General features: G+C 68.3%; 46 protein-coding genes (2 of these 46 cut by a window edge). 9 read left to right on the forward strand and 37 right to left on the reverse strand.

Annotation, left to right across the window (positions count from 1 at the left end):
* A protein-coding gene (hrcA, locus tag ACIQJ5_RS09115; protein WP_402843031.1) for a heat-inducible transcriptional repressor HrcA crosses the window boundary here: on the reverse strand, positions 1–110 show its beginning. The gene continues 919 nt to the left of window position 1, outside the view; only the first 110 of its 1,029 coding nucleotides appear in the window; it begins with the start codon at positions 108–110; its stop codon lies off the left edge, out of view.
* Between the two features lie 127 nt (positions 111–237).
* On the opposite strand from hrcA, the gene ACIQJ5_RS09120 reads away from it, so the two are divergent.
* The gene (locus ACIQJ5_RS09120; RefSeq protein WP_402843033.1) at positions 238–1,656 is read left to right on the forward strand and encodes a carboxylesterase/lipase family protein; all 1,419 of its coding nucleotides are present in this window, start codon (positions 238–240) and stop codon (positions 1,654–1,656) included.
* A gap of 13 nt (positions 1,657–1,669) precedes the next feature.
* Here ACIQJ5_RS09120 and ACIQJ5_RS09125 read toward each other — a convergent pair whose 3' ends face one another.
* The 6 genes from ACIQJ5_RS09125 to ACIQJ5_RS09150 all read right to left on the reverse strand — a co-directional run bounded on the left by ACIQJ5_RS09125 (position 1,670) and on the right by ACIQJ5_RS09150 (position 14,571).
* Positions 1,670–2,077 carry an ankyrin repeat domain-containing protein gene (locus ACIQJ5_RS09125; protein ID WP_231092095.1) on the reverse strand — a complete coding sequence of 136 codons (408 nt, stop codon included), beginning with the start codon at positions 2,075–2,077 and terminating at the stop codon, positions 1,670–1,672.
* A gap of 156 nt (positions 2,078–2,233) precedes the next feature.
* Positions 2,234–3,454 (reverse strand): radical SAM family heme chaperone HemW, encoded by a 1,221-nt coding sequence (hemW, locus tag ACIQJ5_RS09130; RefSeq protein WP_231092094.1) that lies wholly within the window; start codon positions 3,452–3,454, stop codon positions 2,234–2,236.
* Positions 3,454–4,107, reverse strand: coding sequence for a DUF1990 family protein (locus tag ACIQJ5_RS09135; protein WP_231092093.1), 654 nt, complete (start codon positions 4,105–4,107; stop codon positions 3,454–3,456). Before ACIQJ5_RS09135 ends, hemW begins: the two co-directional genes overlap by 1 nt.
* Before the next feature lie 135 nt (positions 4,108–4,242).
* Complete coding sequence (gene lepA, locus ACIQJ5_RS09140) at positions 4,243–6,090, reverse strand: translation elongation factor 4 (protein WP_231092092.1); 1,848 nt, start codon at positions 6,088–6,090, stop codon at positions 4,243–4,245.
* A gap of 32 nt (positions 6,091–6,122) precedes the next feature.
* Positions 6,123–6,866 carry a hypothetical protein gene (locus ACIQJ5_RS09145; protein ID WP_231092091.1) on the reverse strand — a complete coding sequence of 248 codons (744 nt, stop codon included), beginning with the start codon at positions 6,864–6,866 and terminating at the stop codon, positions 6,123–6,125.
* A gap of 55 nt (positions 6,867–6,921) precedes the next feature.
* Positions 6,922–14,571, reverse strand: a complete 7,650-nt coding sequence (locus tag ACIQJ5_RS09150) for an SdrD B-like domain-containing protein (protein WP_402843036.1) — start codon at positions 14,569–14,571, stop codon at positions 6,922–6,924.
* A 229-nt stretch (positions 14,572–14,800) separates the two neighbouring features.
* Between ACIQJ5_RS09150 and ACIQJ5_RS09155 the strand changes: the two genes are divergently transcribed.
* Positions 14,801–15,532, forward strand: coding sequence for an alpha/beta fold hydrolase (locus ACIQJ5_RS09155; RefSeq protein WP_231092089.1), 732 nt, complete (start codon positions 14,801–14,803; stop codon positions 15,530–15,532).
* Here the strand turns inward: ACIQJ5_RS09155 and ACIQJ5_RS09160 are convergent.
* Complete coding sequence (locus ACIQJ5_RS09160) at positions 15,511–16,755, reverse strand: MFS transporter (RefSeq protein WP_402843037.1); 1,245 nt, start codon at positions 16,753–16,755, stop codon at positions 15,511–15,513. The two genes, ACIQJ5_RS09155 and ACIQJ5_RS09160, sit on opposite strands and share 22 nt — an antisense overlap.
* Complete coding sequence (locus tag ACIQJ5_RS09165) at positions 16,752–18,104, reverse strand: GH1 family beta-glucosidase (protein ID WP_402843040.1); 1,353 nt, start codon at positions 18,102–18,104, stop codon at positions 16,752–16,754. Before ACIQJ5_RS09165 ends, ACIQJ5_RS09160 begins: the two co-directional genes overlap by 4 nt.
* A 231-nt stretch (positions 18,105–18,335) precedes the next feature.
* Between ACIQJ5_RS09165 and rpsT the strand changes: the two genes are divergently transcribed.
* Positions 18,336–18,596: a 30S ribosomal protein S20 gene (rpsT, locus tag ACIQJ5_RS09170; protein ID WP_402843042.1), complete on the forward strand. Its 261-nt coding sequence runs from the start codon at positions 18,336–18,338 to the stop codon at positions 18,594–18,596.
* Positions 18,597–18,718: 122 nt separating this feature from the next.
* Here rpsT and araA read toward each other — a convergent pair whose 3' ends face one another.
* The 7 genes from araA to ACIQJ5_RS09205 form a co-directional block, all read right to left on the reverse strand.
* Positions 18,719–20,242 (reverse strand): L-arabinose isomerase, encoded by a 1,524-nt coding sequence (gene araA, locus ACIQJ5_RS09175; protein ID WP_402843044.1) that lies wholly within the window; start codon positions 20,240–20,242, stop codon positions 18,719–18,721.
* Positions 20,243–20,258: 16 nt separating this feature from the next.
* Entirely contained in the window at positions 20,259–21,845 is a 1,587-nt protein-coding gene (locus tag ACIQJ5_RS09180; protein ID WP_402843047.1) for a xylulokinase, read from the reverse strand.
* A gap of 10 nt (positions 21,846–21,855) precedes the next feature.
* Positions 21,856–22,575 carry an L-ribulose-5-phosphate 4-epimerase gene (locus ACIQJ5_RS09185; protein WP_402843049.1) on the reverse strand — a complete coding sequence of 240 codons (720 nt, stop codon included), beginning with the start codon at positions 22,573–22,575 and terminating at the stop codon, positions 21,856–21,858.
* A gap of 94 nt (positions 22,576–22,669) precedes the next feature.
* Positions 22,670–23,677: a LacI family DNA-binding transcriptional regulator gene (locus ACIQJ5_RS09190; protein WP_402843051.1), complete on the reverse strand. Its 1,008-nt coding sequence runs from the start codon at positions 23,675–23,677 to the stop codon at positions 22,670–22,672.
* Positions 23,678–23,790: 113 nt separating this feature from the next.
* On the reverse strand, positions 23,791–24,837 hold the full coding sequence (gene holA / locus ACIQJ5_RS09195; RefSeq protein WP_402843054.1) for a DNA polymerase III subunit delta: 1,047 nt from the start codon (positions 24,835–24,837) through the stop codon (positions 23,791–23,793).
* 62 nt (positions 24,838–24,899) lie between these two features.
* A complete protein-coding gene (locus ACIQJ5_RS09200; RefSeq protein ID WP_402843057.1) occupies positions 24,900–27,215 on the reverse strand; it encodes a ComEC/Rec2 family competence protein in 2,316 nt (771 codons plus the stop codon).
* Positions 27,212–27,829: a ComEA family DNA-binding protein gene (locus tag ACIQJ5_RS09205; protein WP_231092079.1), complete on the reverse strand. Its 618-nt coding sequence runs from the start codon at positions 27,827–27,829 to the stop codon at positions 27,212–27,214. The genes ACIQJ5_RS09200 and ACIQJ5_RS09205 overlap by 4 nt, the downstream gene beginning before the upstream one ends.
* A gap of 721 nt (positions 27,830–28,550) precedes the next feature.
* Here ACIQJ5_RS09205 and ACIQJ5_RS09210 point away from each other — a divergent pair.
* Complete coding sequence (locus tag ACIQJ5_RS09210) at positions 28,551–30,881, forward strand: sensor histidine kinase (protein ID WP_402843060.1); 2,331 nt, start codon at positions 28,551–28,553, stop codon at positions 30,879–30,881.
* Entirely contained in the window at positions 30,881–31,579 is a 699-nt protein-coding gene (locus tag ACIQJ5_RS09215; protein ID WP_231092077.1) for a response regulator transcription factor, read from the forward strand. Before ACIQJ5_RS09210 ends, ACIQJ5_RS09215 begins: the two co-directional genes overlap by 1 nt.
* A gap of 60 nt (positions 31,580–31,639) precedes the next feature.
* Here the strand turns inward: ACIQJ5_RS09215 and leuS are convergent, their stop codons facing one another.
* Entirely contained in the window at positions 31,640–34,195 is a 2,556-nt protein-coding gene (leuS, locus tag ACIQJ5_RS09220; protein WP_402843064.1) for a leucine--tRNA ligase, read from the reverse strand.
* Positions 34,196–34,277: 82 nt separating this feature from the next.
* Entirely contained in the window at positions 34,278–35,516 is a 1,239-nt protein-coding gene (locus ACIQJ5_RS09225) for an anthranilate synthase component I family protein (protein WP_402843067.1), read from the reverse strand.
* A 68-nt stretch (positions 35,517–35,584) separates the two neighbouring features.
* Here ACIQJ5_RS09225 and ACIQJ5_RS09230 point away from each other — a divergent pair, with 68 nt between their 5' ends.
* Genes ACIQJ5_RS09230 through ACIQJ5_RS09240 form a run of 3 tightly spaced genes read left to right on the forward strand, consistent with a single transcriptional unit; the run spans position 35,585 to position 38,088 of the window.
* Entirely contained in the window at positions 35,585–36,250 is a 666-nt protein-coding gene (locus ACIQJ5_RS09230) for a DedA family protein (protein WP_231092074.1), read from the forward strand.
* A gap of 50 nt (positions 36,251–36,300) precedes the next feature.
* Complete coding sequence (locus ACIQJ5_RS09235) at positions 36,301–37,326, forward strand: App1 family protein (protein WP_402843071.1); 1,026 nt, start codon at positions 36,301–36,303, stop codon at positions 37,324–37,326.
* A gap of 48 nt (positions 37,327–37,374) precedes the next feature.
* A complete protein-coding gene (locus ACIQJ5_RS09240) occupies positions 37,375–38,088 on the forward strand; it encodes an SOS response-associated peptidase (RefSeq protein ID WP_231092072.1) in 714 nt (237 codons plus the stop codon).
* A gap of 62 nt (positions 38,089–38,150) precedes the next feature.
* Here the strand turns inward: ACIQJ5_RS09240 and ACIQJ5_RS09245 are convergent, their stop codons facing one another.
* The 5 genes from ACIQJ5_RS09245 to ACIQJ5_RS09265 all read right to left on the reverse strand — a co-directional run bounded on the left by ACIQJ5_RS09245 (position 38,151) and on the right by ACIQJ5_RS09265 (position 43,347).
* The gene (locus ACIQJ5_RS09245) at positions 38,151–38,567 is read right to left on the reverse strand and encodes a cytochrome c oxidase subunit 4 (protein ID WP_231092071.1); all 417 of its coding nucleotides are present in this window, start codon (positions 38,565–38,567) and stop codon (positions 38,151–38,153) included.
* A 1-nt stretch (position 38,568) separates the two neighbouring features.
* Complete coding sequence (gene ctaD / locus ACIQJ5_RS09250) at positions 38,569–40,257, reverse strand: cytochrome c oxidase subunit I (RefSeq protein ID WP_231092145.1); 1,689 nt, start codon at positions 40,255–40,257, stop codon at positions 38,569–38,571.
* A gap of 52 nt (positions 40,258–40,309) precedes the next feature.
* Complete coding sequence (gene coxB, locus ACIQJ5_RS09255) at positions 40,310–41,221, reverse strand: cytochrome c oxidase subunit II (RefSeq protein ID WP_231092070.1); 912 nt, start codon at positions 41,219–41,221, stop codon at positions 40,310–40,312.
* A gap of 275 nt (positions 41,222–41,496) precedes the next feature.
* Positions 41,497–41,856: an iron-sulfur cluster insertion protein ErpA gene (erpA, locus tag ACIQJ5_RS09260; protein WP_231092069.1), complete on the reverse strand. Its 360-nt coding sequence runs from the start codon at positions 41,854–41,856 to the stop codon at positions 41,497–41,499.
* A 72-nt stretch (positions 41,857–41,928) separates the two neighbouring features.
* Entirely contained in the window at positions 41,929–43,347 is a 1,419-nt protein-coding gene (locus ACIQJ5_RS09265) for a dipeptidase (RefSeq protein WP_231092068.1), read from the reverse strand.
* Positions 43,348–43,392: 45 nt separating this feature from the next.
* On the opposite strand from ACIQJ5_RS09265, the gene ACIQJ5_RS09270 reads away from it, so the two are divergent.
* Entirely contained in the window at positions 43,393–43,956 is a 564-nt protein-coding gene (locus ACIQJ5_RS09270) for a DUF3043 domain-containing protein (RefSeq protein ID WP_402843076.1), read from the forward strand.
* 53 nt (positions 43,957–44,009) lie between these two features.
* Here ACIQJ5_RS09270 and ACIQJ5_RS09275 read toward each other — a convergent pair whose 3' ends face one another.
* The 14 genes from ACIQJ5_RS09275 to ftsZ all read right to left on the reverse strand — a co-directional run.
* On the reverse strand, positions 44,010–45,032 hold the full coding sequence (locus tag ACIQJ5_RS09275; RefSeq protein WP_402843078.1) for a quinone-dependent dihydroorotate dehydrogenase: 1,023 nt from the start codon (positions 45,030–45,032) through the stop codon (positions 44,010–44,012).
* Positions 45,033–45,082: 50 nt separating this feature from the next.
* On the reverse strand, positions 45,083–45,553 hold the full coding sequence (gene nrdR / locus ACIQJ5_RS09280; RefSeq protein WP_231092065.1) for a transcriptional regulator NrdR: 471 nt from the start codon (positions 45,551–45,553) through the stop codon (positions 45,083–45,085).
* A gap of 80 nt (positions 45,554–45,633) precedes the next feature.
* A complete protein-coding gene (gene hisD, locus ACIQJ5_RS09285) occupies positions 45,634–46,938 on the reverse strand; it encodes a histidinol dehydrogenase (protein WP_402843438.1) in 1,305 nt (434 codons plus the stop codon).
* Positions 46,935–48,305 (reverse strand): hypothetical protein, encoded by a 1,371-nt coding sequence (locus tag ACIQJ5_RS09290; RefSeq protein ID WP_402843081.1) that lies wholly within the window; start codon positions 48,303–48,305, stop codon positions 46,935–46,937. The genes hisD and ACIQJ5_RS09290 overlap by 4 nt, the downstream gene beginning before the upstream one ends.
* A 7-nt stretch (positions 48,306–48,312) precedes the next feature.
* Positions 48,313–51,783 carry a DNA polymerase III subunit alpha gene (gene dnaE / locus ACIQJ5_RS09295; RefSeq protein ID WP_231092143.1) on the reverse strand — a complete coding sequence of 1,157 codons (3,471 nt, stop codon included), beginning with the start codon at positions 51,781–51,783 and terminating at the stop codon, positions 48,313–48,315.
* A 107-nt stretch (positions 51,784–51,890) separates the two neighbouring features.
* A complete protein-coding gene (locus ACIQJ5_RS09300; protein ID WP_231092063.1) occupies positions 51,891–52,994 on the reverse strand; it encodes a hypothetical protein in 1,104 nt (367 codons plus the stop codon).
* A complete protein-coding gene (locus ACIQJ5_RS09305; protein ID WP_402843084.1) occupies positions 52,991–53,569 on the reverse strand; it encodes an RNA polymerase sigma factor in 579 nt (192 codons plus the stop codon). The genes ACIQJ5_RS09300 and ACIQJ5_RS09305 overlap by 4 nt, the downstream gene beginning before the upstream one ends.
* 65 nt (positions 53,570–53,634) lie before the next feature.
* Positions 53,635–54,555 (reverse strand): RluA family pseudouridine synthase, encoded by a 921-nt coding sequence (locus tag ACIQJ5_RS09310; RefSeq protein ID WP_231092142.1) that lies wholly within the window; start codon positions 54,553–54,555, stop codon positions 53,635–53,637.
* Positions 54,556–54,557: 2 nt separating this feature from the next.
* Positions 54,558–55,385, reverse strand: coding sequence for a signal peptidase II (gene lspA / locus ACIQJ5_RS09315; RefSeq protein ID WP_402843086.1), 828 nt, complete (start codon positions 55,383–55,385; stop codon positions 54,558–54,560).
* 10 nt (positions 55,386–55,395) lie between these two features.
* The gene (locus ACIQJ5_RS09320) at positions 55,396–56,028 is read right to left on the reverse strand and encodes a DivIVA domain-containing protein (protein ID WP_402843089.1); all 633 of its coding nucleotides are present in this window, start codon (positions 56,026–56,028) and stop codon (positions 55,396–55,398) included.
* A gap of 91 nt (positions 56,029–56,119) precedes the next feature.
* Positions 56,120–56,434 (reverse strand): YggT family protein, encoded by a 315-nt coding sequence (locus ACIQJ5_RS09325; protein WP_402843092.1) that lies wholly within the window; start codon positions 56,432–56,434, stop codon positions 56,120–56,122.
* Positions 56,435–56,441: 7 nt separating this feature from the next.
* Complete coding sequence (locus tag ACIQJ5_RS09330) at positions 56,442–56,924, reverse strand: cell division protein SepF (RefSeq protein ID WP_231092059.1); 483 nt, start codon at positions 56,922–56,924, stop codon at positions 56,442–56,444.
* Between the two features lie 35 nt (positions 56,925–56,959).
* The gene (locus ACIQJ5_RS09335; RefSeq protein ID WP_402843094.1) at positions 56,960–57,646 is read right to left on the reverse strand and encodes a YggS family pyridoxal phosphate-dependent enzyme; all 687 of its coding nucleotides are present in this window, start codon (positions 57,644–57,646) and stop codon (positions 56,960–56,962) included.
* Positions 57,643–57,671: the 3' portion of a cell division protein FtsZ gene (gene ftsZ / locus ACIQJ5_RS09340; protein WP_231092057.1), read on the reverse strand. It continues 1,132 nt past the right edge of the window; 29 of the gene's 1,161 nt are visible here — the last part of the coding sequence; its start codon lies beyond the right edge, outside the window; the stop codon is at positions 57,643–57,645. Before ftsZ ends, ACIQJ5_RS09335 begins: the two co-directional genes overlap by 4 nt.

Consider the following 57,671-nt stretch of genomic DNA (forward strand, 5'->3'; position numbering starts at 1 on the left):
ACGCCGAAATGATGCCGGTCGACGATCGACTTGCTGCCGACGGGCTCATTGGTGTCGACGTAGTCCTCGACGATGGCCCGAAGGACGCGCAGGCCGCGCTCAGTGACCATGTCGCCTCCTCTGCTGCTGGCACTCGAATGCTCTGAGTGCCAATTCTACCGACTTCGCCTGGATGCGCGCTCCGACTCGGCGGATCGCGGCGGACGAGCGCAGCGCGTGTGCAACTAGCATGGCGGAATGAGCGACGACGATGTCACCCGAGTCATCAGCGCCGGAGCAGTTCGCGGTGCCCGTACCGGCGATGTGGAGAGGTATCTGGGCATCAGCTATGCGGAGGCGCCCTTCGGCGCGAACCGGTTCCGCGCTCCCCGGCCCGTATCCGCCTGGGAGGGCGTGCGTGACGCCACGGCGTTCGGCGCCACTGCCCCCCAGGCGCCGTACCAGGGAGCGACCGCGGAACTGCTGGGCTCGATCGCGATCGCCGGGGAGGACGTCCTCACCGCCAATGTGTGGCGCCCGGCGGATGCCGACGGGGCACCCGTGATCCTCTGGATCCACGGCGGCGCCCTGGAGCGCGGGACGGCGGCCCTGTCCGTCTACGACGGCACGGCCTTCGCCCGCGACGGGATCGTGTTCGTCTCGATCAACTATCGCCTGGGCTCCGAAGGATTCTCGGTGTTCGACGATGACAGTGCGCTGAACCTCGGCGTCGCCGACGCCGCCGCGGCGCTGCGGTGGGTGCACGAGGAGATCGCCGCCTTCGGAGGAGATCCCGCACGCATCACCCTGATGGGCGAGTCGGCTGGGGGTGCAATCGTCGCCGCGCTCCTGTCGATGCCGGACACCCGGCGCCTCGCAGCCGGCGCGATCATTCAGTCCGGACCGCTGTCCGCGCAGAAGCCGAAGAAGGCGGGTCGTGTCACGCGCGCGCTGGCGAAGCGCCTCGGCGTCGCGGCCACCAGCGCCGCCTTCGCGGAGCTCGCACCCGACAAGATCGTTGCGGCGCGAGTGGAGCAGGCGGCGGGGTCATCACCGATCGGGGGTGCACCGGCCTTCGCGCTCGCCCTGTCCGAGGATCTGCCTGACGAGCCGGAGACGGCCATCGTCGATGCCGACATCCCGGTGCTCATCGGCACGAACACCGACGAGTATCGTCTCTGGTTCCCACCCGCGGCGCTGGAGAGCATCACGGCGGGCAAGCTCCTACTGGCACGACTCGCCCTGCGGATTCCCGGTGCCGCTGTGGCCGCCTGCCGGCGCGTGTGGCCACGCGCCTCGGTTGGCGAGGTGTTCGGTCAGATCGCGACGGAGTACCTGCTGCGCGCGCCCATGCTGCGTGTCGCGGCGGCTCGCACCGCTCCCACATACGTGTACGAGTTCGCCTGGCAGAGTCCGGTGCGAGATCTCCGGGCCGCGCATGCGCTGGAGCTGGGGTTCGTCTTCGACACCCTGGACGACGACGAGGCGAAGCGCATGTCGGGCACGGACGCACCGCAGTCGCTGGCCGACGAGATGCACGCCGCGTGGGTGGCGTTCGCGCGCACCGGCGCCCCCGGGTGGCCTGCGTACGGCGCCGATCGGCTCACGCGGGTGTTCGACACCGCATCACGGACGGAACCGGTGCGCCGCGCGGCCGTCGTGGACGCGATGCGCTGACGCAGTACCCGCGTCAGGAGCGTGCGGCGTGCTCCGCGAGGATCGCGGACATCTCGGCCTGGCCGAACTGCTCGGCGATCTGAGCCGCCGTGCGGAATCCGACGTCCGGGTTCGCTCCGGCATCCAGCAGCACCCGGAGGATCTCGGCATCGCCACGAAAAACCGCGCAGGACACCGCCGTCTGTCCCATGGTGTTCTCGATGTCCAGTGCCGCACCGCGCTTCACGAGTTCGCGCACCACGTCGACCTGTCGCGCGTACGCGGACACGATGAGAAGCGTGTCCGAGCGGGCGTTGCGGGTGTCGATCGGCACACCGGCGTCGATCATCTCGCCGAGGGGACCCACACGGCCCTCCCGGGCGAGGTCGAACGTGCCGTCGATCACTTCAGCGCTGAGGCTCGCTCCGGGGTTCTCATCCATCCGCCCATTCTCTCAGGCGCCGTCGGCTGTGCGCGTCCCGAGTCCATGACTGGGCCGCCAAACCATGACCAATACCGCCGAACCGTCATGAATCCGGCGCCCAGTCATGGACTCGGCGCATCACGGGCGGCGCGCGAGAAGGGCTGGATCTATCGGCTACTCGGTCAGCGCCCGAACCACCGCGTCGGCGAGGAGCCGGCCGGTTCGCGTCAGCACCACCCGCTGCTCGCGCAGCGCGGCCACCGGCTCGATCAGTCCGTCGGCGATGAGACCGGCGACGTTCGCGCGGAACTCGGGCGCGACTTCCGTGATCGGAAGACCGGAGCGGATGCGCGACTGCAACAGCACACGCTCGAGACGTGCGGCTTCGGCGTCGGGCTGCTCGCGGGCGTGGGCGGGAGAGAGTCCGCCGTCGAGCCGCTGCGCATAGGCGGCGGGGTGCTTCACGTTCCAGAACCGCGTGCCGGCGATGTGGCTGTGCGCCCCGGGCCCGTAGCCCCACCAGTCCGTGCCCTGCCAGTAGGCCAGGTTGTGCCGGGAGCGGTGCCCGTCCCCGCGGGCGAAGTTGCTGATCTCGTACCACTCGTAGCCGGCCGCAGCCAGGCGGGCATCCACCAGCTCGTACATGTCGGCCTGGAGATCGTCGTCGGGAGCGGGCACCTCGCCGCGGCGGATCTGGCGGGCGAGCTTCGTGCCGTCCTCGATGATCAGCGCGTAGGCGGAGATGTGATCGGGTTCCAGCGCGAGCGCAGCCTCGACCGACGCGCGCCAGTCATCCAGGGACTCCCCCGGAGCGCCGTAGATCAGATCCACGCTCACATCGAGGCCGCCGCGCCGCGCCGCAGCCACGGCGGTGCTCACGTTGGCGGGGTCATGCGTGCGTTCGAGAGCTGCGAGCACGTGCGGGACGGCGGACTGCATGCCGATCGACATGCGGTTCACGCCCGCGGCGCGCAGTTCGGCGACCATCTCGTCCGTGACCGTGTCGGGATTGGCCTCCACGGTGATCTCCGCGCCCTCGCGGATGCCGAAAGCCTCACGCACGCCGTCGAGCATCCGGGCCAGATCACCGGCGGGAAGGAGGGTCGGCGTCCCGCCGCCGAAGAACACGGTGCTGATCGGGCGCAGTTCCCCGACGCGTGCCAGGACGTCGCGCGAGAGCGCCACCTCCTGCAGAAGCGTGTCGGCATACGCATCCTGGCGGGCACCACGCAACTCCGTGGCGGTGTAGGTGTTGAAGTCGCAGTAGCCGCACCGGACACGGCAGAAGGGGACGTGCAGGTACACACCGAAATCGACATCCGTCGAGGTGCGTGTACCGCGCGGCAAAGAGCCGTCCGACGGTACGGGATCACCGTCGAGAAGGGGTCCGCCCATCAGGACGTTGTGGTCGCATACAGCGGCGAGATGGCGCGGAGGTACTGCGTGAACAGGGCCTTGCGACGGCGCTTGGTGAGACCGGGGATGGTGCGGTAGAGGAACGCGCGGGGGCTGTCGAAGGCACGGACCGTGAACCACACCTCGTCGTTGGAGGCCCACTCGATCATGAAGGACTCCTCGCCGCTGACCACGGAGTCCCCCACGGTGCCCAGGCCGAAGCCCACTCGGCGCTTGTCCTCCACGACGAAGATCACGCGATACTCGCCATCGGCACTGTGCCCCCCGACGCGCCCATGGGCCCTAACGGTCATGCCCGCACCGACGTACGGCGTACCGTCAGCGTCGTAGCGCTGTTCGGTCTCCGTGCGGCTGGGCGTGATGGGGTGGCCCTCGTCATCGAAGCTGACCCCCTGGTACACGGGTCCGGAAGCCGGGCGGATGTCCTCCAGCTGCATTCCGGCCGCCTTCTGCGCCACCCAGCTCAGCAGGTCCTCCGATGCGGACCGGAATCGCGCCTCCCCGCTGCCGAGGCGCCACGACTCCTCGGCGGGGATGCTCTTCTCCGGCGGATACTGCATCAGATCCGGTGCCTGCGTCGCTCCGACGGCGGCATAGTCCACCGTCTCGTCCCTGAACGTTCCGCGCCGCATGAAGTACAGCCTAACGTGCCCTCGACGGTGGGAGCCATCCACCCGGGCCGCGCGCCGCCACACGTGACGCACCGTTTCGGAGACGACGAACGCGCGTCCACCGCAGTGGACGCGCGTTCGCAACACGGTGCGGGCTTACTTGTCCTTGCCCTCGACGTCACCGGAGAGCGCGGCGATGAACGCCTCCTGGGGAACCTCCACGCGGCCGACCATCTTCATGCGCTTCTTGCCCTCCTTCTGCTTCTCGAGCAGCTTGCGCTTACGGCTGATGTCACCGCCGTAGCACTTGGCGAGCACGTCCTTGCGGATCGCGCGGATGTTCTCACGCGCGATGATGCGCGCACCGATGGCGGCCTGAATCGGCACCTCGAACTGCTGGCGCGGAATCAGCTTGCGGAGCCGCTCGGTCATCATCGTGCCGTAGGCGTAAGCCTTGTCACGGTGCACGATCGAGCTGAAGGCGTCCACCTTCTCACCCTGGAGAAGGATGTCGACCTTCACGAGGTCCGCTTCCTGCTGCCCGGCGGGCTCGTAGTCCAGCGACGCGTAGCCCTGCGTGCGGCTCTTCAGCTGGTCGAAGAAATCGAAGACGATCTCACCCAGCGGCACGTTGTAGCGCAGCTCGACGCGGTCTTCCGAGAGGTAGTCCATTCCGAGAAGGGTGCCCCGGCGGGACTGGCACAGCTCCATCACGGTACCGACGTAGTCCTTGGGCGTGAGGATCGCGGCCTTCACCATCGGCTCCGCGACGGAGGCCACCCGGCCGTCCGGGTACTCGCTCGGGTTGGTCACCGTGACGTGCTGGTTGTTGTCGGTGGTCACCTCGTAGATCACGCTGGGCGCGGTGGTGATGAGGTCCAGTCCGAACTCGCGCGCGAGGCGCTCGGTGATGATCTCGAGGTGGAGCAGGCCGAGGAAGCCGCAGCGGAAGCCGAAACCGAGTGCCACGGACGTCTCCGGCTCATAGGCCAGTGACGCATCCGACAGCTTCAGCTTGTCCAGCGCCTCGCGCAGCTCCGGGTAGTCGGATCCGTCGATCGGGTAGAGACCGGAGAAGACCATCGGCTTGGGGTCCGTGTATCCGGCCAGGGCCGTCTCGGCGGGCTTGCGTGCGCTCGTCACGGTGTCACCGACCTTGGACAGCCGCACGTCCTTCACACCGGTGATGAGATAGCCCACCTCGCCGACACCCAGGCCCTTGGTGGGCACCGGCTCGGGGCTGGAGACGCCGATCTCGAGGGCCTCGTGGTTGGCGCGCGTGGACATCATCTGGATGCGCTCACGCGGCTCCAGCTTGCCGTCCACCATGCGCACGTAGGTCACCACGCCGCGGTATGCGTCGTAGACGGAATCGAAGATCATCGCGCGTGCCGGGGCATCGGGATCCCCCACCGGCGCCGGGATCTGCGCGACGATCGCGTCGAGGAGTTCCTCCACGCCCATGCCGGTCTTCCCTGATACACGCAGGACGTCCTCGGGCTTGCCCCCGATGAGGTTGGCGAGCTCAGCGGCGAACTTCTCCGGATCGGCTGCGGGCAGGTCGATCTTGTTGAGCACCGGGATGATGGTGAGATCGTTCTCCAGCGCCAGGTAGAGATTCGCCAGCGTCTGGGCTTCGATGCCCTGGGCCGCATCGACCAGGAGAATCGCGCCCTCGCACGCGGCGAGTGAGCGCGACACCTCGTAGGTGAAGTCGACGTGGCCCGGGGTGTCGATCATGTTGAGGGCGTACGTCTCACCGTCCAGCGACCAGGGCATGCGCACGGCCTGGCTCTTGATGGTGATCCCGCGTTCGCGCTCGATGTCCATCCGGTCCAGGTACTGCGCCCGCATGTCGCGGTCGGAGACGGAACCGGTGATCTGGAGCATGCGATCGGCGAGCGTCGACTTGCCATGGTCGATGTGCGCGATGATGCAGAAGTTTCGGATCTGCTCCGGCGGCGTCGCGGCGGGCTGGAGCGGCTTCAGGGCGCGTGGTGACATATCCGGACGAGTCTATCCGGTCCGCGTCCGGCTCAGAGACCCGCGAAGATGTCGCGGGTCTCGTCGGTGAAGTCCACGACGCTCCAGTTGACGCCGTCCAAGCGCATCTCCAGCCGGAGCAGTGTGCCGTCCGCCGTGATCCAGTAGTGAAGGTTCGACTGCGTGGCCCCTTCGCTGAGCGGCCCCGCGAAGACGGTGACAGGGGTGCCGGCCACGCTGTCCTCACGCAGGTACATCGCCCGCCCCTGCATCACCAGCTGGGCGTTGTCGGGGCGGTCCGAGGCCAGGCTGACCAGAAGCTGCTGCCCCGCCGCGAGCGTGGACATCGAGGAGTCCAGCGCTGTGCTCTCCCAGCCGTCAGCCGGAATCGGCAACGGTGGCGAAGCCGCCGGATCGGACAGGTCCTGGGCCGCGATCTCAGTCGGGGTCCACACGGTGAGGAAGGCGCCGCCATCGGGCGCGCTGATGGCGGCGTATGCGCGATGATCCTCCGGCGCGAGCCACCCGTTGATCGCGAGCGCTCCCCCGCTGTCGACGATGGTCCCCGCGACACCCACCACCGGGCGACGACCCAGCTGGAAGCCCACCGCGGCGAGCAGTTCCGCCTCCGCGGAGGTCACCGTGCGCGGCTGATCGGCGGTGACGCTCGCCGTCGGCTCCGGTGCCGTCGTTCCGGGCGCACAGGCGGCCAGCACGGCGGCAGCGGCAAGCGCGAATGCAACCGCGACGACGCGTCCACGGCGTGGGCGCGGCACGGCCGAGGCCGGCAGGGGCATGGTGCCCCTCCCGGCCTCGGCGATCCGATGACTCGGTCTTGCGCTCACTCGGCACTCACGATCGCGGATCCACGGCACTGGACCGGCGACGACGCGCCACGAGCACGGCGCCACCGAGGAGCAGCAGCAGTGCCATCGCACCGCCGACGAGCGACGCCGTGACATCGGCACCCGTGGTGGGCAGCGGCGGAACCACTCCTCCGGGGGTGACCGCGTTGAACGGGTCGTCGTCAGCGACCGTCCACGGCTTGCCCGTCGCAGGGTTCATCGCGGGAACCGGCTTACCGTCGGGTCCGAGCTGCGGCTTGCCCGTGGGGTTGCCGTTCTCGTCCACCGCCGGCACGACGATCGTGCCCGACACCTCGACGTGATCGGTGTGCGCGTCCTTCTCCCCCATCACCAGGGTGCCCTGGCAGAAGAAGGAGGCACCCGGCGCGAACAGCGCGCCATCCGCTGCGGACCACGTGATCGATCCGTTGACGACCTTTCCGATCGTTCCTCCCGGGAACACGCAGGTGATCGACTCGGGATCGATGGCGGGGCCGAAGTCGGTCACGTCCGTGATGACGAGATCGGTCAGCCAGGTCTTGCCCGTGTTGGTGATCACCCAGCGCACGGTCTGCGCACCCGTGGACTTCTTGCCGTCCTGCAGCGTGAAGTTCGCGGCGTCGTCCGGGGTGTTGGCGTCCTGGCCGGCATCGCCGAGCGGCTTGCTCGGGATCACCCAGGCTCCGTCCTCACCAACCTCCGGGTCCGCTCCGCTGCCGTCGTACTTGATCACCTGGATGTCACCCGAGAACGCGTTGTACGGGTTGTCGTCCGTCACCTTCTCACCGGCGGGTGTGACGGCGGCCACCTGGACCACGTCACGGTGCGGGTCCGATGCACCGTCGAGCGTGAGCTCGGAGGTGCAGGCGATGACATCGCCCGGTTCCCACGTCGTGGTACCCGGAGCGAAGGTTGCCTCCCAGCGGACCGTCCACGTCTTCGACCCCTTGTCGTACGTGCCCGCGGCGGACGAACCGTCGGGGAACTCGCACGCCATGCCGATCGGCGCAGTGCCGGCGGTGGTGACGTCCGTCAGAACGACATCGTGCAGGGCGTTCTGCGACGGGTTCTGGGCGATCGACACGATCTGACGCGTCTCGCCCTCGGGCGCGTACACCGCGCCGTCGAGCATCGTGTCGGCGTCGTTGACGATCTCGCCATCGGCACCATCGCCCTTGACCACGGTGATCTCGGTCGTGGTGGCGTGGAACTGGTCCTCGTCCGTCACGACCTGCTCGCTGCGAACGGGCTGACCGTCCTCTCCGGTCTCGTAGACCGGAAGGCCGTCCTCGCCGATGACGGGCTTGCCGTCCTCACCGAGCACCGGCGGCACGACGGTACCGGTCACCGAGACCTCGTCACCGTGGCGCTCGTTCGCAGCCAGGGTCAGCGGACCCTCGCAGAAGAACGAGGCACCCGGAGCCAGCGGACCCACCCACGGCCCAGAGGCCGAGAAGGAGTAGTCCGCAGGACCACCCACCGGCGACAGATCACACGTCCACGTGCCGACCGCCGGACCGTTCAGCGTCGCATCCGCCACGTTGACATCGGTCAGCCAGGTCGCACCCGTGTTCGTCACGACCCACCGAACCGGCTGAGCAGCATCCTTCGGGTAGTCGACGGCGTCACCGGCCGTGTTGGCGTCCTGGGCCGCGTCGGCCAGCGGCTTGACCGGAACAGTCCAGTCACCCGCGCCGCCGACCTCGGGATCGGCCTGGGTGCCGTCGTACTTGATCACCTGGATGTCACCGGAGAACGCGTTGTAGGGGTTCTCCTGCGTGACGATCTCTCCTGCGGGCGTGACGGCGGCCACCTGAACCACGTCACGGTGCGGAGCGGACTGACCGTCGAGCGTGAGCTCGGAGGTGCAGGTGATGACATCGCCCGGTTCCCACGTCGTGGTACCCGGAGCGAATGTCGCCTCCCAGCGGACCGTCCACGTCTTCGACCCCTTGTCGTACGTACCCGCAGCGGACGAACCGTCGGGGAGTTCGCACGCCATGCCGATCGGCGCGTCACCCGTGGTCGTCACATCGGTGAGGACGACGTCGTGAAGCGCGTTCTGCGAGGGGTTGACGGCGACGGAGACGATCTGACGAGTCTCACCATCCGGGGAGTATGCCTGACCGTCGCGCATGGTGTCGGCGTCGTTGACGATCTCGCCGTCCGCGCCGTCACCCTTGACCACCGTGATCTCGGTCGTGGTGGCGTGGAACTGGTCCTCGTCCGTCACGACCTGCTCGCTGCGAACGGGCTGACCGTCCTCTCCGGTCTCGTAGACCGGAAGGCCGTCCTCGCCGATGACGGGCTTGCCGTCCTCACCGAGCACCGGCGGCACGACGGTACCGGTCACCGAGACCTCGTCACCGTGGCGCTCGTTCGCAGCCAGGGTCAGCGGACCCTCGCAGAAGAACGAGGCACCCGGAGCCAGCGGACCCACCCACGCCCCGGAGGACGTGAACGAGTAGTCCGCAGGACCACCCACCGGCGACAGATCACACGTCCACGCACCCACGGCCGGACCGTTCAGCGTCGCATCCGCCACGTTGACATCGGTCAGCCAGGTCGCACCCGTGTTGGTGACCACCCAGCGCACCGGCTGGGCAGCATCCTTCGGGTAGTCCACAGCGGTGAGAGCGGTGTTCGCATCCTGGGCCGCATCAGCCAGCGGCTTGCCCGGAACCGTCCACGATCCGGTGGACCCGACCGACGGGTCTGCCTGGGTGCCGTCGTACTTGATCACCTGGATGTCACCAGAGAACGCGTTGTACGGGTTGTCGTCCGTCAGCGTCGTTCCCGCGGGGGTGACCGCCGAGACGGTGACCTCGTTGCGGTGCGGCGCGGACTGGCCGTTCAGGGTGAGGGTGGACGTGCAGGTGATGACGTCATCGGAGGCCCAGGTGGTGGTACCGGGCGCGAAAGTCGCCTCCCAGCGGACCGTCCAGGTCTTCGACGCCGCGTCGTAGCTGCCATCAGCGGACGATCCGTCGGGGAACTCGCACGCCATGCCGATCGGTGCGTCACCCGTGGTCGTCACATCCGTGAGAACCACGTCGTGCAGTGCACGCGGCGACGGGTTCGTCGCGATCGACACGATCTCGCGCGTCTCGCCGGCCGGAGCGTACCCCTGACCATCGGTCATGCTGTTCGCGTCGTTGACGATCTCACCGTCGGCGCCGTCACCCTTGACCACGGAAACGGTCGGTGCCGTCGCGTAGAAGGGGTCGTCGTCGTTCACCGTGACGTCGGATGCGACGGGCGCACCCTGATCATCGGTGACGTACTCGGGCACGCCGTCGTCGCCGATGACGGGCTGGCCGTCCTCGCCGAACAACGGGGTCACCACGGTGCCGGCCACCTCGACAGAGTCGGAGTGGCGCTCGTTCGCAGCCAGGGTCAGCGGACCCTCACAGAAGAACGAGGCACCCGGAGCCAGCGGGCCCATCCACGGACCGGCGGTCGCGAAGGAGTAGTCCGCAGGACCACCCACCGGCGACAGATCACACGTCCACGCACCCACCGCGGGTGCGGTGGTGGTCGTGTCCGTCAGCGTGACGTCGGTGAGCCAGGTCGTTCCGGTGTTCGTGACGACCCAGCGGACGGGCTGAGCCGTACCGGCGGGGTAGTCCACCGCGGTTGCCCAGTCGTTCGCATCCTGTGCCTCATCGGCGAGCGGCTTGCCCGGGATCTGCCAGGTGCCGGCGGAGCCCACAACAGGGTCAGCCTTGGTGCCGTCGTACTTGATCACCTGGATGTCACCGGTGAACGCGTTGTACGGGTCCTCAGCGCTCGGCCCGTTGGGCGTGGCCGGCGGCGGGTTGTCGGGGTCGCCGGGAACACCGACGGGCGACAGGTTGGTGGACACATGAGCGACGTCCGTGTGCGGCTGCGCCGAGCCCGACAGGGTCAGCGTCGCCGTGCAGTCGAACGTGACGCCCGGAGCCCACGGCTTCGGGGACGCACCCGCGAAGCTGGCTACCCACGGCACTTCCCAGGTGGTACCGGTCAGCACTCCGGCGGTCGGCGAGGCGTCTCCCGGGAACACACACTCAAGAGCCTCGATGGTGGTGTCGCCGGCGGTGCGCTCGTCACTGACGAGGACGTTGTACAGCGGCGCCTGTCCGGTGTTGGACATCGTGATGACGATGTCCCGGGTCTCACCCGGCGCGTAGGCCTCACCGTCATTCATCGTGTCCGCATCGTTCACGATCACGCCGTCCGTCGCATCGCCCTTCTCCAGGGTGATGGTGGGAACCGTGGTGGTCGCATAGAACGGGTCCTCGTCACCGGGGTGCACGTCGGAGAGCACGGGGTTGCCATTGCCGTCGACCGAAGGCTCGTCCGTGAAGGGGTTCGAGGCCGGGTCGTTCGGGTTGTAGTCCGGGTTCGGCTGCGGCACGATCACCGTGCTGGTCACGCTGGCGTTATCGGCGTGGGAGTAGTTCGCCCCCGTGGCGTCGAGCGTCAGCGTACCGGTGCAGAAGAAGGTCGTCCCCGGCTCCCAGGGCCCTGCCCAGGTGGTGCCGCTGGCCGGACCGCCGACAGGCGAGAAGTCACAGGACACGTCGGAGAGATCGGGGCCGTTCAACGTCTCGTCGGCGATGGTGATGTCACCGAGCCACGTGCTCCCGGCGTTCGTCACCGCCCAGGAGACCGGCTGAGCGCCGGTGTTTCCGGTGACCGGCGAGGCCACGTAGACGACAGCCGTTGCATCGCTGTTCGCATCGCGCTCAGCGCCGTCGACGAGTGGCTTCTCCGGAATGCCGTCCGACTCGGCCGGGGCGAAGCCGTCCCGGGAGTCGTACTTGACGAGCTGAACATCGCCGGTGAAGGCGTGGTAGTCGTCCCGATCGGTCACGGTCTCGCCCGTGGCGATGGACGTGCCCGTCACGGTTGCGGCATTGGCGTGCGGTTCGGCGTCACCGTTCAGCGTGAGCGTCGCGGTGCACGTGAACGCCGCGCCCGGCGCCCAGGAGGCGCTCGGCGTTGCACCGGTGGTCTCCGCCCAGGTGACGGTCCAGGTGCCGTTCGCGAGCACGCCCGCGGTCGGCGTGGTCGCTCCCGGGAACGTGCAGGCGAGCGCGGCGATGTCACCGCCGGTGATCGTCCGGTCGGTCACCGCGACATCCCGCAGTGCGTCGGTTCCGGTGTTGGTGACGTCGAACTGGATGGTCCGTGTCTCCCCAGCGGCGTACCCGCGCGCGTCGGCGGCGATGTCGGCATCGCCGGTCGCCGGACCACCCAGGGTGTCGTACTTCTCGATGTCCGCCTTCGGCGAGTGCTGGATGAACCCGAAGTCGAAGCTCGGGTCGTTCTCGCCCGGACCGCCCGTCGTGAGGGTCACTTCGGGGAAAGTGCCGCCCGGCGGGACGACTCCGTCCGAGTCGTGCTCGCCATCGCCCTGGTTGGGCGTCGTGGGCACGTAGCCATCCAGCGGACCACCCGCCGCGAAGTCGGCGGGGTTGTCAACCTTCACCGTGTAGTTCGTCCCGGGCTGCAGGCCGCCGGTGACGTTCGAGTTGTCGAAGAGGTAGGTGCCGTTCGCTCCGGTGACGGCGGTGCCCACGAGGGTTCCCGCCTCATCGTAGAGGTGAACGGTCACGCCGGCCGCCGGCGCTTCACCGGCGTCCTGGACGCCGTCGCCGTCGGCGTCGATCCAGATGCGGTTTCCGATCTGGATAGGTGCCTGGTCGCACAGCACTTCAAGGTCGGCGAGACCGGAACCCTTGAGGAACGATGAGGTGGCCGGCTGCAGCGCCAGGCCGCCACCGTTGTTGGTGCCGTCCCGGTTGATGCGACCGACACCGGCGGTCCACACGGACCCTGCCGGATCGACCGCGTCGGATGCGAGCGTGGTCTCGACGCGAGACAGCGCCTGCCCCGAGTAGAAGGCCTCTTCGTGGTACCCGGTGCGGTAGTCCCCGGTGTAGTACTCGCGGAACGTCCGCGACTGGCCGCCGTTCGCCCCCGAGACGTTGTTGTCGGTGCAGATGCTGCCTGCCGCGAGCGTCTGGGATGCGGGGTCGAAGTTCGGGTCGAGAACGAAGGTTCCATCCTCGAGCCGGCATCCGCGCAGGATGTCGGATCCCGACGCGGGCTCCGCGTTCGTCTGCCAGCCACCCGTGCGGGTGGGGTTCTCCGAGTTGTACGGCGTCTGGTCGCTGAAGCGGTCACGGAAGCTCACGACGAGATCGCCGTTGGTCTCCTCGATGATGTCGGCGAGGATCGGCTGCGGGTAAGACATCCAGCTGCCGCCATAGCAGCCGTTCACATTGTTCGTGGCCAGGTTCGCGCTGTTGGGGAAGTCCGCGATCCACGGGAACCACGCCCCCTCACCGGTGGCGACGGCGGCACCGGTGCAGACCGTGCCCTTGTATCCTTCGCCGCGTCCGAAGTCCAGCGGCTGGTCCATGACGATGTCGCCGAACGCTCCCGTCGCGGCGTCGAACTCGTAGATGACCGCCCGCATGTCGGCGGGGTCCTGCGTGGACTGAGCCGAGCAGACGCCTCCGACGTACTCGGTGAACAGGCCGACGCCCTCTCCGAACGGCTGCCAGTCACCCGGCACCGCGCAGGGGTTCGGAATGGTGTACGAACCGATCGGGCTGTTGTTCAGGCCCGTGGACATGCCGTCGTAGACGTAGACCTTCTTGTCCTCGAGGTTCGTGACGAAGAGGTACTTGTTGTCGTTCGTGATCTCGAGCTCACCGAGCGACTTCTTGCCGACCTGGTCATAGAAGCCGTAGTCCTGCCGGGTCGCGAAATCGTGGGAGTCCGGCCCCACGTTGGGAACCTGCGCCCACAGTGTCGCGCCACCGGTGGCGGGGTCGGTGATGTAGATGGCACCGGGACCGCCGGGGCCGTACGCCGAGCTGCGGTGCGCGACGGCGCTGGAGAAGACCCGCTTGGTGGCGTTGTTGTAGGCGATGCCGTAGAGCGAGCCGGTCTCCTGAAGCTGAGCGACCTGCGAAGCACCGCCCGTGGCGTTGTACTTCATGGTGAACAGGCTCTGCGCCGTGGGCGATGTCGTGCGCCCGATCGTGCTGTTCGGCAGACACGCGCCGATGAGGTCCGCGTTCTGCTGGCAGTAGTACGGCGGATACCAGAACGCGGCATTGACGAAGGCCCCGGCCCCGCCTCGCACGTCGACGAACTCCGTCGGAGTGGAGAGCTTCTTGTTCGCCGAGTTCGCCAGGTCCGCCGGGGTGACCGGCGCCGATGCGCCGGTGCCGTTGGCCGCGAAGCTCGGGAAGAAGGTCCCCGGGTGCGGGTTGGCGACGTCCACCCGGTACTGACCCCCGACGAGCGCGGAGGTCGCGGGAGTGAACACCGCGTTTCCGTTCGCGTCCGTCTGGACGGTGATCGAGGCGCCACTCGCGTCGGTGAGCGTGACGTCCACGCCGATGAGCGGCGGCTCGATGGTGGTCGAGTCGACGAGCCCGTTGGCGTTCACCTCCTGCACGACGTGGACGGTGACGGTGCCGTCGCCGGTGTCTGCGAGGGCCGCGTCGACGGCTGGGGCGAGAACCAGACCGGATGCGACCAGACCAGCCGTGGCGAGCACCGCACCGACGCGGGCGAATGGTGAGCGCAGATCCCACCACGGGCTGCGATCGGGGATATCGGGTGAGTTTCCAGCAACTCGGAGTCGAGACACCGAATCGTCCTTCCAGACGCTGCCGCGACGGGATTCACAGCGTGGGGGCTATCGGTCGAGAGCTGGTTGGGTAACCGCGCTGCGGGGGGTCAGCTGGCGCTCGTCCGACGAGGAACGATTCGACCCTAGCGGAGTGTCTGGGAGTTTGCCACATGTTCGCTCAGTAATTCGTGATCGCGCGGAGGTGCCGCGGGTGGCCGCGTGCGCGGGTACTGGATACGCTGACGGCATGGGGACTCAGGTGGTTCTGGTGCACGGCATCCGGACATCGGCCACGATGTGGCGGGCGCAATTGGAGCACCTGGCGGATCGCGGGGTCTCCGCGGTGGCGCTCGACCTCCCCGGCCACGGTACTCGCATGGCCGAGACCTTCACGCTGGGCGAGGCATGGCGGACGATCGACGAGGCGGTGCAGCGCGCGGCGGAGGACGGTCCCGTGCTCCTGGTGGGACATTCGATGGGCGGCCTGCTCACCACCGCATACGTCGGCGCCGAGACCGCTCCCCCGGTGACGGCCTTCATCGGCGCATCGTGCACGGCTCTGCCGCGCGGAGCGGGCCTTGCCACCTACCGTCTGCTCGCCGGCGGGTTCAATTCGCTGCCGGATCAGGGAGCCTGGCTGACGCGTCAGGTGCTCGCGGCGACGCTGCCCGACGAGACGCGCGCGGACTTCGGTGCCGGTGGCTACGCGCTCGCCGCGCAAGATGCAGCGCTGCGCTCACTGGCCCAGCTGGATCTCATGGCCGCCCTGCCCCGCATCACCATTCCCACCTGGTTCATCAACGGGCAGTTCGATCAGCTCCGCCTGAGCGAGCAGCTCTTCGTACGCCTCGTCCCTCACGCGGAGCTGATCGTCGTGCCCAGGACATCGCATCTGGTCACCGCCATGCGTCCGCGGGTGTTCAACGCGCTGCTCGATCTGGCGCTCGCCACGATCGATCAGGACATGCGCGCCGTCTGAGGCGTCCGCTCTCGCGCCCCCGCTGTCATCAGCCCGCCCAGCACCGACAGCACCGCCCCCGCGAGGAAGAGCAGCCAGAAGCCACCGGCCAGCGCGACCAGTGCCGCCCCGATCAGCGGTCCGAGCAGCTGGCCCAGCGCCGCCGATACCGTGACCATGCCGAGGTCGCGGGCGTGAGCGCGCTCGTCGGGAAGGAGGTCGGTCGCGAAGGCGAGGCCGGTGGTCATGAACGCGCCGTAGCCGACTCCGAGCATCGCCGCGGCCACCAGGGTCATCTCCCAGCTGGGCACGAACGCGAGCAACAGGGACGCCAGCGCCTGGATCATCGCACTCGCCACGGTCGGCATCCGGCGTCGGCCGGTGCGATCAGACCACCAGCCCGAGCCGAACGAGGCGAGCACGACGAACACGGTGTAGACGACGATCGCCATGAGCAGGTTGTCCTCGGCGGCGGCGCCCTGCCCCAGCCCGTACATCAGGAAGAACAGCAGCAGCGTGGTCCCCAGCGCGTTTCCGATGTTGACCACGAGGCGGCCGGAGATCATCCAGCCGAAGTCGCGGTCGCGCAGTGAGCGCAGGGCGCCGCTGTCGCGGCCGCTCGTCGCTGCCGGATGCCCCGGCGGGTCGGGGAGCACGAGGGCGGCGAGCGTGCCGACCATCGCGATGAAGCCGCCCAGCACCAGATACGACACGTCCACGGTGAGAGCGAGCACCACTACCGTGCCCACGCCGACGATGATCCCCACCGCCTGGGCGGAGCTGGCGAGCGAGGCCGCGGTTCCCCGCTGAGCCTCCGGCAGCTGGTCCGCGATCATCGCCGTGAGGGCCGCGGAGACGATCGCAATCCCGACGGAGACTCCCGTCCACGCCGCCCCTACGGCGACCGGACCCACGGCGAAGCCGGTGACGGCCAGGCACACGGCCGCGACCCATGTTCCGCCGAGCGCCCACGGGCGACGCCGGCCCCAGCGCGAGCGGGTGCGGTCTGACATCGCTCCGGCCAACGGCCCGGCCACGACCCCGGCCAGGCCACCCACACCCAGCACGACGCCGGTGGACACCACTCCGCTGATCCATCCGTCGGCGTCGTCGGGAGTGTCCAGCTGCGTCGGCAGCAGCAGTTGCACCGGAGTGAGCTGCACGGTCCAGATCGCGAGCCATGCGACCGCGAACAAGACCATCCAGCCACGGGTCACCGGCGTCCGGATCGCCGTGGCCGTCATGCCCGGCTCCGCGCGATGAGGTCTCGGTACCAGCGGTACGACGCCTTCGGCGTGCGGGTGCCGCTGGCGACATCGGTGTGGACCAGCCCGAAGCGCTGCGTGAATCCGTCGGCCCATTCGAAGTTGTCCAGCAGGGACCAGACCGTGTACTCATCCACCACGACACCGGCACGAAGAGCGTCGCCGACGGCGGCGATGTGGCGCTGCAGGTACGCGATCCGGTCGTGATCATCAACCGGGGCCGGCTCGTCCGGCTCCGGGAAGGACGCCCCGTTCTCGGAGACGACGACCGGTGGCAGCGCCGCGCCGTAGCGATCTCGCAACTGCACGAGAAGGGCGGTGAGGGCATCGGGGACGATCGGCCATTCCGGTCCGAAACCGGTTACGGGCGCATCGGGAGTCGGCACGATCGCGAAGGGCACCGGACCAGGGTCCGCGGTGACGGTCGTGGGGTTGTAGAAGTTCACCCCGTAGACATCCAGCGGCGCCGAGATCAGCTCGAGGTCCCCGTCCTGCACCGGCATCTCCGCGAGGCCCCATGCGGTGAGGTCCGGATATCGCCCGGTGAGCACAGGATCGGCGAAGAGCCGGTTGTGCAGCACGTCGTACGCGGCAGCGGCCGCCGCGTCCTCGTCGCTGTCGCGCAGCGGGCGCACGTGCGTGTGGTTGTTCGCGATGGCGACCTCGTGAGCTCCCGCGGCCCGCAGCACGCGCAGCGCCAGTCCGTGGGCGAGAAGCTGGTGATGCGCGGTCGGGAGCGCTCCGAACAGCATCGACCGTCCCGGCGCGAGAGTACCGACGGCGTAGCCCTGCAGGGTTGTCATGGCGGGTTCGTTGATCGTGTACCAGTGGCGCACGCGGTCCGACAGGCGGTCAGCGACGAGTCGGGCATAGTCCCCGAACCGCAGCGCGGTGTCGCGGTTCAGCCAGCCGCCTCGCGCTTCCAGCGCGCTCGGGAGATCCCAGTGGTACAGGGTCGGGAACGGCGTGATCCCGGCCTCGAGCAGATCGTCCACCACGCGGGAGTAGTAGTCCAGGCCCGGGGCGTTGGCGCCTCGCACGCCGTCCGGCTGCACGCGTACCCAGGAGATCGAGAACCGGTACCGATCCACCCCGAGCTCCCGGAGCAGAGCGACGTCCTCGGCCCAGCGGCGATAGCTCTGCGGTCCTTCCTGCGCCGTGGTGCCGTCGATGATCCTCCCGGAATCCACGAAGTCGTCCCAGATGCTGCGACCTCGGCCATCCGCGTCGCGGGCGCCTTCGATCTGGAAGGCGCTGGTGGCGGTGGACCACCGGAAGCCGGGCGGAAATCCGGGAAGCGGATCGATGGCGGTGCGCGGGTCGGACATGCATCTCCTCGGACAGCGTTGTGCGAGTGAACTCGGGTGTCTGTTCGGACGATACTCCGCACCATCGGTGTCACGTCAAGGGCTCCCTCCGCCGCGGTCGGAAGCATACGCAATGTGCTGATAGACTCGGCCTTTGACTTGTGTGTGGGTTCGCCCTCACATCGTCGAGGACAGCCCTCTCTCTGCCGCTCGACAAACCTCATCCCATTCGGAACGAAAGTCAGACCACACGTGGCAAACATCAAGTCGCAGATCAAGCGCAACAAGACCAACGAGAAGGCCCGCGAGCGCAACAAGGCCGTCAAGACCGAGCTGAAGTCCGCCGTGCGCCGCACGCGCGAGGCGATCGCTGCCGGTGACAAGGCTGCTGCCGAGGCCGCGCTGAAGAACGCGTCCAAGAAGCTGGACAAGGCCGTCGGCAAGGGCGTCATCCACGAGAACCAGGCTGCGAACCGCAAGTCCTCGATCGCCAAGCAGGTCGCCGCTCTCTGAGCCTCACACGCAGAATGCCCGCCCCTCCGGGGCGGGCATTCTGCGTTGGGCTGCGTCGCCATGAAGAATGGAGAACGCCCCTCCGGCACAGCTCGGAGGGGCGTTCTCCGTCTTCTCGCGGGTCAGAGCCCTTGCGCGAGACGGTAATACGCCTGGTTCCAGCGCACCTGCTGCTGGAAAGCGGGCAGCGTGGTGTCCTCGTCGATCACGAGCAGCTCCACCCCGGCCATGTCGGCGAAGTCGCGGAACGCCTCCAGACCGACAGCCGTGGACATCACGGTGTGGTGCGCCGCGCCGGCCGTCAGCCAGGCGGCCGCGCTGGTGGTGAAATCCGGTGCCGGTTTCCATACCGCACGTCCCACCGGGAGGTTCGGAAGCGGCTGACGCGGCTCGACGTTCTCCACCACGTTGGCGGTCAAGCGGAAGCGATCGCGCATGTCGCTCATCGCCACGACGATCGCCGGGCCGGGGTCGGCGGTGAACACCAGGCGCACCGGGTCGTCCTTGCCGCCGATGCCCAGCGGGTGGATCTCGAGGGTGGGACGGGCGGTGGTCAGCGACGGCGACACCTCCAGCATGTGCGCACCGAGAATGAGCTCGTCCCCCGGCGTCATGTCGTAGGTGTAATCCTCCATGAGGCTCGCGCCTCCGGGCAGGCCCGCTCCCATGACGTTCGCGATCCGCACCAGCACCGCGGTCTTCCAGTCGCCCTCAGCACCGAAGCCGTACCCTTCGGCCATCAGACGCTGCACAGCGAGCCCCGGGAGCTGCCGCAGCTCCCCCAGGTCTTCGAACGAGGTCGTGAAGGCACCGAAGCCGCCCTCCTCCAGGAACGAACGCAGCCCGATCTCGATGGCGGCCCCGTCCCGCAGGGACTGGTGGCGCTCGGCACCACGTCGCAGTTCCGGAGCCACGTCATAGAGGTCCTCGTACTCGGCGACGAGCGCGTCGATGTCGGCCTCCGCCACGGCCGCCACGGTCGCCGCGAGGTCGTTGACGCCCCAGGTGTTCACCTGGACGCCGAATCGCAGTTCGGCCTCGGTCTTGTCGCCCTCGGTGACGGCGACGAAACGCATGTTGTCGCCGAAGCGCGCCAGCTTGAGCGAGCGCGCAGCCGCGAGCCCCGCGGCGGCGCGCTGCCAGGTGGCGATCTCCGACCGCACGCGGGCGTCGCTGGCGTGTCCGACGACCGTCTTGCGCGCCACACCGAGGCGGGTCTGGATGTAGCCGAACTCGCGGTCTCCGTGTGCTGCCTGGTTCAGATTCATGAAGTCGAAGTCGATGTCGGCCCAGGGCAGCTCGACGTTCGCCTGCGTGTGCAGGTGCGCGAGAGGCTTCTGCAGTGCGTCGAGTCCGGCGATCCACATCTTGGCCGGGCTGAAGGTGTGCATCCACGCGATGAGGCCGATGACGTTGTCAGCCGCGTTCGCCTCGAGCACCAGGGCACGGATGGACGCGGAGTCGGTGAGCACGGGCTTCCAGACGATCCGCACCGGGACATCGTCGGCCGAATCCAGGAGGCTGGCGATCTGCTGAGACTGCTCCGCCACCTGGGCGAGCGTCTCGGGGCCGTACAGGTGCTGGCTCCCGGTGAGGAACCACACCTCGTAGGCGTCGAGCGTGGTGGACAGGGGCGTGCGTGTCATGATGTCCTTCCGGAGTTCAGAGAGCGTCCACCGCAGCGGCCTCGATCGCGAGGCCACGACGATAGCCGTCGAGGTAGGCGGCGAAACCGGCGACGTCGTCGGCATCGGGTTCGGTGAGGCGGGTGTCGGCATCGGCGAACACCACGTCGTTGACGTAGTCGCGAAGCGAGCACGCCTCGGCGTGGCCCAGGTAGGAGGCCAGAACGGCGATCCCCCACGCGCCGCCCTCCGCCGCCAGCTCACCGACGGCCACCGGAGCTTGGAGGGCCGCGGCGAGGAATCGCTGCGCCACCCCCGCGGTCCGGAACATCCCGCCGTGGGCGAACATACGATCCAGCCGGACGCCCTCGGCGTCCAGGACCTGCATTCCGACAGCGAGGGTGGCGAACACGCCATACAGCTGCGAGCGCATGAAGTTGGCGAGGGTGAAGGCGCTGTCGGGGGTGCGCACGAACAGCGGGCGCCCCGAGGTCAGCCCGACGATCGGCTCCCCGGCCAGGTGGTTGTATGCCAGCAGGCCGCCGGCGTCCGAAGCGCCGTCCAGCGCTTCGCGGAACAGTGTTTCGAAGACGGCATCCTCGTCGACGGGGTCCCCCGACGCCGCCGCGAACCGTGCGAACAGGCTCGCCCAGGCGGCGAGCTCGCTGGCGCCGTTGTTGCAGTGCACCATCGCCACGGCGTCCCCCGCGGGAGTGGTGACGAGATCCAGTTCCTGGTGCGCGGACGCCAGCGGTCGCTCCAGCACCACCATCGCGAAGATGCTGGTGCCGGCCGAGACGTTGCCCGTGCGCGGCGCGACGGAGTTTGTGGCGACCATCCCGGTGCCGGCGTCGCCTTCCGGCGGGCAGAGCGGAGTACCGGCCTCGAGCCCCCCGCGCGGATCCAGCAGCAGGGCGCCCTCCGCGGTCAGCGTCCCGGCCCGTGCACCCGCGGGAAGGACGTGCGGAAGCAGATCACGCGTCGGGCGTGGCAGTCGTCCGTCGGCCAGCCGATCGTAGGCGTCGAGCATCTCGGAGTCGTAGTCGACACGGCTCGAATCGATCGGGAACATCCCTGACGCATCGCCGACACCGAGCACGTGTTCTCCGGTGAGCCGCTCGTGCACGTACCCGGCGAGAGTGGTGATCCGATCCAGCGCAGGCAGGTGCTCCTCCCCCGCAAGCACCGCCTGGTGGAGGTGGGCGATGGACCAGCGGAGAGGAATGTTCACGCCGAAGAGTCCGGTGAGCTCGGCTGCGGCGGCAGACGTGCTGGTGTTACGCCAGGTGCGGAAGGGGACGAGGAGATCGCCGGCCGCGTCGAGGGCGACGTAACCGTGCATCATCGCGGAGATCCCGATCCCGCCGAACTGCCGGGGGCGCACGCCGTGGCGCTCCTCGGCATCCGTGAGCAGCCCTGCGACCGCGCTCTGGATTCCCCGCCAGACCGCCTCGACACTGTAGGTCCACAGCCCATCGACCAGCTCGTTCGCCCAGGCGAAGGAACCCACGGCGATCACCTGGGACGGATCCGAGCCGATCAGGCATGCCTTGATACGGGTCGAGCCCAACTCGATCCCGAGGCTGGTGCGGGCGCTGGTGATGTCGGACGCTGCGGTGCTCATGGCTGCTCTCTCACCGACGCGCGTCGGTGTTCTGTCCGTAGACGTTCTGATAGCGGTTGTACAGGGCGTCGATCGCCTCAGGATCGATGGGGATGAGCGGACCGGCCTCGCGAGCGAGATGGACGGTGCGGGCCACATCCTCGACCATCACGGCCGCTTTCACGGCGTCCCGGGCATCGACGCCGATGGTGAACGGACCGTGATTGCGCATGAGCACGGCACGCGAGCGGTGCCCCCGGAGCGTCTCCACGATCCCGCGTCCGATCGAATCGTCGCCGATGATCGCGAACGGCCCCACGGGGATCGGTCCGCCGAACTCATCCGCCATGGCGGTGATCACGCACGGGATCTCCTCGCCGCGCGCGGCCCACGCCACCGCGTAGGTGGAATGGGTGTGTACCACGCCCCCGACCTCGGGCATGTTGCGATAGACGTAGGCGTGCGCCGCGGTATCGCTCGAGGGTGCACGCTCGCTCCCCGCAGCACCGGGAATGGCATTGCCGTCGAGGTCGCACAGGATCATGTTCTCGGCCGTGAGGTCGTCGTAGCTGATGCCGGACGGCTTGATGACGAAGAGGTCAGCCCCGGGCACGCGACCCGAGACGTTCCCTCCGGTCCACACCACCAGGGAGTACCGCACCAGCTCGGCATGGAGGCGCGCCACGTCCTCGCGCACGGTGCGGATGGCTGCATCGATATCGGGGCCGAAGGTTGGCTCTGCGCTGCTCACGGTACCTCACTGTCACGTCGTGTGCGGATCACATTATGTGACCGGTCACAGCAGTGTGTCACACCCGCTGCGCACCGTCAAGAACGGGTGGGGGTCAGGCCGGTGGTGCCACGGAATCGCGAACCACGAGCACCGGCTTCACCGGCTCGGCAGGCTCGCGCACATCGGCGGTTCCGACCAGCAGTCCGACCGCGCGCCGCGCGATGGCGGAGAAGTCCTGGTGCACCGTGGTGAGCCTCGGCCAGTAGTAGGCCGCGTCGGGGATGTCATCGAAGCCCACGATGCTGATGTCGCCCGGGACCGTCACTCCGGCCTCGTGGAGCCCGCCGAGCAGACCGAGCGCCATCTGATCGTTGGCGGCGAACACGGCGGTCACCCCGGATGCGACGATCTTCCGGGCTGCGGCATGCCCGGAGCCGGCCGACCAGTCCCCCGTGATGATCGGTCCGACGGAAAGGCCGCGATGGGCGAGCTCGCTGACGTAGCCGTCCGCACGCGACTGCGCCTCCAGCCAGTCCTCCGGACCGCGCAGGTGCCCGATGCGGGTGTGACCGGCATCGGCGAGCGCCGCCACGGCCAGTCGTGCACCGGCGACCTGATCGATCGACAAACCCCGCTCGCCGCGTCCAGCCGAGTGCAGAGTGATGACGGGAACATCGATGTCGAGCGAGGAGACGGCATCGAGCGTTGCGGCGTGGGGCGCGACGACGACGATGCCTTCCACCCCCTGCGCGAGCAGATGCTCGATCGCCGAGGTCACGGATGCGGCGTCGTCCGCTTCGGCGAACGCGGCGCTCACCCAGTAGCCGGCTTCGCGCGCCGATGCCTCGATGGCGGCGATGCTCTGAGCCGGACCGAAGAGCACGGCATCGGAGGCCAGCACGCCGATGGTGTGCGAGCGGTGGGTTCCCAGGGCGCGGGCTGCGTTGTTGACGCGGTAGCCGAGTTCCGCCATCGCAGCGAGCACGCGTTCGCGCGTCTCCGGCGCCACCTCCGGATTGTCGTTGAGCACACGTGACACGGTCTGGCGCGACACCTCGGCGCGCGCAGCGACATCACGGACGCCCACTCGTCGCCTGGCACCACCCGTCGCGTCGTTCACGCGGTCGAGTCTAGGGCGCATCCGGTGCTGTGCCTCACGCGCCCCACGGGAGCGTCATACCCGACGGTCACCGTGGCCTCCTCCGATCGGTGGTGCAGCGCACGCGAAGCTGCTCACCCCTGAGACGCATAGGGGGCACGCGTGGCGATGACGGTGATCAGCCGCTCCAGCGCGAACACGGGGTCGCGGGATGCCCCCTTCACCTCGGCATCCGCACGGGCAGCCGCCTGGATCGCGATGGCGAGCGTGGTCTGGTTCCATCCGGCGAGGTCGCGTCGCGCCCGATCCACCTGCCAGTCCTTCATGCCCAGCCGATTCGCGATGGCCTGATTGGACTCCCGGCCGGCACCGGCCACCCGCGCCATGGTGCGCAGCTTCATGGCGATGGCCGCGACCATCGGCACCGGGTCGGAGCCGGAGGCCAGGGCCTGGCGGAGCGAGACAAGGGCTTCAGCGTGCTTTCCCGCGATGGCCGTGTCGGCGACCGTAAAGGCCGTCGTCTCCACTCTGCCGCCGTAGTAGCGCGCCACCACTTCGTCGGTGATCTCGCCGGAGACGTCCGAGATCAGCTGCTGGCACGCCGCGGCGAGCTCCGTGAGGTCGTCCGCGAAGGCGCTCACGAGTGCTCGCAGAGCTCCCGGGGCGATGCGCCGACGTGCAGCTTTGAACTCCCCCGCAGCGAAATCGAACCGGTCGGAGTCGCGTTTGACAGCAGGGCAGGCGATCTCGATCCCGCCTCCTGAACCGGCGCGGATCGCATCGAGGAGCTTCTTGCCCCGAACGCTGGCCCCGGTGTGACGCAGCACGAGCGTCGCGCCCTCCTGCGGGTTGTCGAGATACGCGATGGCCTCGGCGAGGAATGCGTCGGAGCACTTCTCGACCCCCGAGACCCGGATCAGGCGCGGCTCCCCGAACAGCGATGGCGAGGTGAGCGCCAGCAGCGTCCCCGCGGCGTAGTCGTCGGCACGGACGTCCGACACCTCCAGCGACGGATCCTCCGCCTTGAGATAGGTGCGCACCCCCGCGATCGCACGCTCCGCGCAGACCTCCTCCGGGCCCGACACGAGGACGACCGGCGCGGGCTGCGGGGCGCGCCAGGACACCTGCGGGATGACCGATGACGCCTTCTTCGCGGGTGCTCGACGTGCCGTGGGTGCCATGGTTCGAGCCTACCGGCGACCTCCGACGTCACTCCGCCACTGCACCGGTTCCCGCCGGGAGGCTACGGCGGCGCGTGCTCGCGCCACACTCGCAGCTCGCCATTCGTCGTCGCGGCCAGGAGCAGTCCGTCTTCATCCGTTCGTGCGATCACGGTGCCGAGCGCACGGAGCATGTCGAGGGTGTCCTCCCGGGGGTGTCCGTAGTCGTTCGCACGCCCCACGCCGATCAGCGCCAGGCGCGGACGGAGGGCGCCGTAGAGTCGCGGCTCCTGGTCGGCGCTGCCGTGATGACTGACTTTCACGATGTCATAGGTGGCTCGGAGCCCACCGGCGCGCAACAACCCGCGTTGCGCCTCGGCGTCCAGATCCCCGAGCAGCAGCGCCGCGGGAAACCGGTCGCCGGTGACCTCCAGCACCACGCTCGCGGGATTGCCGACGATCCGATCAGAGCTCGGCCACAGCACGCGCCACCGTGCATCACCCAGCTCGCCGCTCAGCCCCCGGCGAGCGTCGACGACCCGTGCCCCGCCCCGGCGAAAGCCGTCCACCAGCGCCGCATCGGCCTGACCGTCCGTGGGTCCGTGCAACACGACATCCGCCCGGCCCACGACCGTCGCGGCACCGCCGACGTGGTCGAGGTCGAAGTGGGTGAGGACGAGGAGGTCCACGCGCTCGATCGCGAGCCGGTCGAGACAGGCGTCCAGTACAGCGGGATCCGGTCCGGTGTCCACCAGCGCGACCCTTCCCGCAGCTCTCAGCACCGTGGCATCGCCCTGCCCGACATCGCACATGGCCACCGACCACGTCGACGGCGTCAGCAGCGGCGTCACGGTGGTGCGCACCACCCACGCACCCGCGCCGATTCCGACGCTCACGAGCACGACGCCGACGGCAGCGCGCCGCAGCGCCAGCGGCCCCGCGCGGACGAGCAGCACCGCGATCGCCGCACACACCGCAGCGAGCGTCAGAGCGCCGAGCAGCCCCTCCTGCCACGGCAGCACGCTCTGCGGCAACGATGCGCTCAGCCGCGCCGTGCTCGCCACCCATTGCGCCGGCACCCACGCGATCGCGATCAGCACGTGGCCCAGCACGGGCACCGCGACGAAAAAGCAGGCGAGCATTCCCGCCAGGGTCGCCACGGGTGCCGCCGGTGCGGCGAGCACGTTCGCGAGCACCCCCGACAACGACACCCGGGGGGTGATCAGCACCAGAATCGGAGCGCAGGCCAGCTGCGCCACGAGGGGTGCGGCCAGCGGGACGGCCATCCACATCGGCAGGATGCCGGCGACGGTGCGCGCCGCGGGTGGCCCGAGGACCAGGAGCGCCGCCGTCGCCGCCACCGAGAGCGCGAAGCCGATCTCGGTGGCCAGCCAGGGGTCGGTGCACAGCAGGACGATCACCGCGACGCTCAGCACATGCAGCCCGATCTTCGCTCGCCCGAGCAGCAGAGCGAGCATCGAGACGGCGCACATCGCCGCGGCGCGTACGACGCTCGGCTCCGGAGTCACCAGGATGACGAACGATGCCAGAGCGCCCAGTGCCACGAAGACACGCGTGCCTCGCGGCAGCCGCAGAGCAGCCGCGAGCGCGAATCCCGCACCCACCACCAGGAGGCAGTTCGACCCCGAGACGGCGAGCAGATGCGCCAGGCTGCTCCTCTTCATCGCCTCATCGAGCCCGGCGCTCACGCCGCTGGTGTCCCCCACCGCCATTCCGGGGATGAGCTGCGCGCCGTCGCCGGGGAAGAGACGTGTGCCTTCGATCAGTCCGTGACGCAACAGCGCGGCCACCGCGAGCGCGCCGCTCGGCGGTGTGATCACCTCGGGCGGCCGTGAGGCACGCAGCGCGAGCAGTGCGCGGCCGCCGCGCTCGGGGGCCTCGACACGCGCTCTCACCGACACCACGGCACCCAGATCCAGGTCCGGGGGACGATCACCACTGAACAGCAGGTCCGCGGGAGCCGTGAGGTCCGCACCGGCGAACGTCCCGCTCACTCGCCATGCGCCCTGCCACGCAGGGGCTGGCTTCGAGAGCACCGTGAGGGTGCCGCTCACTCGGCTGGGGAGCTCCATCACGGCGGCGCGCGCCGGTGCCTGCAGCGCGACGTGCATGCTCGTGACGGCGACGGCGGCCGCGATGAGCAGGAGCAGGGCGTGTCCGCGGCGTGCGGCGAGAACCACACCGGCACCCGTGAGCAGCCACGCGATGACGGCCACGGGCAGGGCGAGCTCGGGATTCGCCGTCACCACGCCCGCGAAGACCCAGACCCCGCCGAGCACCGGGAGCAGCCGCAGGTCACGTGGGCGCAGCGAGAGCCCGTTCGCGCGTGCCTCGGCGCCGACGTCCTGCCGGGGATGATCGCGGATGTGCCGGGTCATACCCGAACCAACGGCTCGATGGCGGCGAACATCTTCTCCCCGATGCCGGAGACGTCGAGCAGGTCTTCCACCGCCGAGAAGCGGCCGTTCTCCGCCCGCCAGTCGAGGATGCGCTGCGCGAGCGCGGGGCCGACGCGAGGAAGAGTCTCCAGATCGGCCGCTGATGCCGTGTTGAGGTCGATGAGTGCCGCTGTGCCCGCACCTCCCTCGGCGGATGTCGTCTGCGCCTCACCCTCGGCCGTGACGAGGATCTGCTCCCCATCGGCCAGCGCCCGGGCGAGATTCACCCCGTTCGGCGCCGCGTCCGCACGGAATCCCCCGGCCGCTGCCACCGCGTCCATGACCCGGGAGCCCGGCTCCAGGACGTACACGCCGGGATCCGTAACGGCACCGGAGACATGGACGGTGAGCATCCCACCCTCCGGCCCTGTTTCTGTTCCCGTGTTCGTCGCTGAAACACTCGGAACCGGGATGTCGCTCGCAGCACCGGCCTGCTGCAGAACGCCCGTGGCCACGGTCGCCGCCAGAGCGAGAACAGCGACGGCGACAGCACTGGCGAAGCCGATCCGCCAGCGACGTCGGCGCGAGTCTTCAGGCAGGAAAACGTCGGTCATGGCGCGAGGCTAGATCGCGGTGGGAGCCGAGAAGCCCGGCATGTCCCGCCGTGGCAGAGGTGCGCATCGCGCGACGCCTGGGGAGGAACGATCAGAGTGTTCCCGGACCGACGACGGATTATGGCGTGCGGCCCACACCCCCCGGCGCAAGCCGCACGCCCACCCCGAAGGGCAGATCGAGCCCGACGATTTCTCGACGGACCTCACCGGCATCCGACACACCAGTGAGACCGACCAGCACGACTTCCCGACTCGGCTGCTCGGCGACCAGCAGCGAGAGTATCCGTCACGTCGTCTCCGGAGAACCTTTTCCACCAGAGTGACCCCAATGTGGGGGTCATTCCGGTCGCCGACCGGGGATCCCGGGACGGACGCCCCATAGTCTCCTGGTGGTGGAGCGACAGGGTATTCCCGCGCACGTGCTCCACCCAGGGAGGTGGCGACCGTGGGCATCCGACACGCACCACGACCGGCGCAGACGCGACGGTGCGCCGGCGCACACGGCCGCACGCCCGCCGACGCGCAGGGACGCAACGACCGGACGTCTCCTGCGAGCGGATCGACAGACCTGACGAGCCGGCGGACGGCGATGGTAGCTCTCCTTTCCCCCGCACCATCGCCGTTCGTCACCCCCTTCGATTTCGCCTCCCTCATATGACCGTGGAGCGATAAGCTGTTGCTCCCAGATCTCTACTTCCCCCCGAGTCAGAGGCACACCGCCGTGATCACCACAGGTCCCGCGCGCGTCCGGGTCATGGCAACCGACCTGGTGGCGCGCGTGTTCGACACACCGTCGATCGGCGTGCCCGGGTGGGCGTCGGAGTCGTTGCTCACCTCGATCCGCAGCGTGGTGCTTCTCAGCGCGGCCGGCTGGCAGGCGATCATGATCGCCGTCACAGCACTCACCGGTTCCGCGGCCGGATGGCCCCTCATGGCAGGCATGTCGGTGCTCGCCCTCGCGGCTCTGGCTGCACTGCGCGGTCCGCTGCCAGACGCGCTCATCCCCGTCGGGATGGCATCGACGGGGATCTGGTGCTATCTCGTGGCGCCGGGTGTCGAGGCGCCGCTCACGCTGGCCGCATGCTGGCAGATCAACTTCGCCACGTTCTTCGCCGGGCTGCTGGTGCGCGACCGCCGCATCACCCTCGTCGTCATCGGATACGCGGCGGCCGCGATGGTGGTCGTGCTCGCGGTCCGACCCGACTGGAGCCGCCAGTTCGCCGTCTCGATCCTGGTGACGCAGACCGCGATCATCATCGCGTTGCGCCTCGGGCTGCCGGCGCTTCTGCGCATCGGCACGACCGCCGACGAGGCGGCGCGCGCCGCGGAGGAGGCCACACGGCGGGCTGTCCTGACGCGCGAATCCAGTGCCCGCATCGCCGAGGAGGCGCGTGTCCTCCACGACACCGCGATCAACACCCTCGGCGCAATCGCCAACGCCGGTGCGGGCATCACCGACCTCGCCCGCGTGCGCCAGCAGTGTGCGCGCGACGTCGTCTCCCTCACCGCCCTGCGGGCGGAGCAGCCGATGGTGGAGACCACCTCCCTGCTCGATCTGTTCGGCCAGCCCGGCCTTCCCACACGCCGAGGCGGCCTCACCGACGAAGAGCTGGAACAGATCGGGGCGCGCCTCTCCAGCGCCACCGTGTCCGCGCTCGTGGGCTGCGTCCGCGAGGCGGTCACCAACGCCACCAAGCACTCGGGTGCTGACTACGTGAGCATCACCACCGCGGTGGACGACGGTGAGTTCGTCCTCACCGTCGCCGATGACGGCGTCGGCTTCGATCCGGTGGCAGCCCACGGACGTCAGCGCGGCCTCGCGAACTCGATCGCAGCACGAGCGTCCGATGCCGGGATCGCCACCCGGATCCACAGCGGGACCGGCCTCGGCACCCGCATCACATTGCTGGCGCCTCTGGACGCGGCACCCCGCGACGAGCCGCTGTCGCTGACTGCGGACGTCGCCGGGTTCCTGGGAGCCTCGCGACTGCGTGCTGCGGAGATGTACGGTCTCGGCGTCACGCTCATCGGGGTCCTGCTCACCGCGATCGGCGGCGCCAACGCGTACGGCGCACTCTTCCTGATGCTGGCCGTGATGGCGGGGGCCTGGCTCGCTTTCCACGCACGTCGACTGCGGGCGCATCGAGGCGGGCTGGCCGTCGCACTCGTGGCAGCCGCCCTTACCGTCTTCGTCCTCTCCGCCGCCGCGACGGATTTCGGCTCGTCCGGGGTCGTCCACTGGCAGGCGCTGGCGCCCACCGGCGCGCTGATCATGACCTTCGCCCTCCTGCCGTCGCTGCGGATCATCGTCGAGTCACTGAGCGCAGTCGCCGCTGTGGTCATCGCTCTCGCTCTCACCGTGGCGGCCGCTGATCTGACGGCAGCGGGGAACATCGCCGTCGCCGGCTGCGTCACGCTCGGGTTCGCCGCGCTCTGGGCACGGTTCCAGATCCTCGTGGAACGCATCGGGGCGCGTTCGCTGCGCTCTCGTCAGGAGACCTTCACCGCCAATCTCGCAACCGAGGTCGCCGCGGCCGCGCAGGCCCACTATCTGCGCTGGATGGCGGCCGGGCTCGATGACGCCATCACGCTGCTCCAGGAACTCGCCGACGGGTCCCGTCACCCCGCGGACGAGGAGACGCGCGCCCTGTGCGCCGATGAAGAGCGGTATCTTCGCCAGCTCGTCCAGATCAGCCCCGAACTGATTCACCTGGGCCGCGAGATGATGCCGACCCTGCAGTTCGCACGCGATCGCGGCATCGATTACTCGCTCCGCCTGGGCAGCACCGACACCGCCGATGAAGCGACCGCGCGGCTGCTCTCGGCGATGGTGCTCCACAATCTCGCGACGACGCCCAGCGGCAGCAGCGTCCTCGCCTCCGTGTTCCCCGCCCAGGACGGTCTGCAGCTCACACTCGTGGGCTCCGGCCTGTCCGTTCCTCCGTCGCCATCGCCATGGCCGACGGACACGACCGTCTCGACCGGTCTCATAGAAATGGTCACCCGCGAATCCGACCGCGTCCTGGCCGATGCACGCACTGGAGGTTGGTAATGGAGAGCAGCAAGACACGACGGGCGCGGATCGCCATCGTGGAGGACCATCTGCTGCAGCGCAAGCGCACGGAGCAACTGCTGAACGACACGGGAGAGTTCGAGATCGTGTTCAGCGCCGTCTCCGCCCCGGAGTTCGTCGCCTGGGTTCAGGCAGCCCCGCGTGCGGAGCGCCCGCACCTCCTCGTGCTGGACCTGATGGTGGATCGCGAACCATCGGTGGATGTCGCGGTGGTCGAGACGCTCCTGCGCGCCGGGCTCAAGATCGTGGTCCTCTCCGCGCTCGCCTCTCCCCCGCTGGTGCGCAGCATCGTGCGCGCAGGGGTCAACGGAATCGTCGGCAAACGTGACGCCGAAGAGGACATCCTCGCCGCGATCCGCGCAGTGCTGCGCGGACAGGAGTGGATCACCACCGAACTCGCAGCCGTGATCGCGGGTGACCCCAACCGCCCCAAGCTCAGCATCCAGGAGGAGCGCGCGCTCATCCTCTATGCGTCGGGGCTGACCATCGCCGAGGTCTCGACCGCCATGAACATCGGATGGGAGACCACCCGTCAGTATCTGGACCGGGTGAAGAGCAAGTACACCGCGGCGGGAGTGCCGGTGCGCACGAAGGTCGACCTCGGCCGAGTCGCGGTGGCCGACGGCTACATCGATCCCGCGGACCAGCAGCGCGCGACAGACGCCCCCGCGTCCTGATCTCCCACGACCAGGCCCCTCCCGGATTCCGGGAGGGGCCTCGTCCATGCGGATCCGCCATCACTTGGTGGCGAAGCTCACCACCTTGGGGGCCCGCACGATCGCGCGCACGATCTCGCGACCGTCCAGGGCGCGCTTCACCTTCTCATCGGCGCGGGCGAGAGCTTCGAGCTCTTCCGGGCTGATCTTCGCCGAGACCGAGAGCGTTCCCCGAACCTTGCCGTCGATCTGCACGACCGCCGTGACCTCGTCCTCGACCAGCAGGGACGGGTCGGCATCGCGCCACGGGACGAGACCGACGAAGGGCTCATGGCCCAGCACGGACCACATCTCCTCGGCCACATACGGTGCCACCAGATCCAGGACCAGCGCGACCGCCTCGGTGGCCTCGCGAACAGCCGGATCCGCCGCGCCGGCACCCGAGTCGACGGTCTTGCGGGTGATGTTGACGAGCTCCATCAGGCGCGCGACCACGACGTTGAACTTCGTCTGGTCGACCAGGCCCGCAACCTCAGCCCACAGCTTGTGCGTCGCGCGGCGCAGCGCGGCGTCTCCGCCCGCGAAGGCGACATCGACCGGGCTCGACACATCGTGCGCGAGGCGGAGAGCACGGGAGAGGAACTTGTACGCGCCGGTCGTGGACACGTCGTTCCAGTCCTTGTCGTCCTCCACCGGACCGGCGAATGCCAGAGCGGTGCGGACGACATCCGGGCCGTGCTCACCGAGCTCCTCGTTGAAGAGCACCAGGTTTCCCTTGGACTTGCTCATCTTGGAGCCGTCCAGCAGCACCATGCCCTGGTTGATCAGGCGCGAGAACGGCTCGGTGAAATCGATCAGGCCCATGTCGTAGAAGACCTTGGTGAGGAAGCGCGCGTACAGCAGGTGCAGGATGGCGTGCTCGACCCCGCCGATGTAGCTGTCCACCGGCGCCCAGGCGCTCGCAGCGAGGCTCGGGAAGGCCTGCACGTCGCTGTTCGGGTCCAGGAAGCGCAGGAAGTACCACGAGCTGTCCACGAAGGTGTCCATCGTGTCCGGGTCACGCAGTGCCGGCTCACCCGTCTGGGGGTCGGTCGTGGTCACCCACTCGGTGGCGGCGCCCAGCGGCGAGGTTCCCTTGGGCTTCAGATCCAGGCCCTCCGCGGACGGCAGGCGCACCGGGAGCTGGTCTGCGGGCACCTTGACGATGCGTCCGTCCTCGGTGTGGATCATCGGGATCGGCGTGCCCCAGAACCGCTGACGGGAGATCAGCCAGTCACGCAGGCGGAAGGTGGTGGTCGCACGACCCGTGCCCGCAGCCTCGAGCTCGGCGGTGACCCGCTCGATCGCGTGCTTCTTGCTGAGCCCGTTGAGCGAGCCGGAGTTGATCATCCGGCCTTCACCGGTGAGGGCGATCCCGGTCTGTGCGGGATCGATGGACGCGAGCTCGACGACCTCGGCCTCGGGATCGACCACCTCGATCACGCCGGTGGCCGATGCGGTGGTGTCGACGACGACGGAGATCGGCAGGCCGAACTTCCGCGCGAAGTCCAGGTCGCGCTGATCGTGCGCCGGTACGGCCATGACCGCGCCGTGACCGTAGTCGGCCAGCACGTAGTCGGCGGCCCAGATCGGCAGGCGCTCGCCGTTCACGGGATTGACGGCGTACCGCTCCAGGAAGACCCCGGTCTTCTCCCGGTCGGTCGCCTGTCGCTCGATCTCGGTGGAGCGACCGACCTCCTCCAGATACGCCTGGAAGCGCATCCGCGCTTCGCTGGAGGCGCCCGCCACCAGTTCGGCAGCCAGGTCGGAGTCGGGGGCGACCACCATGAAGGTCGCTCCGTGCAGGGTGTCGGGGCGGGTCGAGAAGACGGTGACCTTCTCGTCGCGTCCCTCGATCTCGAAGTCGATGTCGGCGCCGGTGGAGCGACCGATCCAGTTGCGCTGCATCTGCAGCACCTTGCTCGGCCATGCCCCCTCGAGCTGGTTCAGGTCATCGAGCAGGCGGTCGGCGTACTCGGTGATCTTGAAGTACCACTGCGTCAGCTTCTTCTTGACCACGATGGCGCCGCAGCGCTCACACCGCCCGTCGACCACCTGCTCATTGGCGAGCACGGTCTGGTCGTTGGGGCACCAGTTGACCGGCGATTCCTTGCGGTACGCGAGGCCGCGGTCGAACAGCTGCTGGAAGATCCACTGATTCCAGTGGTAGTACTCCGGATCGGAGGTGTGCAGCTCACGGCTCCAGTCGAAGGACATCCCGTACTGGCGGAATGCCGCCCTCTGCTGGTCGATGTTGGCGTACGTCCACTCCCGCGGGTCGGCGCCCCGCTTGATGGCGGCGTTCTCCGCCGGCAGGCCGAACGAGTCCCACCCGATCGGGTTGAGGACGTTGTGCCCGCGGTGACGCCAGAAGCGGGCGACGATGTCGGAGTACAGGTAGTTCTCCGCGTGGCCCATGTGCAGATCGCCCGAGGGGTACGGGAACATCGCCAGGATGTACTTCTTGGGACGCGTGTCCTCGTCGCCGCCGGCACGGAACGGGTCGTGCTGGTCCCAGAGCGCCTGCCACTTCGCCTGAAGCGCGTGCGGGTCGAAGCCGCTGGCGTCGGGGGAATCGGACTGCGTGACCTGGGACACGGATGACACCTCACTGAATGGGATGGTTTCGCGCGATGTGCGCATCCATCCAGGTTACCGCGCCGGGCCGGTCCTCCCGCCCTCACCAGCCCTCGGGCAGCGCGGCACCGACAGCCGCCAGCGGCGTGCGCGCCTTGATGCCCACTTCGGCCACCTCGTCGGGGATGATCGACCCCCAGGTGATGCCGCCGCCGGCGCCCACGCTGGCAGATGCGGGGCCGATCACCACGGTGCGAATGGTCATTGCGAGATCGGACGACCCGTTCGCGCCGATCCAGCCGAAGCAGCCGGCGTACAAGCCACGCGGTTCGCGCTCCAGGCCCGCGAGGATCGTCATCGCCGACAGCTTCGGTGCGCCGGTCATGGAACCCGCGGGGAACACCGCCGCCAGCAGCTCACCGACGGTCAGGTGAGCGCGCAGACGTCCCTCGACCGTGCTCACCAGCTGATGCACCGTCGGATAGCTCTCCACCTCCCAGAGCCCGCGCACGCGGACGGATCCCGTCTCGCAGACGCGTGAGAGGTCATTGCGCATGAGATCGACGATCATGACGTTCTCTGCGCGTTCCTTCTCCGACGCGTGCAACTGCGCCGCGAGTTCTGCATCACGGTCCGGGTCCGCGCTGCGCGCTCGCGTGCCCTTGATGGGCCGGGTGGTGACGATCCCGTCGTCCACCCCGAGGAACTTCTCCGGAGAGATGCTGACCAGGCTCGTCTGCCCCACCCGCAGGAACCCGCCGTGATGCGAGGCCGCGGCCCGGCGCAGGCGCCGATGGATCGCGACGGCGTCATGGCGTCCGGGGACCTCGAACCGAGTGGTGAGGCAGAGCTGGTAGGCGTCGCCGAGACGGATCGACTCACGGCACTGCGCGACGAGGTCGGCGTACTCGCCGGGGGTCGTGCGCGCTCGCGCCGGTCCGGTCGCGGCCGCCTCCGGCATCGCCGCGACCGGCGCGGCCTCCAGCACGCGCGCGCGGAAGCCGGCATCGCCGTGGATGCGCATGACCCGCGTGTCGTGGTCGAAGACCACGGCCTCGGTCACGCGCAACCACAGCGGCTGGTGCTCCGGGGTGACATCGGGGACACCCGTCCACCGCGCTCCGCTCTCGTAGTCCAGCGCGCCGACCCAAGCCGGGACATCCGGGGCGGGGCCGGGGACGATGCGTGTACGCGCCACCTCGTCCCAGGCGACGGCCGTTCCCCGCCCCAGGACGGACCGTCCGGCGACGGCATCGGGACCGGCATCGAGCCAGAAGAGGTCGCCGCCGTCGCGCGCAAGATCGGCGAACACGGCCTCGGGATCGATCCAGTGGTGCGTCACCGCTCCACCCTAGACGCTCGTGATCTTTCGTCTGCGAGTCTTCAGCTTCGGTGTTCTAGGCTTCCTCTGTGAACGACGTCGTCTCCGCGATCCTGGAGTGGGTGCAGTCGGTTGATCCGGTCCTGCGCACGATCATCGCGGGCGTCGCGATCATGCTGGAGACCAGCGTCCTGGTCGGACTGATCGTTCCCGGCGACACCATCGTCATCGTCGCGGCCTCCGCCACCACGGGCCTCCCGGAGCGGCTCGTACTCACCGTCGTGATCATCATCGGGGCCCTGATCGGCGAGAGCGTCGGCTACGCTCTCGGCCACTGGCTCGGCCCGAAGATCCGTCAGTCGTGGGTCGGGCGAAAGCTCGGCGAGAAGAACTGGACGCGCGCGGAACGCTACCTGAATCGTCGCGGCGGCCCTGCGGTACTGCTCAGCCGCTTCCTTCCGGTGCTGCATTCGCTGGTTCCCCTCACCGCGGGGATGAGCGGGTTCGGCTACCGGCGATTCCTCGCCTGGACGCTGCCGGCCTGCACGATCTGGTCGGCGCTCTACGTCACCATCACGGCCGTCGCCACGGAGACGTACAAGGGACTCAGCGATCGCATCCACGGCGCCGGCTACATCTTCGTCGCCATCATCGCGTTCTTCCTCGTCGTCGTGTTCGTGGCCAAGAAGGTGATCGAGCGCAACGAGCGCCGTCACCTCCAGGACGACCCGCCGGGGCCCACCGGCCAGGACTGATCCCCCGCGAACATCGATCCGCGAGCCGACGACGTGACAGACTGGACGTGATGGCCTCCCCCGAATCCGATGTGCCCGCGAAGATCCACCCCTTCGCGCGTGTCGAGTACCGCTACCACGCCTGGCGCGAGCGGCGGGCCCGTGAGCGGGGCCTGCGGGGATCGATCACACCGTTTCCCGGATACGGCGGTTCCGGATGGGTCCGCGTCCTCGGCCGAGTGCTGATCCTGCCCAAGAAACGTCCGAGCGACTCCGGCGAGTTCGCCAGCGTGCGGGGGTGGCGCAGCTTCGTGGGCATCCCGGTGGGTTTCGCGCAGGTGCGCATCACTATCGGCGGCGTCAGCCACGAGATCGTCACCGACCGCGGCGGTGTGGTGGACGTGGTCATCCCCGCGGATCTCGAGCCGGGGTGGCAGCGGTTCCAGATGTCCGTCGAAGACGGCGCCCCCGTCGATGCCACGGCGTTCATCGTCTCCCCCGACACCCACTTCGGTGTGGTGTCCGACGTCGATGACACGGTCATGGTCACCGCGCTGCCGCGCCCGCTGGTGGCTGCGTGGAACTCCTTCGTCGTGAACGAGCACGCGCGCCTGCCGGTACCCGGGATGGCAGTGATGCTCGAGCGGCTCGTCCGCACGCACCCCGGAGCGCCGATGATCTACCTCTCCACCGGAGCCTGGAACATCGCACCCATGCTCGCACGGTTCCAGAAGCGTCACCTGTTCCCGCGCGGATCGATGCTCCTCACCGACTGGGGACCGACGCACGACCGGATGTTCCGCAGCGGCCAGCAGCACAAGCGCGACAACCTGGAGCGCCTGGCGCGCGAGTTCCCCCAGATCCGGTGGCTGCTGATCGGCGATGACGGGCAGCACGACGACGCGATCTACACCGCGTTCGCCAAGGAACACCCGGAGAACGTTGCAGCAGTAGCGATCCGGCGGCTCTCCGCGACCGAGGCCGTGCTGGCCGGTGGACGCACCCTCGTGGACGACCACTCCACCATCCCGTGGATCAGCGCGTCCGATGGCGCCGGGCTTCTGCAGCAGTTGCGCGAGCACGGCATCGCTTCCTGAGCCGCGCTGCGACACCGCAACGTCGGTGCCCGGTCCTAGGCTGGGAGCATGTGCGGACGTTTCGTCGTAGCTGAAGTCGGATCCGAGCTCGTCTCGGTCCTCCGAGTCGATCTGGTGGCCGAGAATCTCCCGGCGCCGTCCTGGAACGTCGCTCCCACGGCGCAGGCAGCGATCGTGCTGGATTCGGTGAAGACCGAGCCGCCCACGCGCCGTCTGGAGAGCGCGCGCTGGGGTCTCGTCCCCTCCTGGGCGAAGGACCCTTCGGTCGGAGCCCGCGCGTTCAACGCGCGATCCGAGGAGCTCGAGGACAAGCCGATGTTCCGCAGCGCCTTCGAGAACCGCCGGGCCGTCATCCCCGCGAGCGGGTACTACGAGTGGCACACGGGCCCGGAGGGCAAGCAGCCGTACTACATTCACCCCGCAGACGATGAACCGCTGTTCTTCGCGGGGCTGTACGAGTGGTGGCGCGACCCCGCGAAGGCCGATGACGATCCCACGCGCTGGCTGCTGAGCTTCACCATCCTGACGCGCGCTTCCGCCGGTCCGCTCGCCGACATCCATGACCGCATGCCCGTGGTTCTGGACGTCGACTACGCCGATGCCTGGCTGGATCCCACCGTCGACTACCAGCGGGACGTGCTGCAGGCCGCATATGATGCAGCACCCGAGTTGTCGGACACGTTCGAGATCCGTCCGGTCGGATCAGCCGTCGGCAACGTCCGAAACGACTCGCCCTCACTCATCCTGCCGCTGCCCGCCTGAACAGCAGCGAACGCACAATGGCCGCCCCGAAGGGCGGCCATTGTGCGTTCCAGCTCGTTCGCTCAGCGAGCGAAGTAGCCGCGGTAGTACTCGTAGACCCAGCCGACGATGGCGATGGCGAAGATCGCGATGCCGACCGGCAGAAGGAACTGCCCGACCGCGAGGCCGACCATGAAGACAGCGGCGGAGAAGGCGAGGACCAGCGGCCACCACGACCACGGGCTGAACTCACCGAGCTCGGGGTCCCCGTCATCGATGTCAGCGGTCAGCGAGTCCTCGGGCAGGACGCCGCCCGTGGACTTGTTCACGCGGCCGAGATACCAGGCCACCATCACGGCCATGAAGAACGAGAACAGCAGCGCAACGGTGCCGACCCACTCCACACCACCGTGGTCGACGACGTTCCAGACGGTGTACGTGCCCGCGACGACCAGGAAGAAGACGCCGAGGATGTACCAGAGGTTGACGTTGGATTTCACGTTACTTCGCCTCTCCAGCAGTGACCGCGTCGGCTGCCGTGGGAACGAAGCCCTCAGCTGCCTCGGGGTGGTTCAGATCGAATGCCGGTCGCTCCGAACGGATGCGCGGGATCGACGTGAAGTTGTGACGCGGCGGCGGGCAGGACGTGGCCCACTCGAGCGATCCGCCGTAACCCCACGGGTCGTTGACGGTGACCTTCGGCGCCTTGCGAGCGGTGATCCAGACGTTCAGGAAGAACGGGATCATCGACGCACCGAGGATCACGGCACCAATGGTGGACACCTGGTTCTGCCAGGTCCAGCCGTCGAACTCCGAGTAGTCGGCGTAACGACGCGGCATGCCGTCGACGCCCAGCCAGTGCTGGATGAGGAACGTCATGTGGAAGCCGATGAACAGCATCCAGAAGTGGACGTAGCCGAGACGCTCATTGAGCATGCGTCCGGTCCACTTCGGCCACCAGAAGTAGAAGCCGGCGAACATGGCGAACACGACGGTGCCGAACACGACGTAGTGGAAGTGCGCCACGACGAAGTACGAGTCACTGAGTGCGAAGTCCAGCGGCGGCGAGGCCAGGATCACACCGGTGAGACCACCGAAGACGAAGGAGACCAGGAAGCCGAGGGCGAACACCATGGGTGTCTCGAAGGTGATCGATCCGCGCCACATCGTTCCGATCCAGTTGAAGATCTTCACACCGGTCGGCACCGCGATGAGCATCGTCATCAGCGCGAAGAACGGCAGGAGGACGGCGCCGGTGACGTACATGTGGTGAGCCCACACGGCCACCGAGAGCGCAGCGATCGCGATGGTCGCGTAGATCAGCGTCTTGTACCCGAAGATCGGCTTGCGGCTGAACACCGGGAAGATCTCCGAGACGATGCCGAAGAACGGCAGGGCGATGATGTACACCTCGGGGTGACCGAAGAACCAGAACAGGTGCTGCCAGAGCAGGACGCCGCCGTTGGCCGGGTCGTAGACGTGCGATCCGAGGATGCGGTCTGCGGCAGCGGCGAACATGGCCGCGGCCAGCACGGGGAAGGCCATCAGGATCAGGAGGCTGGTGACCAGCGTGTTCCACGAGAAGATCGACATGCGCCACATGGTCATGCCCGGGGCACGCATCGTGATGATGGTCGTGATGAAGTTCACGGCACCGAGGATCGTGCCGAAACCGCTCATACCCAGACCGACCATCCAGAGGTTTCCTCCGGCGCCGGGCGAGAACGAGGCGTTCGCCAGCGGCTGGTAGGCGAACCATCCGAACGAGGCGGCTCCCTGCGGGGTGAGGAATCCGGCGACCGCGATGATGGAGCCGAACAGGAACAGCCACAGCGCGAAGGCGTTCAGACGCGGGAAGGCCACATCCGGCGCTCCCAGCTGAAGCGGCAGGATCGCGTTCGCGAAGCCCGCGAACAGCGGCGTCGCGAACATCAGCAGCATGATCGTGCCATGCATCGTGAAGAGCTGGTTGTACTGCTCCTTGGTGGGCACGATCTGCATGCCCGGAGCGAACAGCTCGGCGCGGATGATGAGGGCCATCACACCGCCGAGGAGGAAGAAGATCACCGAGGCGATGAGGTACATGTACCCGATCGTCTTGTGGTCGGTGGACGTGATCCACTTGACGAGGATGTTGCCCTTCTGCTCCACCCGGGTGCTGCTCATCAGTGCTGCCTGACGAGGCGGCATCGTGGTGGGACGGACGCTCTCAGCCGGCGTGGGCTCGACGGTCGTCGTCATGTCAGTGTTCCTCCTCGCTGGAGTGCGCCCCGGTGCCGGGGAGGTTGGAGAGGCGGTCGTACTCGTCCTGGATCGAGCCGGTCTGGCCCTTCTCCTTCAGGGATGCGAGGTAGTCCTCGTACTCGGCGTCGCTGACGACCTTGACGTTGAACAGCATCATCGAGTGGTACTCGCCACAGAGCTCGGCGCACTTGCCCTGGTAGGTCCCCTCACGCGTGGGGGTGAACGACCAGAAGTTGTCGCGACCGATGTAGAGGTCCTTCTTGTACAGGAAGTCGATGATCCAGAAGGAGTGGGCCACATCACGCGACTCGAGCTGGATCTTCACCGTCTTGTTGACGGGAAGGTACAGCGTGGGAAGCGCGTCCTGGTTGACGTTGCCGTCCTTGTCGGGCTGGGCCTGAACGCCCATGCTCCAGACGTCGTCCGAACCGTCGGCCGAGTCACCCTGGTACTCGAAGTCCCAGGCCCACTGCTTTCCCGTGGCGATGACGGAAACGTCGGGGTCTTCGTACTGCGTCTCCAGGATCGCCTGGTCGCGTGCGGTGAAGAAGAAGAAGCCGACGACCAGGATCAACGGGACGATCGTGTAGAAGATCTCGATCGGCATGTTGTAGCGCATCTGCACGGGCAGGCCGGTCTGGCCCTTGCGGCGACGGTACGCCACGGCCGCGAAGAGCATGAGCGCCCACGTGATCGCACCGACCACGAGCAGGACGATCCACGAGGTGGTCCAGAGGCCGGACACCATCTCGGTGTGGTTGGTGGCAGGAGGCAGCGCATTACCGCTGTCGTCCATGAAGCCGGGCAGGAAACCGTTGAGCTCCTGCGGCGTGCAGCCGGCAAGAACGAGGGCGCCTGCGCCCAGCCCGACGGGGAGGGCGGCCCAGCGGAGGTGACGTTTGGACGGCACGATGCACCTTTCGGATCGCTAATCAGTCAACTCTCAGTCTAGAGCAACCTCACACGCTGTTCAGGCCATCCGTCCAGCGGTTCGCCGTTTTGCCGACATCCTGTCGGCGTGTTCGGCTCGGATCGGAGTGCACTCCCCCGGCGCGTCGCGCGAGGAGGCTCGCTTCGCCCGTGGAATCGCCTGTCCCGTCACGATCGGATAACGCGCGTCCGTGCACGAAATGACGATCGGCGCCGGCCCCGTGCGGGGTCGACGCCGATCGTGGGGGTGCGGATTCAGTGGAAGCTGTCACCGCACGCGCAGCTGCCTGCAGCGTTCGGGTTGTCGATGGTGAAGCCCTGCTCGCTGATCGTGTCCTTGAAGTCGATGGCCGCGCCGTCCAGGTACGGCACCGACATGTTGTCCACGATGACCTCGACGCCGTCGAAGTCGACGGTCTCGTCGCCCTCGAGGTAGCGCTCGTCGAAGTAGAGCTGGTAGATCAGGCCGGAGCATCCGCCGGGCTGGACGGCGACGCGCAGACGAAGATCGTCACGCCCCTCCTGCTCCAGCAGGCTCTTCACCTTGGCGGAGGCCGCCGTGGTGAGGGTGACGCCGTGCGCCGGCGCCTGCGTGTCCAGGGTGGTGTCCGTCATGGTTCCTCCAAAGCGTGTCGCCGCGTTCGGGCTGTGTCGATTCTACCGGCGCGTCCGCAGCTGCGGGCCGATTCAGGCGGTTCGTTCGTTCAGGCGGTTCAGCAGCAGCGCCTCGGTGGCGATCGCGTTGGCGAACGTCTCCAGGTGCAGCGACTCGTTCGGGCTGTGCGCACGGGCGTGCGGGTCCTCCACACCGGTCACCAGGATCTGCGCTTCGGGGAAGTCACGCACGAGGTCGGCGATGAAGGGAATCGAGCCGCCCACACCGAAGTCGACCGGGGCCCGGCCGTATCCGTCGTGCATCGCGCCTCGCGCGATGTCGACGGCGTAGCCGCTGGTGTCGACGAGGAACCCGTCCCCACAGTCGACGTCGCTGAAGGTGAGCTCGGCGCCGAACGGAGCGTGGGCGCGCAGGTGCGCCTCCAGGGCGGCGTAGGCATCCTGGGCCCGCTGCCCCGGTGCCACACGGGAGGAGATCACCACGGTCACCTCTGGTGAGATGGTGTTGGAGGCGTTGGCCACCGAGGTGAAGTCGATGCCTGTGACGGTGACGGACGGCTTGTTCCAGATGCGGCTGAGGATCGTGCCGTCGCCGATGGGTGAGACGCCCGGGAGCAGCCCGGCCTCATCGCGCAACGTCTCCTCGGAGTAGTCCGGCGTCTCTGCGTCGCGCACCGTGAGGCCCTCGACCGCGACCGCGCCGTTCTCGTCCCAGAGCGTGCCGAGCAGCTTGATCGTGGCGAGCATGGCGTCGGGCACCGCTCCCCCGAACATCCCGGAATGCGAGGCGTGCTCCAGGGTGCGCACCGTCAGGGTGAAACGCGCGTTGCCACGCAGCGAAACGGTGAGCGCCGGGGTGTGCGAGTCCCAGTTGCCGGAGTCGGCGACGACGATCACGTCCGCGCGCAGAGCATCGGCGTTGTCCTGCAGGAACTGCGCGAACGATCGTGATCCGTACTCCTCCTCGCCCTCGATGAACATCGCGATACCGAGATCGAAGTCCGCTCCCGCCGATTCCACCAGCGCACGGATGGCGGCGATGTGAGCCATGATGCCGGCCTTGTCGTCGGCTGCGCCGCGACCGTAGAGGCGCCCGTCACGCACGGTGGGCTCGAACGGCGGGGTGTCCCACAGCGCCTCATCTCCCGGAGGCTGCACGTCGTGGTGCGCGTAGAGGAGGATGGTGGGCTTGCCGTTGCGGGCGGCGCGGGTGGCGAGCACCGCGGGCTGCCCGTGCTCGTCGGTTCCGGGAATCGCCGCCGTCGTCACGCGAACCGAATCGAACACTCCCGTGCCTTCGGCGAGTTCGGCGACGGCGGCAGCGCTGCGCTGCAACTGCGTCTGATCGAAGGCGGGCCAGGCGATGGACGGGATCCGAACCAGGCCGCCGAGGTCGGCGAGCGCTGCAGGCACACCGGCGCGTGCCGCGGCGAGGATGGCGGAATCGGAGTCGGACAGCGTTTCGGGGTGCGGATGCTGCTCAGAGGTCATGCGGGTAATCTTAGAAGGGTTCCCGACGACGACGAGAGGTCATCCGTGGCGCAGAAAGCCGAAACCCCCACCCCTGACGAGGCAGCGACGCCCGCCGTCGGCAAGGGGCGTGCGACGCCCTCCCGCGCCGAGCAGGAGGCCGCGCGCCGCCGTCCCCTCGCGCCCGACACCAAGGAGGCCAAGGCCGCAGCACGCGCCCGCCTCAACGAGCAGCGCAACCGCGCCCGTGACGGCATGGCCAACGGCGAGGAGAAGTATCTGCCTGCCCGCGACAAGGGTCCCCAGAAGCGCTGGGCCCGCGATTACGTCGACGCCGGCTTCCACCTCGGCGAGTTCGTGATGCCGATCATGATCCTCGTGCTGCTGACGTCGATGATCCCGGTGACCGAGGTCTACTACATCGCCTTCATGGTCCTCTTCGTCTACGTGCTGCTCATGATCGGCGACATGCTGATCCTCGCTCGCAATGTCAAGAAGAAGCTCGCGGCGAAGTACGGTGCGGACCGTCTCGAGCGCGGTCTCGGCTGGTACTCGGCGATGCGATCCATGCAGATGCGTTTCATCCGTCTGCCGAAGCCTCAGGTGAAGCGCGGCCAGTACCCCGTGTGAGCAAGCTGAACGGAGGGCCCCGATCCGCGTGGATCGGGGCCCTCCGTCTTCCCTCAGTGAGCGGCGAGGGCCCGGTTGAGCTTGCGGCCCCAGAACGGGCCCTCGTAGATGAACGCGCTGTAGCCCTGCACGAGGGTGGCGCCGGCCGCCAGCCGCTCGCGGACATCCGCACCGGTCTCGACGCCGCCGACGGAGATCACGCAGAAGTCCTCGGGGACAGCCGAACGCACCGTGCGCAGCACCTCCAGCGAGCGAGCCTTAAGCGGAGCGCCGGACAATCCACCCGCACCGGCTGCCTCGACGACCGCGGCATCGGTGCGCAGGCCCTCACGCGAGATCGTGGTGTTCGTGGCGATGATTCCGGCCAGCCCTTCGCGCACCGCGAGGCGGGCGATCCCCGTGATCTCGTCGTCGGTGAGATCGGGCGCGATCTTGACGAGCACGGGCGTGTCGCCAGCCGCCTCGCGCACCGCCTGCAGCAGCGGCGCGAGTGTCTCGAGGGCCTGCAGACCGCGAAGGCCCGGTGTGTTCGGTGACGACACATTGACCGCGAGGTAGTCGGCGTGCGGGGCGACGAGACTCGCGCTGCGGACGTAGTCGGCGGTGGCATCGTCGACGTCCACCACTCGGCTCTTGCCGATGTTGGCGCCGATCACGATGTCGGGGGTGCGCCGGCGGAGCTTCTCGAGCTGGTGCGCCGCGGCCGCAGCTCCGTGGTTGTTGAAGCCCATGCGGTTCACGATGGCCCGGTCCGGGATCAGGCGGAACAGGCGCGGACGCGGGTTGCCCTCCTGGGCGATGGCCGTGACGGTTCCCACCTCGACGTGCCCGAATCCGAGGGCAGCCAGCCCGCGCACCATCCGGACGTCCTTGTCGAAGCCGGCGGCGATACCGAACGGCGAGGGGAACCACAGCCCGAGGGCCTTGGTACGTGTCGACGCCGCGGGACGGGTGAGAGCACGGGCGATCCAGGAGAACGGCGGCAGACCGATCAGGCGGATGACCGGATTGACGAGATGGTGCGCCGTCTCGGGATCGAGCTTCGAGAAGAACACGCGGAAGGCGAAGGCATACATCGCCTTCCAGATTACCGGCGACGCGGATGCGCATCCGCCACGGTGATGCGTCAGTCGGCCGCGCGCACCGGCCGCGCGTGGTCCGCGCGCAGATCCGTGATCGCGGCCTCGAAATCCTCGAGGGACTCGAAGGCCTGGTAGACGCTGGCGAAGCGGAGGTACGCCACCTCGTCGAGCTCGCGCAGCGGCTGCAGGATGGCGAGACCGATCTCGTTCGCGTCGATCTGGCTCTGGCCGGTCTGGCGCACGGCCTCCTCCACCCGCTGGGCGAGCAGTGCGAGGTCGGCGTCGGTGACGGGGCGGCCCTGGCAGGCCTTGCGCACACCGGAGACGACCTTGTCACGGCTGAACGGCTCGATCGCGCCGGAGCGCTTGATCACGCCGAGGCTCGCGGTCTCCAGCGTGGAGAATCGTCCTCCGCACTCGGGACACTGACGACGACGACGGATCGAGAGACCGTCATCGCTGGTACGCGAATCGATCACGCGGGAATCGGAATGGCGGCAGAACGGGCAATGCATGGCTTCCACAGAATACGGCACACGCGGGTGCGCGCCGTCCCACCCGGGACGGCGCGCACCGAACTGCCAGGGTCCGCGTGTCAGGCGAAGCGTGCGGTGACCGCCTCGCCGTGCGCCGGCAGGTCCTCGGCGTTTGCCATGGCCACGATGTCGGAGTGCACCGCTTCCAGCGCCTCGCGGGAGTACTCGATGATCTGCTGCGGTCGCAGGAACGTGTGCGCGCCGAGGCCCGCGGCGAAGCGGGAGGAGCCGGCGGTCGGCAGGACGTGGTTCGAGCCGGCGAGGTAGTCCCCCAGGCTCACCGGCGACGAGGGTCCGATGAAGAGCGCGCCCGCGTTGGTGTATCCGGCGGCCGCGGCGGCGGCGTCACGGATGTGAAGCTCTAGGTGCTCCGGGCCGTAGGCGTTGCTGACGGCGCACGCGGCCTCGGGCGAGTCGACCAGCACGATCGCGGACTGCGGACCGGCCAGTGCGGCTCGAACGCGCTCCGCGTGCTTGGTGCTTCCCACCCGCGCGTCGACCGCAGCGACGACGGCGTCGGCGAGCGCTGGAGAGTCGGTGACGAGCACCGCGCCTGCCTGCTCGTCGTGCTCGGCCTGGCTGACCAGGTCGGCGGCGACGAGAGCGGCGTCGGCGGTGTCGTCGGCCACGACGAGGATCTCCGTGGCGCCGGCTTCGGCGTCGATGCCCACCGTGCCGGAGACCACGCGCTTGGCGGCGGCCACGAAGTTGTTTCCCGGTCCGGTCACCACGTCCACCGGGTTCAGGCCGAGCGCGGAGACGCCGTGGGCGAGGGCGCCGATGGCACCCGCGCCGCCCACCGCATAGACCTCCTCGATGCCGAGGAGCGCCGCCGCAGCCAGGATGGTCGGGTGGACACGGCCCCCGTGCTCGCGCTGCGGTGGCGATGCCAGCGCGATGGAGGTCACACCTGCCACCTGAGCGGGGACGACGTTCATGACGACGCTCGAGGACAGCGCAGCCTTACCGCCCGGGACGTAGACGCCCACGCGGTTGACCGGCTGCCAGCGCTGCGTGACGCGGGCACCGTCGGCGATCTCGGTCACCTGCGGCGCGGGGACCTGCGCCGCAGAGGCCAGACGCACCCGGCGGATGGACTCCTCCAGCGCTGCCCGCACGGCGGGATCGACGGTCGCGAGCGCCTCATCCAGCTGCTCACGCGGCACGCGGATGGCGTGACCTTCGACTCCGTCGAAGCGCGCCGCCTGCTCGCGGAGGGCTTCCTCACCACGCGCGCGTACATCTGCGACGATCTCCGCCGCGACGACCTGCGCGTTCGCATGCGCGTCGGCGCCCCGGGGGACCACGGCGAGAAGTTCTGCGGGCGAGAGCTGCTGCCCGCGCAGGTCGATGGTGCGCATCAGTTTCTGATCACTCCGGTCAGGTCGGTGAGGAGTCCCACGCGCCCGTCCGCAGAGCGGACCAGCAGGCGGTCCCCGCGGTCTTCAAGGGCGAGCGTCCATGCGGACGGTCCCACGGGGAACATCGGACGACCCAACGGATCGACCGCGATGCGCTCCTCGGGGACGAGGATCCAGAAGCCCCGGTGCGCCGGAGATTCGGAACCGCTTCGTGCCCGGTCGCCCTCAGACTCCGTCTTCGCGTCGACACCTCCCGCGACTGCGGGCGCGTCCATCGGGGAGCCGGGGGCCGGGGCGGCCTCCCCCATGCTATCCGCCACGGGAGCGGCGCCCGTCCGGTGACCGTCATCGGCCGACGCGGAGCCGAAGGCCGCGGCGATGCCGTGGCCATCGTCGATTCGTGGGGAGGTGAGAGAGGCCTCGTCCATTCCACTTCCGATCACACGTGGGACCGGATGCCGAAACGGACCGGCAGCGGGGAACATGGTGACCGCACGAACCGGAGGCACCACGCCACGCGCGGCGTCCCCCGCGCTGACGAGGATCGCGTCGGTCCCGGCGACGGCTCTCTCCCCGGCTCGCGGGCGCAGCGGCCGATCGGAAGAATGGGCGAGGGCGGCCGGCCTGGACGTGAAGTCTTCGCGCAGACCCGGGATCAGCGAACCGGCCAGCCCGATCGCCACGAACCCGACGGCCAGCAGGCATCCGAACCAGGCCACGGGGCCCAGCGTCATCACGTTGAGCCACCCCAGCACCGCGCTGACCGATGCGGCCGCGATGAATGCGTCGACGCTGAACATGCCGACCCGCACCTGCGGCGCCCAGCAGCGACGCACGACGGTGAGGATGACGGCGCCGGCAGGCAGGGCGATGATCATCACCCAGAGCACGCCGAGAGCGATCACCGGATGATAGGGCCCGGGCGAGACCGAGACGAACCCGGCTGCGAGTTGCGCGAGACCCAGGACGACCACGAGCACCTCACGCAGCGTGAAGGTGCCGACCCGGAGCGGCTGGCGCGGCGGTGCGGCGACGACAGCGCTGAGATCGACCAGACTCTGCCACGGGTCGCCGGACGGGCGCGCATCAGCGGAGGAAGGCGCCGTCGGTGCCGCCGTGGCTGAGGTGGGAGCGGCGGAGGCCGCAGAGCCCGGTCCAGCCGTCGAGCGCTCTGAGGGGAGAGATCGCGACCGCTGGGCATCTCGCGCCTGTCCTGCAGCTCGGCGCCGCGCTCTCACCCGCTGCGGCGGAGCCGGGTTCGCCGCGGGACGCGCGCCGTCCATGTCGACCGGCGCGGGCACGCCACCCGGCGGTGACGGCGGCAGGGGTGCATAGGGGTTGCGGAACTCTCCGCCTGAGGAATCAGTCACCGTCTTCTCACCCCAGGCACTGCGGGCCGAGCAGCGATTTGAGCTCGCCGAACAGTTCTGCCGTGAGGCCGACGGAGTACGGCAGATCGAAGACCTTGGCGCTGCGTCCGCGGTGCATCTTCAGGATCACGTCCGTGTCCCCCGCGTTTCGGCGCAGGATGTCGGCGAGTTCCATCATCGCCCGCTCCGTCGCGCGTGCTTCCGAGAGCACCAGGGTGAGCTCTGAGCTGGCATCGAGGGAGCCGACGTCCGGTGTCATGGCGGATTGTGCGTGGATGTTCATACCGTCATCGCGCCGGGAGACCCGGCCACGGACCGCGAGGATCGAGTCGGCTTGGAGCGCGTGCTGGAACTCCAGGTAGGTCTTCCCCATGAACATGACCGTGATCTCACCGGAGAAGTCCTCGACCGTGATCATGCCGTAGGGGTTGCCGCTGGCCTTGGCCACACGGTGCTGCACGCTGGTGACGAGTCCCGCCACGGTGACCTGATCGCCGTCGTTGATGTCCTCGCTGCTGAGCAGCGTCTCGATCCCGATGGACGCGTGCTTGGCGAGGGCCATCTCCAATCCCGCCAGCGGGTGATCGGAGACGTAGAGGCCGAGCATCTCGCGCTCGAACGCCAGCTTGTCCTTCTTCGTCCACTCCGGTCGCTCCGGGACGTAGGAGGTGGTGGAGGTCTCGTCCTCGCCCAGCAGGCTGTCGAAGTCGAAGCCGATCGCCCCGGTGGCGGCCTTGCGTTTGTCGGCCACCGCAGCATCGACCGCGTCCTCGTGGATCTCCATCAGGGCGCGGCGGGTATAGCCCATCGAGTCGAAAGCGCCTGCCTTGATCAGCGATTCCACGGTGCGCTTGTTGGCTGCATGGGCGGGAACGCGCTTGAGGAAGTCGTGGAATGAGAGGTACGGACCGTCGGCGCGGGCCTCGACGATTCCATCCACCACGTTGGAGCCGACGTTGCGCACCGCTCCGAGGCCGAAGCGGATGTCCTCACCGACGGCGGCGAAGTACTTGATGGACTGCGAGACATCCGGTGGCAGCACCTTGATGCCCATCCGGCGGCACTCGTTGAGATACAGGGCCATCTTGTCCTTGGAGTCGCCGACGCTGGTGAGCAGCGCCGCCATGTACTCGGCGGGATAGTGGGCCTTGAGGTATGCCGTCCAGTACGAGACCAGGCCGTAGGCGGCGGAGTGGGCTTTGTTGAAGGCGTAGTCCGAGAACGGGAGCAGGATGTCCCAGAGCGCCTTGATGGCGCCCTCGCCGAAGCCGCGCTCCACCATGCCGTCGTGGAAGCCCTCGTACTGCTTGTCCAGCTCCGACTTCTTCTTCTTACCCATCGCCCGGCGGAGGATGTCTGCCTGCCCGAGAGAGAAGCCCGCCACGCGCTGGGCGATGGCCATGACCTGCTCCTGGTAGATGATCAGACCGTAGCTGATGTCCAGGATGTCCTTCAGCGGCTCCTCGAGCTCCGGGTGGATCGGGGTGACCGGCTGCAGACCGTTCTTGCGCAGGGCGTAGTTGGTGTGCGAGTTGGCGCCCATCGGCCCCGGACGATACAGCGCGATGACGGCGGAGACGTCTTCGAAGTTGTCCGGCTTCATGAGCCGGAGCAGTGAGCGCATGGGCCCGCCATCGAGCTGGAAGACACCGAGTGTGTCACCGCGGGCCAGCAGGTCGTAGGACGCCTTGTCGTCGAGCGGGAGGTGTTCGAGATCGAGCGTCTCCCCCCGGTTCGCGGTGATGTTGTCCAGCGCATCGGAGATGATCGTGAGGTTTCGCAGCCCCAGGAAGTCCATCTTGATCAAGCCGAGCGATTCGCACGCCGGGTAATCGAACTGGGTGACGATCTGGCCATCCTGCTCGCGCTTCATGATGGGGATGATGTCGATCAGGGGGTCCGAGGACATGATCACACCGGCAGCGTGCACACCCCACTGTCGCTTGAGGTTCTCGATGCCCAGTGCGGTGTCGAACACAGTCTTGGCCTCGGGGTCGCTGTCCACGACCGCGCGGAACTCGCTCGCCTCCTTGTAGCGTGGGTGCTCCGGGTCGTACATGCCGGTCAGCGGCATGTCCTTTCCCATCACCGCCGGGGGCATCGCCTTGGTGAGCTTCTCCCCCATGCTGAAGGGGAAGCCGAGCACGCGGCCGGCGTCCTTGAGGGCCTGCTTGGCCTTGATCGTGCCGTAGGTGACGATCTGCGCGACGCGCGCATCGCCGTACTTCTCGGTGACGTAGTTGATCACCTCGGTGCGGCGACGGTCGTCGAAGTCGACGTCGAAGTCGGGCATCGACACGCGATCGGGGTTCAGGAAGCGCTCGAAAATGAGGCCGTGCGGCAGCGGGTCGAGGTCTGTGATCCGCATCGCATAGGCAGCCATGGAGCCTGCACCGGAGCCACGACCGGGACCCACCCGGATGCCGTTGTCCTTGGCCCAGTTGATGAAGTCGGCGACCACAAGGAAGTAGCCGGGGAACTTCATCTGGGTGATGATGCCCACCTCGTAGTCGGCCTGCTTGCGCACGTCATCCGGGATGCCGTCCGGGTAGCGGTAGTGCAGTCCCTTCTCGACCTCCTTGATGAACCAGCTCTCCTCCGTCTCCCCTTCGGGAACCGGGAATCGAGGCATGTAGTTCGCCTCGGTGTCGAACTCCACGTTGCAGCGCTCCGCGATCAGCAGCGTGCTTTCGACGGCCTCCGGGTGATCGCGGAACAGATCGCGCATCTCGGCCGCGGACTTCAGGTAGTAGCCGTCTCCGTCGAACTTGAACCGCTTCGGATCGTCCAGAGTGGAGCCGGACTGCACGCACAGCAGAGCGGCGTGAGCATCCGCATCGTGCCGGTGCGTGTAGTGAAGGTCGTTGGTGCCGACGAGCGGGATGTTGAGGTCCTTCGCGATCTTCAGCAGATCGCCCATGATCCGGCGCTCGATGTCCAGGCCGTGATCCATGATCTCGGCGAAGTAGTTCTCCTTGCCGAAGATGTCCTGGAACTCCGCGGCGGCCGCCCGCGCCTCGTTGTACTGCCCCAGTCGCAGACGCGTCTGGATCTCCCCCGACGGACAGCCGGTCGTGGCGATGAGGCCCTCATGGTAGGTGTTCAGCAGCTCACGGTCCATGCGGGGCTTGAAGTAGTAGCCCTCGATGCTGGAGAGCGAGCTCAACCGGAACAGGTTGTGCATACCGGTGTTGTTCTCGGCCCAGATCGTCATGTGCGTATAGGCACCGGATCCGGAGACATCATCGGACTGCTGCTCGGCCGTACCCCACCGGATTCGCGTCTTGTCGCTGCGGTGGGTGCCGGGGGTGACGTACGCCTCGATGCCGATGATCGGCTTCACGCCGCCGGCCTTCGCGGTCTTGTAGAACTCGAAGGCTCCGAAGGTGTTGCCGTGATCGGTGACGGCGATGGCCGGCATGCCCTGTTTCTCGGCCTCCGCGACCATCGCCCCGAGGCGCGCCGCCCCGTCCAGCATGGAGTATTCGCTGTGGACGTGGAGGTGCACGAAGGAGTCGCTTGTCACCCTCCGAGCCTACCCGCCGCCGCGGACATGCGAGCCGGCGGCGGGCGGCTCACCGCGCGTCAGTAGGCGGTATCGGGCGCCGAGTCCACGAACGTCCCGCTCAGCTCACGATGGAGGTCGGGAATGTCGTCAGGCGTGCCGAGCAGCAACGACGCCCGCCCCCACCACCAGTCGGAGGCGACGACTTGCCCTGTCTCGGTGTCGATGGTCAGCCGGAACCGCTTGCCCGGCTCAGGGGTCGGCTCGCGCCACTCGATGACGGCCGTCCCTGCGGAGGATTCCAGCAGTTCGGCATCCGGCAAGAGCCGTGCAGCTTCGAACAACGCCGCCTGGAGATCAGCCGGCGCGTACCCCATGCAGAGCGTGTGCAGGATCACCCACCCCGCATCGTCGCCGCGTTCCTGGGTGATCAGGTCCAGCAGCGCCTGCGGGTCGCGCGGAAGATCCGCGAAGCGCGAGGGCCGCAGCACGTAGTACGCCCAGTTGGGCAGGTAGCTGGACGCCTGCCCGATCGAGTTCGAGAAGTCGGGCACCGGGGTCGCGCGATCTTCACGCCCCCACAGGGCCTCTCGTGTCGGTGTGCCCGCCACCTGCCTGATCCAGGTGCCATCGCCTTCCATCGGCAGATACAGATTCCATCTCATCGTGTCGAGAGTCGCGACATCGACGTACTCCGGATCCGCCAGATCACCGAGACTCGTGCCGTCTTCGGTGTGACCCTCCTGCGTCAGCGCGGTCTCGGTGACCTCGACACGGCGAAATCCCGAAGTCGGCACTGCCGACGACGCAGCGGCCTGCGCGGCCTGCGCCAGCACGCCCGTCACCGTGGGCGGTGCGGGTGCGGGCTGCGTCGTCGGCGCGGGCGTCGCCGTCGGCTGTGCCGGCGGATCGGTCGGCGTCGGAGACGATATCGGCACAGGCGCCGATTCGGTCACAGCCATCGGCGCGGGAGCGGGTGCCGGGTTCAGCGCGAGCACGGTCACCGTTCCGGCGACGGCGGCCGTGGCGGTGGCAACCAGACCCACGCGTAGCGCCAACCGCCCGCGCGGCGCCGGGCGCCGGGTGAGCTCCTGAAGGAGCACCGCTCTGTTGCGCCGAAGACGCTGCTCGTCGGCTTCATCCGACGGCAGGATCCGCCGCAGGTCGTCCAGGATGTCGTTCATTCCGTGCCCTCCGATTCTGTGCTGACCAACGCGGCGCGCGGAACGCCATGTGCGGCGATGTGACGTCTGACCCGGTTCAGCCGGGAGCGGATCGTGCCGACGGGCACACCGAGTGCCCGAGCGATCTCGTCGTACGTCAGCTCGCCGGTCGCGTACAGCAGAAGTGCTTCGCGATCACGCATCGACAACGACCCGATCGCGGGCGCCAGCCGAGCGAGTTCCCGGCGAGCGTCCAGCGCCCTATCCGATCCCTCGGTGTCGTCGCCCGGCTCCTCTCGCCAGGCGGGAAGCTGCGCCAGCACACGCCAATGGCGCGCCTCTTGGGCACGATGCCGGCGCACCATGTTGGACGCGATGCCGAACAGCCACGGCAGGGCGCTCTCCTGACGCAGGTCATAGGCGCTCAGCCGGCGAAAGGCGGTGAGGAACGTCTCATTGACGATGTCGTCCGCCGCATGTTCGCCCACCCGCCGGATCGCGAAACCCGTGATCGGCCGTGCATGCCGGTCGTACAGCTCGGCGAAGGCCCGCGCGTCGTCGCGGGATCTCCGGATGATGTCACTGTCTGTGCTCACACCAGTGCTTCACTCGCAGGACCGCGATGGTTCATACACAGATTCCCGGGCGTGTCGCACACCAACTACGTCGAGGCGAGAATGTCCAGCGCGTGCTGCAAATCGGCGGGATAGGGCGACTCGAAGGTGACCCAGTCACCGGTTCCCGGATGCTCGAACGCCAGGCGATGTGCATGCAGCCACTGCCGGCCGAGGCCGAGCCGCGCGGCGAGCTTCGGATCCCCGCCGTAGAGCGGATCGCCGACCAGGGGGTGCTTCATCGCCGCCATGTGAACCCGGATCTGGTGCGTGCGCCCGGTCTCCAGGTGGATCTCCAGCAGCGAAGCGCCGACGAAGGCCTCGAGGGTCTCGTAGTGCGTGACGGAGTCTTTCCCCTCGGGACGCACGGCGAACTTCCACGAGTGTGCGGGATGCCGTCCGATCGGAGCATCGATGGTTCCTGCCAGCGGATCCAGGTAGCCCTGCGCGATGGCGTGGTAGACCTTCTCGACGGTGCGATCCTTGAACGCGCGTTTGAGCAGGGTGTACGCACGTTCGGACTTCGCGACCACCATGAGCCCGCTGGTTCCGGCATCGAGGCGATGCACGACCCCCTGGCGCTCCGGTGCTCCGGAGGTCGCGATGCGGAAGCCGGCGGCGGCGAGCGCGCCCACGACCGTGGGGCCGTCCCAACCCAGCGAGGGATGGGCGGCCACGCCCGCGGGCTTGTCCACGACGACGATGTCGTCATCGTCGTGGATGATCCCCAGCTCGGGGACCGCTGTGGGCACGACCTCCAGGTCGCGCTTGGGCTCCCACGCCACATCGAGACGGGCACCCGCCCCCACGCGGTCGGACTTGCCTACGGGGCGGCCGTCCACGAACACGCCACCGGACTCCGCGATCTCCGCAGCGAATGTGCGGGACACGTCGATGAGTCGCGCCAGCACGGCGTCGACGCGCGATCCGTCCGCGTCGCCGTCGATGACGAACGAGCGTGACTCCACGCTCACGCGTCGTGACGCGCCGGAAGGGTGTCCGGGTTCTCGGGGGCGCTCTCGGTAGCGGTGTCCGCGGCGTCGGCGTCCTGGGCGTCGACGTCCGACAGCTCCTCGGCGACGGCGGCCTGCTCTTCGGCGAGGGCTTCGGCCTCAGCCTCTTCGCGACGGTTCTCGGTCATCTTCGTGGTCCCTTCCGACGTCGACTGCGCGGCCAAGCGGTCACGGCGCTCGCGTCGACTCTCATAGCGATCCTCGTCGTCGATCGCCCCGAGCACCAGTCCGCTCCCCGTGGCCTGCACGCTCGCTTTAGCGGCATCGGGCTTCGCTTCGCGCGTGCCGTCCATGCGAACGCCGACGAGCACGATGATCGCGATCGAGATCATGCTGGTCACGATGAACATGTCCGCCACGTTGTAGATGGCGGGCATCATCCATGGCGTGTTGATGAAGTCGACCACGTGTCCGACGAGGAATCCGGGTGCGCGGAACAGGCGGTCGGTGAGATTGCCGAGCACGCCGCCCAGCAGAGCGCCGAGAACCACGGCCCAGAGCCGGGACTTCACGCGCGTGAACATCAGCACGATGATCGCGATGGCGACGCCAGCCAGGGCCAGCGAGAAGATCCAGGTGACGCCCTCGCCCATCGAGAACGCGGCACCGGGGTTGAAGGTCAGCGTGAAGCGGAGGAACTCGCCGATGACGTTGACCCACACCCCTTCCTGCAGGTTCTGCAGGACGAGGTGCTTGGTGAACTGGTCGGCGGCCAGCGCCACCACCGCGATGATCGCGATGATCGCACTGGCCGCCGCCCGAGGAAGTGGCTTCCTGACGGTCATCCGTTCAGGATCAGAGGCCGACGGCGGACACCGGCGTGGTGCCGGATGCGCTGCCGGAGGTGTCGAGGTCCTTCAGCTGGCCCTCGATGTACTTGCGCAGGTTCGAACGGTAGTCGCGCTCGAAGCCGCGGAGCTCCGTGATACGGCCCTCGAGGGTCTTGCTCTCCTCGTTGAGGCGTGCGATCTCCTGACGGCTCTTCTCCTCGGCGTCCGCAATGATCTTCGCAGCCTGAGCCTGAGCGTCGGAGATGAGCTGGTCGCGCTGGGCCTTGCCCTCGGCGACGTGCTCGTCGTGCAGGCGCTGTGCAAGTTCGATGATGCCTGCGCTGGCAGCAGCGGGCTGGCCGGCGGCAGCAGGTGCCTCGATGGGCTCCGGCTCGGGAGTGGGCTCGACGACAGGTGCGGGCTCCTCGGCAGCGGGAGCAGCGGCGACAGGAGCGGCCTCGGCCGGAGCGGCAGCAGCGAGTTCACCGGACTCGTACTTGGCGAGCTTCGCCTTCAGCTCGGTGTTCTCCTCGATGGTCTTGCGCCACTCGACGACGATCTCGTCGAGGAAGTCGTCGACCTCGTCCGGGTCGAAGCCCTCCTTGAACCGGACGTGCTGGAACTGCTTGGTGACGACGTCATCCGGGGTCAATGCCATGATGGCTCCTCTTTCACTTCAGGAAGGTCAAGGTCCAGGTGCGATTCCATGGGACGCTCGCTCCGAGATTTCAGCATAGCTCCCCCACCCGTCAACCGGCCAAGACATCCCCGAGCACGCCGACGAAGGTGATCAGCACCAGGCAGAGGATGAAGGTCACGGTGAAAGACAGGTCGATCGCGACCGGTCCGAGACGCAGGGGTGGGATGAAACGCCGGAAGAACTTCAGCGGCGGATCGGTGATGGTGTAGACGATCTCCGCCAGCACGAGGCCGAAGCCCCGCGGACGCCATTCCCTGTTGAAGGCCGGAATGAGATCCAGCACCATGCGCGCGAGCAACGCCAGCAGGTACAGATTCAGCGCGAAGACGATGATCTTCGCGATGAGAGAGACCGCGAAACCCACTACGAGCTCAGGACTGCGAGAAGGCGTCGGCGTCGGCGTGTGCGATGCCGCCGTCGCCCGAGATCGCGATGTTCTCCGGCGAGAGCAGGAAGACCTTGTTGGTCACCCGCTCGATGCGACCGTACAGACCACTGGCGAGGCCGCTGGCGAAGTCGATGAGGCGACGCGCCTCCGCGTCCGACATCTGCGAGAGGTTCATGATGACCGGCACGCCGTCACGGAAGCTCTCGGCGATGCCCTGGACATCCTTGTAGGCCTTGGGGTGCACGGTCAGGATCTCACTGACCGGACCTGCCGCGGGCTGACGCACCACGGCCGGACGGCGCAGCGGAGTGACGGGTGCGGTGACGCCTGACTCTTCCACGATTTCCTCCCGGGCCACCTCACGCGGACGCTGGCGCACGGGCGCCTCCGCTGCGGGCTCCTCGTAGACTTCTTCCTCGTCGGCAAGACCGAGGTAGACCATCGTCTTCTTGAGCGGGTTCGACATCGCGTCCTCCGTGATTGTGCTCGTCTTGTTGCAGGTTATCCCCGGGCGGGTCGCTCGCCCGTGATTGCGGAACCGATCCGCAGGTGTGTCGCGCCGCAGGCGATCGCCTCGGCGAAGTCGTGACTCATCCCGGCGGAGATCCAACGTGCCTCCGGCGCGAGAGCCCGGACGCGCTCGGCGTATCCGGCGAGGCGACGGAACGCCGACGCGGGCGGCTCATCCAGCGGGGCGACCGCCATGATGCCGCGCAGGCGCAACGAGTCCAGCCCCAGCACATGCTCCGCCAAGGCGTCCAGCTCTTGCGGGGCCACCCCGCCACGGCCCGCGTCGTCGGTGAGGTTCACCTGCACCAGGACGTCCAGGACGTCTCCGTCCGCGGGAGCGGCGGCATGCAGTGCATCAGCGAGGCGGATGCGATCGACCGAGTGGACGACGGACGACGCCGCGCGGACCTGGCGCGCCTTGTTGGTCTGCGCCTGCCCGATGAAATGCCATCGCAGATCACCGAGGTCCGCCAGCTCGGCCCGCTTCGCGGTGAGCTCCTGCTGCCGGTTCTCACCGACGTCGCGGACGCCCAGCTCGGCCAGCTCGCGTACGAGCGAGGCCGGATGGAACTTCGTCACGACGATCCGTGTGACCTCAGAGGGCTGTCGCCCGGCGTCACGGATCGCGGCGGCGATCTGGCGATCGACGTCCGCGAGGCGTGACTGCAGCGTACTCACTTGAGGAAGTCGGGAATGTCGATGT

The organism is Microbacterium sp. GXS0129 (assembly GCF_044769785.1).
GTDB lineage: Bacteria > Actinomycetota > Actinomycetes > Actinomycetales > Microbacteriaceae > Microbacterium > Microbacterium nymphoidis.

Coding starts and splice junctions, on each gene's coding strand:
- erpA (WP_231092069.1), bottom strand. CDS start 41,856: ATGACGGACACCACCCTGGACACGCAGGCGCCGGCGCACGGCGTCACC.
- holA (WP_402843054.1), bottom strand. CDS start 24,837: ATGGCACCCACGGCACGTCGAGCACCCGCGAAGAAGGCGTCATCGGTC.
- ACIQJ5_RS09275 (WP_402843078.1), bottom strand. CDS start 45,032: ATGTATGCCTTCGCCTTCCGCGTGTTCTTCTCGAAGCTCGATCCCGAG.
- nrdR (WP_231092065.1), bottom strand. CDS start 45,553: ATGCATTGCCCGTTCTGCCGCCATTCCGATTCCCGCGTGATCGATTCG.
- ACIQJ5_RS09205 (WP_231092079.1), bottom strand. CDS start 27,829: ATGACCGACGTTTTCCTGCCTGAAGACTCGCGCCGACGTCGCTGGCGG.
- ctaD (WP_231092145.1), bottom strand. CDS start 40,257: ATGCCGCCTCGTCAGGCAGCACTGATGAGCAGCACCCGGGTGGAGCAG.
- ACIQJ5_RS09215 (WP_231092077.1), top strand. CDS start 30,881: ATGGAGAGCAGCAAGACACGACGGGCGCGGATCGCCATCGTGGAGGAC.
- ACIQJ5_RS09160 (WP_402843037.1), bottom strand. CDS start 16,755: ATGACGGCCACGGCGATCCGGACGCCGGTGACCCGTGGCTGGATGGTC.
- ACIQJ5_RS09155 (WP_231092089.1), top strand. CDS start 14,801: ATGGGGACTCAGGTGGTTCTGGTGCACGGCATCCGGACATCGGCCACG.
- lepA (WP_231092092.1), bottom strand. CDS start 6,090: ATGTCACCACGCGCCCTGAAGCCGCTCCAGCCCGCCGCGACGCCGCCG.
- ACIQJ5_RS09235 (WP_402843071.1), top strand. CDS start 36,301: ATGGCCTCCCCCGAATCCGATGTGCCCGCGAAGATCCACCCCTTCGCG.
- ACIQJ5_RS09320 (WP_402843089.1), bottom strand. CDS start 56,028: ATGGCATTGACCCCGGATGACGTCGTCACCAAGCAGTTCCAGCACGTC.
- lspA (WP_402843086.1), bottom strand. CDS start 55,385: ATGACCGTCAGGAAGCCACTTCCTCGGGCGGCGGCCAGTGCGATCATC.
- hemW (WP_231092094.1), bottom strand. CDS start 3,454: ATGGGCGGACCCCTTCTCGACGGTGATCCCGTACCGTCGGACGGCTCT.
- ACIQJ5_RS09125 (WP_231092095.1), bottom strand. CDS start 2,077: ATGGATGAGAACCCCGGAGCGAGCCTCAGCGCTGAAGTGATCGACGGC.
- ACIQJ5_RS09300 (WP_231092063.1), bottom strand. CDS start 52,994: ATGAACGACATCCTGGACGACCTGCGGCGGATCCTGCCGTCGGATGAA.
- araA (WP_402843044.1), bottom strand. CDS start 20,242: ATGACACGCACGCCCCTGTCCACCACGCTCGACGCCTACGAGGTGTGG.
- ACIQJ5_RS09200 (WP_402843057.1), bottom strand. CDS start 27,215: ATGACCCGGCACATCCGCGATCATCCCCGGCAGGACGTCGGCGCCGAG.
- ACIQJ5_RS09120 (WP_402843033.1), top strand. CDS start 238: ATGAGCGACGACGATGTCACCCGAGTCATCAGCGCCGGAGCAGTTCGC.
- ACIQJ5_RS09180 (WP_402843047.1), bottom strand. CDS start 21,845: ATGAGCACCGCAGCGTCCGACATCACCAGCGCCCGCACCAGCCTCGGG.
- ACIQJ5_RS09265 (WP_231092068.1), bottom strand. CDS start 43,347: ATGACCTCTGAGCAGCATCCGCACCCCGAAACGCTGTCCGACTCCGAT.
- ACIQJ5_RS09330 (WP_231092059.1), bottom strand. CDS start 56,924: ATGTCGAACCCGCTCAAGAAGACGATGGTCTACCTCGGTCTTGCCGAC.
- ACIQJ5_RS09240 (WP_231092072.1), top strand. CDS start 37,375: ATGTGCGGACGTTTCGTCGTAGCTGAAGTCGGATCCGAGCTCGTCTCG.
- ACIQJ5_RS09145 (WP_231092091.1), bottom strand. CDS start 6,866: ATGCCCCTGCCGGCCTCGGCCGTGCCGCGCCCACGCCGTGGACGCGTC.
- dnaE (WP_231092143.1), bottom strand. CDS start 51,783: ATGCTGGACGGGGCGGCGCGCCTCGGGGCGATGGTCGCGGAGGCCGAG.
- ACIQJ5_RS09135 (WP_231092093.1), bottom strand. CDS start 4,107: ATGCGGCGCGGAACGTTCAGGGACGAGACGGTGGACTATGCCGCCGTC.
- ACIQJ5_RS09165 (WP_402843040.1), bottom strand. CDS start 18,104: ATGTCCGACCCGCGCACCGCCATCGATCCGCTTCCCGGATTTCCGCCC.